This is a genomic window from Streptomyces sp. NPDC037100 (assembly GCF_055606225.1).
The window spans coordinates 562,214-617,335 of record NZ_JBVJSX010000003.1; the positions used below are offsets into that span (position 1 = coordinate 562,214).

General features: G+C 70.0%; 53 protein-coding genes, 1 tRNA gene and 5 pseudogenes (2 of these 59 only partly in view). 31 read left to right on the top strand and 28 right to left on the bottom strand.

Going from position 1 to position 55,122, the window contains the following annotated elements; all coding sequences use genetic code 11:
* The 3 genes from ACZ7EG_RS12545 to ACZ7EG_RS12555 form a co-directional block, all read right to left on the bottom strand.
* A protein-coding gene (locus tag ACZ7EG_RS12545) for an amino acid adenylation domain-containing protein (protein ID WP_471076185.1) crosses the window boundary here: on the bottom strand, nt 1-2,263 show its 5' portion. The gene continues 1,301 nt to the left of window position 1, outside the view; only the first 2,263 of its 3,564 coding nucleotides appear in the window; its start codon is at nt 2,261-2,263; its stop codon lies beyond the left edge, outside the window.
* A complete protein-coding gene (locus tag ACZ7EG_RS12550; RefSeq protein WP_471076188.1) occupies nt 2,260-3,900 on the bottom strand; it encodes a condensation domain-containing protein in 1,641 nt (546 codons plus the stop codon). The genes ACZ7EG_RS12545 and ACZ7EG_RS12550 overlap by 4 nt, the downstream gene beginning before the upstream one ends.
* Before the next feature lie 115 nt (nt 3,901-4,015).
* Entirely contained in the window at nt 4,016-4,186 is a 171-nt protein-coding gene (locus ACZ7EG_RS12555; protein WP_471076191.1) for a hypothetical protein, read from the bottom strand.
* A gap of 214 nt (nt 4,187-4,400) precedes the next feature.
* Here ACZ7EG_RS12555 and ACZ7EG_RS12560 point away from each other — a divergent pair, with 214 nt between their 5' ends.
* From ACZ7EG_RS12560 to ACZ7EG_RS12575, 4 genes are all read left to right on the top strand, one after another.
* Nucleotides 4,401-5,381: a LuxR C-terminal-related transcriptional regulator gene (locus ACZ7EG_RS12560; protein WP_471076194.1), complete on the top strand. Its 981-nt coding sequence runs from the start codon at nt 4,401-4,403 to the stop codon at nt 5,379-5,381.
* Between the two features lie 349 nt (nt 5,382-5,730).
* Nucleotides 5,731-7,047, top strand: coding sequence for a cytochrome P450 (locus ACZ7EG_RS12565; protein WP_471076197.1), 1,317 nt, complete (start codon nt 5,731-5,733; stop codon nt 7,045-7,047).
* Entirely contained in the window at nt 7,044-7,859 is an 816-nt protein-coding gene (locus ACZ7EG_RS12570; protein WP_471076200.1) for a thioesterase II family protein, read from the top strand. Before ACZ7EG_RS12565 ends, ACZ7EG_RS12570 begins: the two co-directional genes overlap by 4 nt.
* A 10-nt stretch (nt 7,860-7,869) precedes the next feature.
* Nucleotides 7,870-8,856, top strand: a complete 987-nt coding sequence (locus tag ACZ7EG_RS12575) for an aldo/keto reductase (RefSeq protein ID WP_471076203.1) — start codon at nt 7,870-7,872, stop codon at nt 8,854-8,856.
* 198 nt (nt 8,857-9,054) lie between these two features.
* On the opposite strand, the gene ACZ7EG_RS12580 is transcribed toward ACZ7EG_RS12575, so the two are convergent.
* The 3 genes from ACZ7EG_RS12580 to ACZ7EG_RS12590 all read right to left on the bottom strand — a co-directional run bounded on the left by ACZ7EG_RS12580 (nt 9,055) and on the right by ACZ7EG_RS12590 (nt 10,592).
* Complete coding sequence (locus ACZ7EG_RS12580) at nt 9,055-9,519, bottom strand: DUF5994 family protein (protein ID WP_471076206.1); 465 nt, start codon at nt 9,517-9,519, stop codon at nt 9,055-9,057.
* Between the two features lie 55 nt (nt 9,520-9,574).
* Nucleotides 9,575-9,880 (bottom strand): DUF5994 family protein, encoded by a 306-nt coding sequence (locus ACZ7EG_RS12585; protein ID WP_471076209.1) that lies wholly within the window; start codon nt 9,878-9,880, stop codon nt 9,575-9,577.
* A gap of 409 nt (nt 9,881-10,289) precedes the next feature.
* Nucleotides 10,290-10,592 (bottom strand): hypothetical protein, encoded by a 303-nt coding sequence (locus ACZ7EG_RS12590; protein ID WP_471077066.1) that lies wholly within the window; start codon nt 10,590-10,592, stop codon nt 10,290-10,292.
* Nucleotides 10,593-11,332: 740 nt separating this feature from the next.
* On the opposite strand from ACZ7EG_RS12590, the gene ACZ7EG_RS12595 reads away from it, so the two are divergent.
* On the top strand, nt 11,333-12,010 hold the full coding sequence (locus ACZ7EG_RS12595; RefSeq protein ID WP_471076212.1) for a hypothetical protein: 678 nt from the start codon (nt 11,333-11,335) through the stop codon (nt 12,008-12,010).
* A gap of 85 nt (nt 12,011-12,095) precedes the next feature.
* Here ACZ7EG_RS12595 and ACZ7EG_RS12600 read toward each other — a convergent pair whose 3' ends face one another.
* From ACZ7EG_RS12600 to ACZ7EG_RS12610, 3 genes are all read right to left on the bottom strand, one after another.
* Entirely contained in the window at nt 12,096-13,808 is a 1,713-nt protein-coding gene (locus ACZ7EG_RS12600) for a SpoIIE family protein phosphatase (protein ID WP_471076215.1), read from the bottom strand.
* A 289-nt stretch (nt 13,809-14,097) separates the two neighbouring features.
* On the bottom strand, nt 14,098-15,339 hold the full coding sequence (locus tag ACZ7EG_RS12605) for a PP2C family protein-serine/threonine phosphatase (RefSeq protein ID WP_471076218.1): 1,242 nt from the start codon (nt 15,337-15,339) through the stop codon (nt 14,098-14,100).
* Between the two features lie 439 nt (nt 15,340-15,778).
* Nucleotides 15,779-16,066, bottom strand: a complete 288-nt coding sequence (locus tag ACZ7EG_RS12610; protein ID WP_471076221.1) for a hypothetical protein — start codon at nt 16,064-16,066, stop codon at nt 15,779-15,781.
* 745 nt (nt 16,067-16,811) lie between these two features.
* On the opposite strand from ACZ7EG_RS12610, the gene ACZ7EG_RS12615 reads away from it, so the two are divergent.
* From ACZ7EG_RS12615 to amaP, 5 genes are read left to right on the top strand one after another with little or no spacing between them, the layout of a single operon-like run.
* Nucleotides 16,812-17,243 carry an Asp23/Gls24 family envelope stress response protein gene (locus ACZ7EG_RS12615; RefSeq protein ID WP_471076224.1) on the top strand — a complete coding sequence of 144 codons (432 nt, stop codon included), beginning with the start codon at nt 16,812-16,814 and terminating at the stop codon, nt 17,241-17,243.
* Nucleotides 17,244-17,281: 38 nt separating this feature from the next.
* Nucleotides 17,282-17,509 carry a hypothetical protein gene (locus tag ACZ7EG_RS12620; protein WP_471076227.1) on the top strand — a complete coding sequence of 76 codons (228 nt, stop codon included), beginning with the start codon at nt 17,282-17,284 and terminating at the stop codon, nt 17,507-17,509.
* Entirely contained in the window at nt 17,506-17,952 is a 447-nt protein-coding gene (locus ACZ7EG_RS12625; RefSeq protein ID WP_471076230.1) for an Asp23/Gls24 family envelope stress response protein, read from the top strand. Before ACZ7EG_RS12620 ends, ACZ7EG_RS12625 begins: the two co-directional genes overlap by 4 nt.
* Nucleotides 17,949-18,632, top strand: coding sequence for a DUF6286 domain-containing protein (locus ACZ7EG_RS12630; RefSeq protein ID WP_471076233.1), 684 nt, complete (start codon nt 17,949-17,951; stop codon nt 18,630-18,632). The genes ACZ7EG_RS12625 and ACZ7EG_RS12630 overlap by 4 nt, the downstream gene beginning before the upstream one ends.
* A gap of 10 nt (nt 18,633-18,642) precedes the next feature.
* On the top strand, nt 18,643-19,236 hold the full coding sequence (amaP, locus tag ACZ7EG_RS12635) for an alkaline shock response membrane anchor protein AmaP (protein ID WP_471076236.1): 594 nt from the start codon (nt 18,643-18,645) through the stop codon (nt 19,234-19,236).
* Nucleotides 19,237-19,272: 36 nt separating this feature from the next.
* Here the strand turns inward: amaP and ACZ7EG_RS12640 are convergent, their stop codons facing one another.
* The 6 genes from ACZ7EG_RS12640 to ACZ7EG_RS12665 form a co-directional block, all read right to left on the bottom strand.
* The gene (locus tag ACZ7EG_RS12640) at nt 19,273-20,316 is read right to left on the bottom strand and encodes a fatty acid desaturase family protein (protein ID WP_471076239.1); all 1,044 of its coding nucleotides are present in this window, start codon (nt 20,314-20,316) and stop codon (nt 19,273-19,275) included.
* Nucleotides 20,317-20,630: 314 nt separating this feature from the next.
* The gene (locus ACZ7EG_RS12645) at nt 20,631-21,002 is read right to left on the bottom strand and encodes a low affinity iron permease family protein (protein WP_471076242.1); all 372 of its coding nucleotides are present in this window, start codon (nt 21,000-21,002) and stop codon (nt 20,631-20,633) included.
* Between the two features lie 351 nt (nt 21,003-21,353).
* Nucleotides 21,354-22,172: an ABC transporter permease gene (locus ACZ7EG_RS12650; RefSeq protein ID WP_471076245.1), complete on the bottom strand. Its 819-nt coding sequence runs from the start codon at nt 22,170-22,172 to the stop codon at nt 21,354-21,356.
* Nucleotides 22,169-23,155, bottom strand: coding sequence for an ATP-binding cassette domain-containing protein (locus tag ACZ7EG_RS12655; RefSeq protein ID WP_471077069.1), 987 nt, complete (start codon nt 23,153-23,155; stop codon nt 22,169-22,171). Before ACZ7EG_RS12655 ends, ACZ7EG_RS12650 begins: the two co-directional genes overlap by 4 nt.
* Nucleotides 23,156-23,230: 75 nt before the next feature.
* A complete protein-coding gene (locus ACZ7EG_RS12660; RefSeq protein WP_471076248.1) occupies nt 23,231-24,079 on the bottom strand; it encodes a DUF4097 family beta strand repeat-containing protein in 849 nt (282 codons plus the stop codon).
* A gap of 80 nt (nt 24,080-24,159) precedes the next feature.
* A complete protein-coding gene (locus tag ACZ7EG_RS12665) occupies nt 24,160-24,678 on the bottom strand; it encodes a hypothetical protein (RefSeq protein ID WP_471076251.1) in 519 nt (172 codons plus the stop codon).
* A 608-nt stretch (nt 24,679-25,286) separates the two neighbouring features.
* Between ACZ7EG_RS12665 and ACZ7EG_RS12670 the strand changes: the two genes are divergently transcribed.
* The gene (locus ACZ7EG_RS12670; protein WP_471076254.1) at nt 25,287-25,808 is read left to right on the top strand and encodes a GtrA domain-containing protein; all 522 of its coding nucleotides are present in this window, start codon (nt 25,287-25,289) and stop codon (nt 25,806-25,808) included.
* 45 nt (nt 25,809-25,853) lie between these two features.
* On the opposite strand, the gene ACZ7EG_RS12675 is transcribed toward ACZ7EG_RS12670, so the two are convergent.
* Nucleotides 25,854-27,371, bottom strand: a complete 1,518-nt coding sequence (locus tag ACZ7EG_RS12675; RefSeq protein WP_471076257.1) for an FAD-dependent monooxygenase — start codon at nt 27,369-27,371, stop codon at nt 25,854-25,856.
* Nucleotides 27,372-27,498: 127 nt separating this feature from the next.
* Between ACZ7EG_RS12675 and ACZ7EG_RS12680 the strand changes: the two genes are divergently transcribed.
* The 3 genes and pseudogenes from ACZ7EG_RS12680 to ACZ7EG_RS12690 form a co-directional block, all read left to right on the top strand.
* Nucleotides 27,499-28,152, top strand: a complete 654-nt coding sequence (locus tag ACZ7EG_RS12680) for a TetR/AcrR family transcriptional regulator C-terminal domain-containing protein (protein ID WP_471076260.1) — start codon at nt 27,499-27,501, stop codon at nt 28,150-28,152.
* 50 nt (nt 28,153-28,202) lie between these two features.
* Nucleotides 28,203-28,424, top strand: a pseudogene (locus ACZ7EG_RS12685) (SDR family oxidoreductase); the annotation flags it as partial.
* A gap of 28 nt (nt 28,425-28,452) precedes the next feature.
* Nucleotides 28,453-28,629, top strand: a pseudogene (locus tag ACZ7EG_RS12690) (IS1182 family transposase); the annotation flags it as partial.
* Between the two features lie 118 nt (nt 28,630-28,747).
* Here ACZ7EG_RS12690 and ACZ7EG_RS12695 read toward each other — a convergent pair.
* Complete coding sequence (locus ACZ7EG_RS12695; protein ID WP_471076263.1) at nt 28,748-29,617, bottom strand: alpha/beta fold hydrolase; 870 nt, start codon at nt 29,615-29,617, stop codon at nt 28,748-28,750.
* Between the two features lie 374 nt (nt 29,618-29,991).
* On the opposite strand from ACZ7EG_RS12695, the pseudogene ACZ7EG_RS12700 reads away from it, so the two are divergent.
* From ACZ7EG_RS12700 to ACZ7EG_RS12710, 3 genes and pseudogenes are all read left to right on the top strand, one after another.
* Nucleotides 29,992-30,461 (top strand): annotated as a pseudogene (locus ACZ7EG_RS12700) (tyrosine-type recombinase/integrase); the annotation flags it as partial.
* Between the two features lie 129 nt (nt 30,462-30,590).
* The gene (locus tag ACZ7EG_RS12705) at nt 30,591-30,857 is read left to right on the top strand and encodes a ribbon-helix-helix domain-containing protein (protein WP_471076266.1); all 267 of its coding nucleotides are present in this window, start codon (nt 30,591-30,593) and stop codon (nt 30,855-30,857) included.
* Entirely contained in the window at nt 30,854-31,297 is a 444-nt protein-coding gene (locus tag ACZ7EG_RS12710; RefSeq protein ID WP_471076269.1) for a PIN domain-containing protein, read from the top strand. Before ACZ7EG_RS12705 ends, ACZ7EG_RS12710 begins: the two co-directional genes overlap by 4 nt.
* A 199-nt stretch (nt 31,298-31,496) precedes the next feature.
* Here the strand turns inward: ACZ7EG_RS12710 and ACZ7EG_RS12715 are convergent, their stop codons facing one another.
* From ACZ7EG_RS12715 to ACZ7EG_RS12725, 3 genes and pseudogenes are all read right to left on the bottom strand, one after another.
* Nucleotides 31,497-32,000, bottom strand: a complete 504-nt coding sequence (locus ACZ7EG_RS12715) for an IS5 family transposase (RefSeq protein ID WP_471076272.1) — start codon at nt 31,998-32,000, stop codon at nt 31,497-31,499.
* Nucleotides 31,904-32,146, bottom strand: a pseudogene (locus ACZ7EG_RS12720) (IS5/IS1182 family transposase); the annotation flags it as partial. The gene ACZ7EG_RS12715 and the pseudogene ACZ7EG_RS12720, both read right to left, overlap by 97 nt.
* 67 nt (nt 32,147-32,213) lie before the next feature.
* Nucleotides 32,214-32,648: an Rrf2 family transcriptional regulator gene (locus ACZ7EG_RS12725; protein WP_388246105.1), complete on the bottom strand. Its 435-nt coding sequence runs from the start codon at nt 32,646-32,648 to the stop codon at nt 32,214-32,216.
* Nucleotides 32,649-32,772: 124 nt separating this feature from the next.
* On the opposite strand from ACZ7EG_RS12725, the gene ACZ7EG_RS12730 reads away from it, so the two are divergent.
* The 4 genes and pseudogenes from ACZ7EG_RS12730 to ACZ7EG_RS12745 form a co-directional block, all read left to right on the top strand.
* Nucleotides 32,773-33,522, top strand: coding sequence for an SDR family NAD(P)-dependent oxidoreductase (locus ACZ7EG_RS12730; RefSeq protein WP_471076276.1), 750 nt, complete (start codon nt 32,773-32,775; stop codon nt 33,520-33,522).
* Nucleotides 33,523-34,247: 725 nt separating this feature from the next.
* Complete coding sequence (locus ACZ7EG_RS12735) at nt 34,248-34,631, top strand: lactococcin 972 family bacteriocin (RefSeq protein ID WP_471076279.1); 384 nt, start codon at nt 34,248-34,250, stop codon at nt 34,629-34,631.
* Between the two features lie 299 nt (nt 34,632-34,930).
* Entirely contained in the window at nt 34,931-35,536 is a 606-nt protein-coding gene (locus ACZ7EG_RS12740) for a DUF6518 family protein (RefSeq protein WP_471076282.1), read from the top strand.
* Between the two features lie 336 nt (nt 35,537-35,872).
* A pseudogene (locus ACZ7EG_RS12745) lies at nt 35,873-36,576 on the top strand (site-specific integrase); the annotation flags it as partial.
* A 79-nt stretch (nt 36,577-36,655) separates the two neighbouring features.
* On the opposite strand, the gene ACZ7EG_RS12750 reads toward ACZ7EG_RS12745, so the two are convergent.
* Nucleotides 36,656-36,729, bottom strand: a tRNA-Gly gene (locus tag ACZ7EG_RS12750).
* Between the two features lie 557 nt (nt 36,730-37,286).
* On the opposite strand from ACZ7EG_RS12750, the gene dcd reads away from it, so the two are divergent.
* Together dcd and ACZ7EG_RS12760 are read left to right on the top strand one after the other, a co-directional pair.
* Nucleotides 37,287-37,862: a dCTP deaminase gene (gene dcd, locus ACZ7EG_RS12755; RefSeq protein ID WP_053670409.1), complete on the top strand. Its 576-nt coding sequence runs from the start codon at nt 37,287-37,289 to the stop codon at nt 37,860-37,862.
* A gap of 26 nt (nt 37,863-37,888) precedes the next feature.
* Complete coding sequence (locus tag ACZ7EG_RS12760) at nt 37,889-38,398, top strand: phosphoribosyltransferase (protein ID WP_471077072.1); 510 nt, start codon at nt 37,889-37,891, stop codon at nt 38,396-38,398.
* A gap of 60 nt (nt 38,399-38,458) precedes the next feature.
* Here ACZ7EG_RS12760 and ACZ7EG_RS12765 read toward each other — a convergent pair whose 3' ends face one another.
* The gene (locus ACZ7EG_RS12765) at nt 38,459-39,238 is read right to left on the bottom strand and encodes a hypothetical protein (protein WP_471076286.1); all 780 of its coding nucleotides are present in this window, start codon (nt 39,236-39,238) and stop codon (nt 38,459-38,461) included.
* Between the two features lie 300 nt (nt 39,239-39,538).
* On the opposite strand from ACZ7EG_RS12765, the gene ACZ7EG_RS12770 reads away from it, so the two are divergent.
* Complete coding sequence (locus ACZ7EG_RS12770; protein ID WP_471076289.1) at nt 39,539-39,748, top strand: hypothetical protein; 210 nt, start codon at nt 39,539-39,541, stop codon at nt 39,746-39,748.
* Nucleotides 39,749-39,896: 148 nt separating this feature from the next.
* Here ACZ7EG_RS12770 and ACZ7EG_RS12775 read toward each other — a convergent pair whose 3' ends face one another.
* From ACZ7EG_RS12775 to ACZ7EG_RS12795, 5 genes are all read right to left on the bottom strand, one after another.
* Nucleotides 39,897-40,907: a Yip1 family protein gene (locus ACZ7EG_RS12775; RefSeq protein ID WP_471076292.1), complete on the bottom strand. Its 1,011-nt coding sequence runs from the start codon at nt 40,905-40,907 to the stop codon at nt 39,897-39,899.
* Between the two features lie 162 nt (nt 40,908-41,069).
* Nucleotides 41,070-41,573, bottom strand: a complete 504-nt coding sequence (locus tag ACZ7EG_RS12780) for an FG-GAP repeat protein (protein WP_471076295.1) — start codon at nt 41,571-41,573, stop codon at nt 41,070-41,072.
* 40 nt (nt 41,574-41,613) lie between these two features.
* Nucleotides 41,614-43,038: an FG-GAP-like repeat-containing protein gene (locus tag ACZ7EG_RS12785; RefSeq protein ID WP_471076298.1), complete on the bottom strand. Its 1,425-nt coding sequence runs from the start codon at nt 43,036-43,038 to the stop codon at nt 41,614-41,616.
* 35 nt (nt 43,039-43,073) lie between these two features.
* The gene (locus ACZ7EG_RS12790) at nt 43,074-44,480 is read right to left on the bottom strand and encodes an FG-GAP-like repeat-containing protein (protein ID WP_471076301.1); all 1,407 of its coding nucleotides are present in this window, start codon (nt 44,478-44,480) and stop codon (nt 43,074-43,076) included.
* A gap of 336 nt (nt 44,481-44,816) precedes the next feature.
* The gene (locus ACZ7EG_RS12795) at nt 44,817-45,131 is read right to left on the bottom strand and encodes a hypothetical protein (RefSeq protein ID WP_471076304.1); all 315 of its coding nucleotides are present in this window, start codon (nt 45,129-45,131) and stop codon (nt 44,817-44,819) included.
* 502 nt (nt 45,132-45,633) lie between these two features.
* Here ACZ7EG_RS12795 and ACZ7EG_RS12800 point away from each other — a divergent pair.
* Both ACZ7EG_RS12800 and ACZ7EG_RS12805 read left to right on the top strand, forming a co-directional pair.
* Nucleotides 45,634-46,152, top strand: coding sequence for a hypothetical protein (locus ACZ7EG_RS12800; protein ID WP_471076307.1), 519 nt, complete (start codon nt 45,634-45,636; stop codon nt 46,150-46,152).
* Nucleotides 46,153-46,824: 672 nt separating this feature from the next.
* The gene (locus tag ACZ7EG_RS12805; protein WP_471076310.1) at nt 46,825-47,268 is read left to right on the top strand and encodes a DUF6086 family protein; all 444 of its coding nucleotides are present in this window, start codon (nt 46,825-46,827) and stop codon (nt 47,266-47,268) included.
* A 141-nt stretch (nt 47,269-47,409) separates the two neighbouring features.
* On the opposite strand, the gene ACZ7EG_RS12810 is transcribed toward ACZ7EG_RS12805, so the two are convergent.
* Entirely contained in the window at nt 47,410-49,731 is a 2,322-nt protein-coding gene (locus ACZ7EG_RS12810) for a (Fe-S)-binding protein (RefSeq protein WP_471076313.1), read from the bottom strand.
* Between the two features lie 299 nt (nt 49,732-50,030).
* On the opposite strand from ACZ7EG_RS12810, the gene ACZ7EG_RS12815 reads away from it, so the two are divergent.
* The 5 genes from ACZ7EG_RS12815 to ACZ7EG_RS12835 form a co-directional block, all read left to right on the top strand.
* Nucleotides 50,031-51,050, top strand: a complete 1,020-nt coding sequence (locus ACZ7EG_RS12815) for an MraY family glycosyltransferase (RefSeq protein WP_471076315.1) — start codon at nt 50,031-50,033, stop codon at nt 51,048-51,050.
* A gap of 94 nt (nt 51,051-51,144) precedes the next feature.
* Nucleotides 51,145-53,001 (top strand): molecular chaperone DnaK, encoded by a 1,857-nt coding sequence (gene dnaK / locus ACZ7EG_RS12820; protein ID WP_471076318.1) that lies wholly within the window; start codon nt 51,145-51,147, stop codon nt 52,999-53,001.
* Entirely contained in the window at nt 52,998-53,663 is a 666-nt protein-coding gene (gene grpE / locus ACZ7EG_RS12825) for a nucleotide exchange factor GrpE (protein WP_471076321.1), read from the top strand. The genes dnaK and grpE overlap by 4 nt, the downstream gene beginning before the upstream one ends.
* Nucleotides 53,664-53,696: 33 nt before the next feature.
* Nucleotides 53,697-54,884, top strand: coding sequence for a molecular chaperone DnaJ (dnaJ, locus tag ACZ7EG_RS12830; RefSeq protein ID WP_471076324.1), 1,188 nt, complete (start codon nt 53,697-53,699; stop codon nt 54,882-54,884).
* Between the two features lie 5 nt (nt 54,885-54,889).
* Nucleotides 54,890-55,122 carry the 5' portion of a heat shock protein transcriptional repressor HspR gene (locus ACZ7EG_RS12835; protein WP_033310108.1) on the top strand. 220 nt of this gene lie beyond the right edge of the window, so 233 of the gene's 453 nt are visible here — the first part of the coding sequence; the start codon lies at nt 54,890-54,892; its stop codon lies off the right edge, out of view.

Here is a 55,122-nt window from a genome sequence, read left to right on the forward strand (position 1 = left end):
GCGCGCCCCACAGTTCGAGGGTGGAGGCGTCGAAGGACAGCGGGGACAGCCGCAGCATCCGCTCGCCCTCGCCGAGCCTCACGTAACCCGCCTCGTGGACCAGGCGGATCACCGCGCGGTGCGGGACGCCGACGCCCTTGGGACGGCCGGTCGAGCCGGAGGTGAAGGCGACGTACGCGAGGCGGGCCGGGTCCTCGGGCGGTGCGGGCACCGTCCGCGGGTCGGCGGGCCGCCAGTCGGGTTCCCAGACCGGCACGGCCGGGGCGCCGAGCTCCGCGAACCGGCGCGCGGCCGGTGAGCCGACCGGACCCGTCAGCGCGGCGCTGGGCCGGGCCCGCTCCACGATCCGCGCGAGGTGGCTGTCCGGCTGCGCCGGGTCGATGCCCACGTACGCGGCCGACGCCCACTGCACACCCAGCACGGCGACGGTCTCGGCCACCGACCGCTCCACGCCCACGAGCACCCGGTCGCCCGGTTTGACGCCGGCGGCGATCAGCAGGCGGGCCTGCTCGGCGGCGGCAGCGGCGAGCTCGCTGTAGGTGAGGGCGTGATGCGCGTCGCGGACCGCCACGGTGTCGGGGTGACGCGCCGCCGTCTCACGGAACAGCGCGTCGAGGGACGTCCGGGGGAAGTCCCGGCCGGTTTCGTTGATCTCGTCGAGCAGGTGCTGTCCCTCGGCGGAGATGCAGCGGATGTCCTCGAGGCGGGCCTCGGGTGCGGCGCTGATCCGCTCGACGGTCGCGAGGAAGTCGGAGACGAAGGACTGGGCCTCGGCCTCGTGCCACACGCCGGTCGCGTATTCGAGATGGCCGGCGAACGAGGGGTCCGCCTGGCCGATCAGCATGGTCAGGTCGAACTGCGAGCCGCCGCCGTGCCCTTCCTCGACCTGGATCCGGACCGGCCCGGCACTGAGCTCGCTCGGCACCAGCTGGTCGTGCATACCGAAGCAGACCTGGACGAGCGGGTGGCAGCCGAGGCTTCGCTCGATGCCGAGACGGGAGACGATCTCCTCGAACGGCAGATCGCCGGCGTCGATGGCGGCACCGAGATTGCGGTGCACCCCCCGGAGGAACGCGGCGACGTCGAGGTCGTCGTCCACATCGATCAGCAGGGGTACGAGATTGCCCGTGACGGCGACGAGCCGACGCAGCTCGGAGCTGCCGCGGCCGAGCAGCGGGACGCCGACCAGGAGCCGGCGGTTGCCGGTGCGCCGGGCCAGGCAGAGGCCGAAGGCGCCGAGGAGCAGGGAGTACGGGGTGATGCCGAGGGCCTGCGCCCGGCGGCTGACCCGGTCGGTGGTGTCCGGACCGAGGTCGAGGCCGAGGCGGTCGCCGGCACCGTCCTGGAGGGTGGGACGCTGCCGGTCGGCGGGGAGTTCGAGGACGCTGGGGACCCCGGCGAGGTGCTGCTTCCAGAACTCGGTCTGCTCGTCCCAGACGCCTCGGGCGCGGGTCTCCTCCTGGTGCCGGCGGAGGGCGGAGAGCGGGCTGCCGAGGCTGCGGGCGGCTCGTTCGCACTCGGCCTGCGACTCGGCGTAGCTGTCGAATATCTCGCGCAGCAGGTAGCCCACGGCGAAGCCGTCCAGGACCATGTGGTGCGCGGTCAGTACCAGGGCGGAGCGCTCGTCGGACGGGTCGGCCGGGGTCCAGTGGGCGAACCGGTAGGCGGGAGCGGCGGCCAGGTCGAAGGGCTCGCGGCCCAGTTCGGCGCTGCGGCGCCGCACGTGGCCCTCGAAGGTCTCGGTCGGGTCGTCGTGGACGTACTCGACGACTTCCGGTGCGTGGACGGGGAGGACCTCCTGGACCACGTCGTCGCCGGCCTCGCGGAAGACGACCCGCAGTCCCTCGTGACGTGCGGCGGTGGCCGCGAGGGCCTTGGCCAGGATGCCGGGGTCGAGCCGGCCGCCTCGGCTGAAGCACCGGAACACCAGGTTGTACGGGGAGCCCCCGGCCACCTTCTCGATCAGCCACATACCGCGCTGGGCGGGAGTGAGCGCCTGTTCGGTGTCGAGGCCGGACGGGGATGCCGGCGCCGCCCCGGTCGCCGTGGCCACGGGGGTGGCGGCGGCGAGGACCTCGGCGAGCGGAGCCTCACCGAGCAGCTCCATGATCGGGACGCGCAGCCCCAGGCGCTCCTGGAGTACGCCGGCCAGGCGCATGGCACGCAGCGAGTCGCCGCCGAGCGCGATGAAACTCCGGTCGCCGAACGCCTCCGGGCCGTCCGGTATCTCCATGACCTCGGCGGCCAGCGCTCCGGCCGTCATCGGTTGCCACCCGTGGGCTCGGCGGCCGATGCGGTGGCGCCGGCGATGAGCTCGGCCTGGCCGCTGACGGTCGGCGAGCGGAACAGGTCCATGGTCCGGACCTCTCGGCCCGAGACCTGGCCGAGCCGCTCCACGAGGAGCACGAGAAGCAGGGAATCGCCGCCGGCCTCGAAGAAGCTGACGTCGTCGGCGAACTCGTCGGTGCCCAGGACTTCGTTCCACACGGAGCGGACGAGTTCGAGGCGGACCGTCGGGTCGTCCAGGTCGGCGGGGGCGGCGGTGGGGCGTACGGACTCTTCGAGCACGGGGTTCTCCGGGAATGTGGCCAGGCCCGCGGCGCTGCGCCGCAGATCGTGAAGGAAGCGCGAGACGTCGGTGTGGCCGAAGACGTTGACGGGGTAGTCCAGCGAGAGGGCGAGTCGCCGTCCCCCCGCCGTGTCCTCGAGCCGGACGAACATCGCCAGGTCGTACTTGACGAACATCGGGTCGAGCGGGCGGAGCCGGCCCGTGACGTCAGGGGTGAGCTCCAGGGACCGCGGCGCCTCGTCGAGGTTGACGAGGACCGGCGACAGCGGCGGCCACAGCGCGTTGCGGTCGGGGTTGAGGGCGGCGGAGACGGCGTCGAGGGGGACGTCGCTGTCGACGAACGCCTCCATGCCGTTGACGCGCACTCCGCTGAGCAGGTCACGCCAGGTGTCACCAGGGCCGACGGTGACGCGCAGCACGACCGTGGTCATGAACATCCCGATCACGTCCGCGGTGGCGGGATCGTCCCGTCCGGGCCAGGCGAAGGCGATGAGGAAGTCACGCTGTGACCCGGTACGGGCGAGGGTGCCGGCGAGCAGGGCGACCCCGACCATGAAGGGGGTGCACCCCTCCTGCGCGGCCACCGCCATCGCCTTCTCGGTGGTCTCCTCGTCGAGAGCCGTCGCCAGGGTGGCGCCGAGCAGGGACTCCTCGCCCTCGTGCGGGGTGCGGGTGAACGGCAGCTCGACCTCGGGGGGTGCGCCGCGGAGCCGGCCGACGACGTCGGCGACCTGCTCCTCGATCTCCTCGGGGGTGCGCTCCGCGGCCACCGTCGCCGGGTGCGGCGGATCGCTCGCTTCCGGCTCCACGCCGTCGAGTCCGGCGCGGTAGAGGGAGCGGATCTCGTCGAGAAGCATGCCGCGCGAGACCCCGTCGAAGACGATGTGGTGCACGTTGAGGACGAGGAGCGTGCGCTCCGGGCCGAGGCGGATGATCTCGGCGCGAGCGGGCGCGTCCCGGCCCAGGTCGAAGGGCGCGCCGCTCAGGGTCCGTACGCGGTGGTCGACGTCGTCCTCACTCCATCCCTCGGCGGCGGCGTCGCGCAGTCCGGGCTCGGCGGGCGGTCCGTCGGTGTGGTACTCCACCCGGCGGCGCTTGATGTCGAGCCGGAAGCGGGCCCGCAGCGAGGGGTGCCGCGCGAGGGCCTTCCGAACGGACGAGACCAGCACCTCGTGGTCGACCGGACCGGTGAACTCCACGACGGTGGGTACCAGTTGAGTGGGTCTCAGCAGCGCGTCGCGGTCCAGGACCCACATGCCTTGCTGGACCCGGGTGGCCGGATACCAGGTGTAGCCGTCGGGTGACGCACCGTTCGGCATTTCGGGCAGCACGAAGCGACCTCCGAAATCTGTGGGAAGAGGGGGTGACATGCGGCGTACGGGACTCGCCGCGTGGATCGCCGCTCCGTTGATCAGGGCGGGGCGGGCCGGCCGGTGTGCGCCGGGATCAGCCCCACTGCGAGTCGTCGGCGCCGGCCGCGGGGGCAGGGGGGCTGCCCCACTGGGAGTCGGCCAGAACGACCTGGTCGGCCGGGGCCTGGGCGGCGGTGACGCCGATGACGGCCGCGCCCGCGAGGGCAAGCGTGCCGAGTATGTGTCTGAGAACGTTCCTGTTCATCTGTCCCCCATTGTTGTGCGTTGTTCTGCTTCTGCGAGAGATCCGGACATCTGCGGAACGGAACCCGGCTCGGGCTCCTCCGGTGTCCGGGGCTGTGGCGTTTGTGCGGCAGAGCTGTGGTGGTTCCCCGTCGGAAGCATGCACGGATCGGCGTGCAAGGTCATCGGGGATCGAGCAGGATGATCCCGCATTGCTGAAACCAGCAGGGGGAAAAGTGTGCACAACTGCGGACAATGAGGCGGACGGTCGCGATGGCGTCCTCTGCGACGAGGGTCTCCAGTACTACTCGGACGCCCTGCGCGGCCGACCCCCCGCCGCCGAGTGCCCCTCATGTCTGCTGGACCTGGGTCTCGTCCAGCGGCTGCCCGACGGCAGCCTGGCCGCCATCCCGCCACGCCTGGCGGCCGGCGCCCGACTGGACCAGCTGGAACACGTCATCGAGGAGAAGAGGACCGCTCTCGCGACGCTGCGTGCCTCGGTCAACCGGGCCCAGGACGTCTACCAGGAGAGCTACGGGAAGGGCGAGTCGCACCTGATCCGTGCGGTGCGGGGCCAGGAGGCGATCAGCGCGACCCTCTCGGCCGCCGTGCACGCCTGCCAGCAGGAGCTGCTGACCGCGCAGCCCGGCGGCGGCCGCCCCCAGGAGCTGCTCGACAAGGCGCTCGAGAGCGATCTGGAGGCGATCGGCCGCGGGGTGCGGCAGCGCACGATCTACCAGCACACGATCCGCACCCACCAGCCCACGCTCACCTACGCCGAGCGCATCTCGCAGGCGGGCGGCGAAGTGCGCACCCTGGACGAGGTGTTCGACCGGCTGATCGTCTGCGACCGGAAGGTCGCGTTCATCCCCGACCCCGGCTCGGAACGCCGTGACACGGCACTCGCGGTCGAACATCCCGGGGTGGTGCGCTACCTGGTGGGAATCTTCGACCACGCCTGGCAGCGGGCCCAGCCGCTGCGGAAGTTCCCCAGCAGCCGGCTCCCTCCGCTGCTCACCGACGAGGTACGGCGCACGATCCTGCGGCACATGGTCAACGGCCACACGGACGAGGCGATAGCGACCCGTCTCGGTATGAGTCCGCGCAGCGTCTCCAACCACATGCGCTGGGCCGCCGAGCTGTTCGGCAGCCGCAGCCGGGCCCAACTCGCCTACCTCATAGGCAAGAGCGGCTTCCTGGACACCGTGCCGGACTGACGGCGCCATGGGATCCGGTTCGGGCTTCACCTTCCCGTCGGCGTCATGTACGTTGTGCCGGAAGCATCTTCCAGGCCCGGCCGACCATCGGCCGTCGCACCGCGCAGACCGGCTGGTTCCCCGTCGCGCTGTGAGGGACGAGCTCCGGCAGTACTCCCGGATCCGTATCCCGTTCTGGCCGTGTAACCACCCACCACTTCTCCTCGGGTTCCCGCTCCTGGCTTCCCGCCCGCTGCCGTACGCCGTGCCGTTTCCTCGGCGCACGACGGTCCGGAGCTGCGAGGAGGGGGTGAGGCGTGGCACACGGCACGGCGCCTTCCTGCCCATCACGGTGAAAGGAAGACGGGCCTTGACCGTCCATGCCACACCCGCCCCTGCCGGACCATCACTCGCCCCGCCGCCGGGCTGCCCGATGCACGCGGCCACCACCGGACCCGCCGACGGCGTGAACCTCGTGGACCCGGCTCTCTACAGTGACGGCGACCCGCACCCCGTCTGGCGACGGATGCGCGCGATGGACACGCTGACCCGTCACCAGGTCGACGAAGAGCGCTGGTTCTGGAACATCGTGCGCTTCGAGGACGCCGACCGGGTCCTGCGGGACACCGCGACCTTCACCTCCGAACGTGGCACCATGCTCGACCTGCTGGGCACGGACGACCCGGCAGGCGGCAAGCAGCTCGCGGCCACCGACCCGCCCCGCCACACCGAGATGCAGGGGCGCCTCAAGAAGGCCCTGGCGATCAAGTCGGTCGACCGGCAGCGCGAGATGATCCGCGATCTGGTGGTCCCCCTCATCGAACCACTCGGCGACGGCGGCACGTTCGACTTCGCGCAGACCATGCTGGCCATGCCGATGTCGGTCACCGGCACCATGATGGGCCTGCCGACCGCGGACTGGGCCTGGCTCAGCCGGCTGACCACGGTGTGCATCGCCGCCGACGACCCCGAGTACCAGGACCCGGGCGGCCGGGACGTCACCCTGAAGGCCGCCCACCGCGACCTGTTCGCGTACTTCCAGGACCTGGTCCGGTTCCGTCGCGACAACCTCGGGGACGATCTGCTGAGCGTGCTCATCTCCACGGAGTTCGAAGGCCGGCACATGGCGTCCGAGGAGATCGTCGCCAACTGCTACAGCCTCCTGCTCGGTGCGAACGTCACCACCCCCCACCCGCCGAACTTCGTCATGGCCGAGTTCATCGACACGGGAGTGCTCCAGGACTGGGCGGCACATCCGGAGGCCGACGACACGGCCCTGAACGAAGCCCTGCGCTGGGCCTCGCCCGTCAACCACTTCCTGCGGTACGCCACCCGCGACGTGGAGATCCGCAACACCCGGATCAGCGCCGGGGACGCGGTCGTCATCTGGCTCGGCTCCGCCAACCGCGACGAGACCGTCTTCACGCGCGGCCAGGAGTTCGACATCCGCCGCAGGCCCAACAAGCACCTGGCCTTCGGTATCGGGCCCCATTACTGCATCGGGCACAGCGTCGCCCGCGTCAGCCTGAAGACCCTGTTCCACGAGCTGTTCACCCGCTTCGAGGACTTCCGGCCGGCCGGTCCTCCCGAGCGGCTCCGCTCCAACTTCGTCTCCGGCTACAAGCACATCCCCATCACGGCCCGCCGAGCCCGCGGCGGCAACGGGCGTGCCAGGAGCACCGGATGACACGGCCGCACCCGAACACCGTCCCACCCACCGGCAGCCCGTGGCTCCGCCGCTTCCACACCGCGCCCGCCGGCTCACCGCTCCTGCTGTGCTTCCCGCACGCCGGCGGCAGCGCCTCGTACTTCTTCCCCTTCTCGGCCCGGCTTTCCGCGCGCGCCGATGTGCTGGTGGTCCAGTACCCCGGCCGGCAGGAGCGGTTCGCCGATCCGTGTGTGGAGTCCCTGCACGAGATGGCCGATCTGATCACCGAGGAGCTGCTGCAACACCTCCCGCGGGCAAGGCCGTTCAGCCTCTTCGGACACAGCATGGGCGCCTCCCTCGCCTTCGAGGTGGCCTGCCGGCTGCGGGACGCGGGCCTCCCGCCCGCCGCTCTCACCGTCTCCGGCCGCCGCGCCCCGTCGGTACCCGCTCCAGGATCGGTGCACCTCGCGGACGACGACCAGCTGATCGCGGACATCAAGCTGCTCGGCGGCACCGATCAGGGGATGCTCGACAACCCGGAGCTGCTCGCCGCGATCCTGCCCGCCGTCCGCAGCGACTACGTGGCCACCGAGACGTACCGGTTCCGCGGCGCGGATCCGCTTCAGTGCCCGGTCACCGCCCTGATCGGCGACGTCGACCCGCGGGTCGACGAGCCGCAGGCGCTGGCCTGGCGGAGCCACAGCACCGGTCCGTTCCGCCTGCGCGTGTACACCGGCGGCCACTTCTACCTCGTACCCCACATCGACGCCGTCGTGGCGGAGTTGCTCGCGGACCTGCCCGTCCGTTCCGCGACCTCCTCCGGCACCGAGTCGGACACCTCCCACCACTGAAAGGTCCACCATGAAGTACCGCGTCATCGGCAGCACGCCGGACACCCGTCGTGAGGTCAGCGTCCTGAGCCTCGGCGCCATGACCTTCGGCACCACCGTCGACGAGGCCACCTCCTTCGCGATCCTCGACCGGTTCGTCGAGGCGGGCGGCACGTTCATCGACACCTCCAACAACTACGCGTTCTGGGTGAACGGCACACAGGGCGGCGAGAGCGAGCAGCTCGTCGGCCGCTGGCTGCGCAGCCGCGGGATCGGCGACGAGATCACCATCGCCACCAAGCTCGGCGCCCGCCCCAACCAGCCCACCAAGACCTTCAGCCTCGACGTGGAGGGCCTGTCCGCCAAGGTCATCCGCGAGTCGTCGGAGCGCAGCAGGGAACACCTCGGCATCGAGAAGATCCACCTGCTGTACGCGCACATCATGGACGAGCGGACCCCCCTCGAGGAGACCGTCCAGGGCTTCGCGGAGGTGGTCGCGGACGGAGTGGCCGGCCTGCTCGGCGCGAGCAACCACTGGTCCTGGCGGATCGAGCGCGCCCGCGCCCTGGCCGCCGCCGCCGGTGTCCCCGGCTACGAGGTGCTCCAGCACCACCACAGCTACCTGCGCCAGCGCACCGACATCCCGAGCATGCGTTCCCCCGACGGCAACCAGGGCCTGGTCAGCGGTGACCTCCTCAGCTACCTCCGCGCCAACCCCTCGCTCACCCAGGTCGCGTACTCCCCGCTGATCTCCGGCGCGTACGTCCGCGACGACAAGCCGCTCGGCCCCGGTTTCGACCACGCGGGCACCCAGCCCAGGCTGAAGGCGATCCGCGAGGTGGCCGCCGAGGCCGGCGCGACCGTCAACCAGGTGGTGCTGTCCTGGCTCATGGGCGGGGACATTCCGATTCTCCCGCTGGTCGGTGCCTCGTCCGTCGCACAGCTGGAGGAAAGCCTGGGCGCGGTGGATCTCGACCTGACACCGGAGCAGCGGGCCAAGCTGGACAGCGTCCACTGAGCCGACCGCGCGCCCCGCGCCGCAGGACCCGGTCCACCCCGTGACCTGTCGTCGAGGTGGCGTGTCCGGCTTCGGGCGCCAGGCGCGGCCGGACGGTGCACGCCACCCGGGCGTTCCGCGTTCCCCAGCGAACCCCAACCGGCCTCGGCGCGTTGCTCTCAAGGACGCACGGGCCTGCCCCTTCGAGCCCTCAGCAGGTCAAAGGCCGGTGTCGATCAGGATCTGCTGGGCCTGCTTGGGGTTGCCGCTACGGACCGCTTCGGTCATCGCGGCTCGCGCCGCCTCGGGGGGCGTGCCCGGTGGCACCACGAGCAGGGAGAAGTGGTCCTGGTCCCCGCGGGTCACGAGCGCGGTGTCGTCGCCCACGGAGAAGACGTCGATGTGCACCACACGGTCGTCGACGGTCATCCGCGTCGGCATCTCGTCCCAGGCTGCGGAGTCCAGGCCGATCCGGGTGATCGGCCCGAGGCGCTCGGTCAGTGCGCTGATCAGGCCGGGCAGTTCGGCGGTGAGATTCCTGGAACGGGGCCACCACGCACCGTCGAGGATGCTCCGGCGTTCGTGAGTGGTGGTGAGCCGCAGGAGCGCCGTTCCGGGACGCATGGATTCGTGTGCACCGTCCGCCAGCAAACCTGGCGGGGGCGGGGAATCGGGATGGGGCATCGTGCTCACCTGCCTGGGTCGGATCCCTCCTCGCGTTCACGCTACTCCTGCCGTGTCAGGCGCGGTCGCCGAGCGCGGCGGTCATGATCGGTTCGGCCGCCTCCGCGGTGGTGTCGGGCGGCACGACCAGCAGGTCCCAGCGGCCGTGTCCGGGGGCGAGCAGGACGACGGTGTCCGGGGCGTGCGCTGCGACCGTCTTGCGCAGTCGTACGACCTGGTTGGCGACGAGCATCCGGCCAGGCGCCGCGGACCAGGCCGCTCCGTTCACCGTGACGCCGGCGATGTGTCCCCAGGCCCGCGGCAGTGCGGCGAGCAGCTGCGGAAGCTCTGCCAGGAGGTCGTGGGAGCGTGGCCACCACACGCCGTCGAGGCGACGTGGCAGCGCGCTGTGGGGCGCGAGGCGCAGGCGTAGGAGAGGACCGGTGGGCGGTGAGGACGGTGAGGGCGATGAGGGTGGCGCTGTGGTGATCACGGTGTTTCCTTCGGCGGTTCGTGGAGCGGTTGGTTCGGGTCAGGCCGGCTGTCGCGGTGGGACGCCATGCGCGACACGCGTCCTCCTGCCGTGTCGAACGCCTCGATGAGTGCGGGCGGTTCGGTCATCAGGTCGTCGGCTCTCGTACACCGGTGGATCTTCGTCTGTGCCGTGGGTGCTGCCGGTGCCGGTGCCGGTGCCGCTGTCGCTGTCGGTGTCGGTGCCGGTGGCTTGGCTGCGGCCGCGGCGAAGCGGCACGGGCACGGACGTGACCTCTGTTCTGTCGGCCGTCCTGACCTCAACGTCCCGTGGAATGCCGCTTGTTGTGCGTCGTCCGTTCCCGGTGGCGGCGCGGTCGGAAGCGTCCCCGGCCGCCGTCGCGGTGGTCGCGACGTTCGAGCGCGGCGGACGGGGTGGACTGCGGTGGGGGCGGCGGGGTGGTGCCGGCGGCTCGGTCGGCGGCGGCCGGGGGGCCGGGAAGGAAGCGGCTGTAGGAACGCAAGGCGATCCTTTCGCTGTGCGCGGAGTTGAGCCGGTGGATCACGTACGCTCCGGCGGCGATGAGCACGAGGAGCGCGGAAACGGTGAGGGCGATGTCCATGACGGTCACGACCTGACGGTCGGTCGAAGGCGAGCAGTCCTTGGGAGAGGCGGACCCGCCGTCCCTCGGGTGCCTGGTGCCGGCGGTGCATTGACGCCGGTGGTGCCGGTGGTGCCGGTGGTGAAGAGCAGTAGTACGGCCCTGCGCGGGTCGGGCTCCGGCCACGCGTCGGCGGCGGGGAAGGTGTCGAAGGCCGGGGCCATCGTGCTGACCTGTCTCCGGAGAATCCTGCGCTGCGCGGGGCTTCCGGCGAAGTGTCTCGCCGAGGACGAGACCAGCGCGGGAGCCGGTGTGCGACATGCCCTCGGTACCTCCACCGTACTCCCGTGCGCCCCCGACCGTCGCGGAGCGGACGGAACCGCCGTACCCGCCTCGGCGTTCACGCGTACTCCCGTGCGCCCCCGACCGTCGCGGAGCGGACGGAACCGCCTTATCCGCCTCGGCGTTCACGCGTACTCCCGTGCGCCCCCGACCGTCGCGGAGCGGACGGAACCGCCTTATCCGCCTCGGCGTTCACGTCCACCGTCGGTCCCGGAGGGGGCCCGGCCACGGGAGCACGTGAACCCCTACCCGCCTCGGCGTTCACGTCCACCGTCGGTCCCGGAGGGGGCCCGGCCACGGGAGTACGGTTGAAGACACCGAGGGCGCCGCGCGCCGACTCCGACACCGGTGCCGCTCTCGGCGACCGACGACGCCGGGCCGGTCCGCCCGTGGGACCCGCCCGAAGCAGGGCTTGCCTCATGACCGTGAACGTGCCGGTTCCACCGACGACCACAGAACTCCTCGGGCGTCCCGTCGGTTCGGACCCGCCCGCGACGCGGAGGCCCCGCCCGTCGAGGCCGGAACGTGGCTCCTCGCCCCGGGAGGGGCAACGCGTCCGTCCGCTGACCCGGCGCCAGATCGAGGACCATCTGCAGGAACTGGGCGATCTGTACGCGGAGACGTCCGGCGGCGGCCCCTGGGCGTGGAACCAGGCCCGCGGCGACTTCCTGCGGCGGCTGGCGGTCGACGTCCGGCGGCCGGGATTCGAGTTGCTGATCGCGGAGACCACCGCGCTGACCGGGTGCGCCTACGGTTTCCCCGTACGCGGCGACGGCCCCTGGTGGGAGGGCTTCGACGGATACCTTCCGGGCAGGCTGCTCCGGCTCGCAGCCTCCGGACGCCTCTTCGTGATCTCCGGGATCCATGTTCCGTCCCAGGTGCGCAGGCAGAACCAGGACCGCGCCTGGAACCTCGCCCGGCGCCTGCAGAAACGGCTGCTCACCGACCACGGTGCCGCCGTCGCCGTCACGCTGGTGAACCGCTCCGACCACAGGACCGTCGAGGCGCTGCTGTCCTGGGGGTGGCGGTACATCGAGGGCGATACACCTCGGACGGCCCCGCTCGGCCCGTTCCGCGTCCTGGTCCTCGACACCTGAGCCCCCGCGTCCGGCCTCACCACGGTCACCGCCGCGGTCAGCACCACGGTCACCGCCGCGGTCAGCACCACGGTCACCGCCGTGGTCACCGCCCTCGGGGCGACGGCAGGCGCAGGGCGAGGAGGGCCACGTCGTCGGTGCTGCCGGGCGGCATGCGGGCGGGCAGTTGGTCGCACAGCGTGTCGAGCGGTTCGTGGGCGAGAGCGAGGGCGTGGCGGCGCAGACGGGCGAGGCCGGTGTCCAGGTCGCTGCCGGGGATCTCGATCAGACCGTCGGTGTAGAGCAGCAGGGTGGAACCCGGCGGCAGGACCTGCGCGGCGCTCGGCCGGCCGGCGCCGGTGCCCGGAGGGGCGCCGAGGAGGAGCCCCTGGCCCGCCTCGAGGAACCGAGCCTGTCCGTCCTCGGTCAGCAGCAGAGGTGGCGGGTGCCCCGCGCTGGTCCACCGCAGCGTCCAGGGACCGGTGTGCGGGTCGCCCTCGAGCAGGGCGAGGACGAGGGTGGCCATGGGGACGGTGGTGATGGCGGGCATGGCGTCGTCGAGGCGGTCGACGACGGCGCCGGGCGGGCCGCTGTGGTCCCAGGCCAGTGAGCGCAGGATGCCGTGCAGTTGCGCCATTCCGGCTGCCGCGGTCAGGTCGTGGCCCACGACGTCGCCGATGACCAGCGCGAGCGTGCCGTCCTTGCGCTCGAACGCGTCGTACCAGTCGCCGCCCACCTGGGAGCCGGCCGGGGCGGGCTGGTAGCGGGCGGCCAGCCGCAGGCGGCCCGGCTGGGGCAGTGGGGCGAGCAGGTTGCGCTGCATGGCCTCGGCGATGGCGCGCTGGCGGCCGAAGCGGCGGGCGTTGTCGATGACCAGGCCGACCCGGCGGCCGATGTCGCTCACGACGGTCAGATCGTCGGTGTCGAACGGGTGCGCCGGGTCCGTGCGCACCAGCGTCAAGGCGCCGGTGACCTGTCGCCCGGAGCCCAGCGGCACCGTGACGGCGGACCTCGCGCCGGCGGCCCGCAGGAAGCCGCTGTGGACGGTGGTCAGGGCGGAGGCGACCGGTGCGGCCATGTCCGCCTCGCGCTGCAGGACGGGATCACCGCCGTTCAGCACCTGGACGAGGGGCGAGTGGGCCTCCTGCCCGGCCTCGGGAAGGTTCTCCTGCCAGTCCTCCTGTGCGGCGTCCCGGCCCTCGGGGCCCGTCACCGCCACACGGTGGACCTGTCCGGAACCGACCCGGAGGTCCACCGCGGCCCAGTCGGCGAGGCGGGGAACCAGCAGGCGGCCCAGCCGGGCGAGGGCCTCATCGGTCTCCAGAGTCTGACCGAGCACGTCGGTGATCTCCGCGACCAGCGTCAGCCGCTCGGTGAGGTCCTCCAGAGCACGGGTATAGGCCGCACGCTCCTGACGCGCGCTGCGGTCGCCGGCGGTGTCGGTGCACAGCACGGCCATGCCCATGAGGACACCGTCGTCCGCCAGGGGAGAAGCGGACCAGGAGATCGCGGTCAGGCGGCCGTCACCGCGCAGACAGATGTCGCCCTCCCCGCGCGCCTCGGTCCTCTCGGCAACGGCCCGCAGCAGCGGGCACTGCTCCCGGGGGATCCTGCCGCCGTACGCATCCCGGTGCAGCAGGTCGTGTGCGTCCTCCCCGCGCATCGCCGCGGCGGCGCGGCCCAGCAGCCGCTCGGCGGCCGGGTTGACCGCGAGGATCCGTCCGGCGGGATCCACCACGACCAGGGCCGTGCCCAGCTGCCGGACGACCTGCTGCCAGAAACCCGGCTCGGCCGCCGACGAGCTCCCCTCGTGTCGCACACCCTCCACCATGCCGCCCCTCTCCGTCAGGAAACCCTTGCCGAAGACCGCGGGCGCATCGGCGGTCCGACACACCAGTGGATCAATACTCCCCCGACTCGGCACCGATCAGCTCGGCGACGTCGCATGGTCATGCGTTCCCCCGGCTCTCCTCGCTCCCGAGCGGTCATGCGGCGTCAGGTCATCGAGTCGGCTCGCCACGTGTCCGCTGCCAACTCCCGACGGCGGTACATGTGCACGGCCCGGCCGCTCCCGAGGCCGCTCTGTCTCTCAGCTCGGGATCGTGGGCTCAGTCGAGGGCGGCGAGATGAGCGGCGTCGCCGCCTCGCCACTCGACCAGGAAGATGGTCGCGTCGTCGCTCGTGGTGCCGCCACGTTCGTGCTTCAGGGCGTGGGAGAGCGCTCGCACCACCGCCCGTACCTCGGTGCGGCCGAGGAGGATTCGGTTGGTCCACTCGACGAGCTGCTCCTCACCGAACAGTTCCCCGCCGGCCTGGTGCTCCTCGAACAGGCCGTCGGTGAAGCACAGCAACCGGTCTCCGGGTTGCAGCATCCGCTCGCTGACCACCGGCTCCTCACCGCCGAAGCCGACCGGCAGAGTGGTCGGGCTCTCCAGCCGGTCCACCACGGCGCGGTCCCGGATCAGGAACGGAGCCGGGTGGCCGGCGTTGACCCACTGCAGCCGGCCTGTGGTGATGTCCAGGATCATCATCTGCGCGGTGACGAAGTGGTCGTGGCCGAACTGATCATTGATGGCCCTGTCCATGAACGCGTACACCTGGGACAGATCGGTATGGGCCCGTCGCGTGTGGCGGTAGGCGCCGATGGCCACCGTCGCCATGGTCGCCGCGTCCAACCCGTGGCCCATCGCGTCGATCATGGCCATGTGAAGGATGTCGCCGTTGAGGGCGTAGTCGAAGCTGTCGCCGGCCACGTCGTAGGCGGGCTCCAGGATTCCGGCCACTTCGACCTGCGGAACGGTCATCGACAGCGGGGGCAGCAACGACCACTGGATCTCCGCGGCCACGCTCATCGGGGCGCTGCGGCGGGCCTGGAAGAACCGGTCGGTGTAGGCGTCCTTGGTGACGATCATGTCCGCGACCAGACCGGCGAGTCTGCGGAGCAACCGCCGGTCGTCGTCATCGACCCTGTCCAGGGTGACGGCCATCGCCCCGATCTGGTCGCTGCCGTCCAGCAGCGGCAGGTACATCCGCACACTGCCGTCATGCGGCACCTCCACCGTTCTGCGGCTCAGGAACGCCTCGCCGGCGGGGGAGTCCTCGACCGCCTCGGGCCCGCCGACCTTCAGCCTCCGACCCGGGAGCGGCACCAACAGCTCCTGCTCGTAGTCCTGCAGGAGGATCGAGACCTCCCGCCCCCCGACCCTGGCCACCTCGTCCGCGACGAGCGGGGCGATCAGGTCCGGTGGCATCTCGTGGGCCCGGTCGAGCAGCACACCCAGCAGTCGTTCGCCGAACCCCTCCGACCGGTCCACTCCAGCCCCGTCCGGCCGCCGCCAACTGTCCGTCATCGGTGCTCGCTTCCCTTCGTCCCGGGGTGGGCGAACCCGTTGGCGGCCGTATCCACGCCGTGTTCGCCAGGCAGCCCGGTGCCCCGGCTTCGCCGAACCGCAGCCGGGCCGGGGCGCTCCGGCCGCGAGCCGGCGGCGATGAGCGTGGACGACGCTGTTCGACCGGCACAGGCTCGCAGCGCCGACCGGCCCGACGAGCCGATTACGCCACAGGCGGCATGTCGCCTGTGGCGTGATCGAGGTCAGACGGCGACGAGAGTCGATGCCCCGGCGTACAACGGCCCCGGCGTGCAACGGCCCCGGCGTACGCACACCGGGGCCGCCCTTCCGGGCCGTGGCACGTGAGAGTGCACTGACCCACTTATCATCATATGCCCGATACAGGGCACTGGGGCCGGGGCAGGCCGCACGCGTCGAGCCGTCGTTGACACCTGCCTGGCTAGGGCGCGGCTTCCGTGATGAGGACGGCGGCGGTGACCGGGCCGGGGGCGTCAGCGGTGGCTGCTTCCACCAGGGCGGCCCGGACGGCGCCGGCGACTTCCAAGGGATGGTGTCCGAGGGCGACCGCGAGCTGGACCTCGATGTGGCGGCCGGGCGGGTCGTCATGGTCCGCCACCTTGATCGGGCGGCTTCCCAGCACGGCGGTGAGGCGGGCGACGCCCGGAACAGCCGCCGCGACGTCCGCCAGCTCACCGACGGACCCCCACAGGAATCCCGTACCGGCCACCGGGGGTGAACTTCGCGCGGCTGCAGCTTCCGGCTCGGGCTGCACGGCCCCCCTTGGGGCTCGCGACCTCACGGCTGTCTCCGGGCCCTCATGGAGATCCGTGACACGCAGGTCGGCTGTCACGGTGGCCAGGCCGAGTCCTTCCGTGGCCGCGTCGAGCAGTGCGCTCCTCAACTGTTCGGCGGTGTGAGGCAGCGGCTGCCCGAGAGATGCCGTGAACGCGGCTTCGATCCTGAGCGGGCCGGGTGGTAGCGCGCCTGCCGGCGGACGCACGGCCGGCTCGGACACGGACTCGGACACGGACACGGACTCGAGCGGTGCCGACCCGATGCGCAGAGACTCCAGCCGAGCACCGGGAATCTCGGCGGCAGTATGTAGGAGGGCCCGGACGGCTGCTTGCTCGGTGATCCATGTCCCGTCGTCGGGCCCGCCGAGCGGGAGCAGCCGGCTCAGGTCGAGCTGGTGCCGTACGGCCTGCGTCCACGCCTCGGTCACCGGGTTCTCACCCTCTTTCTCCTATGGCTGCGGGTTTCCCGTCGCACTGCGCCCGGAGTGTCCGCGAGGGCTCCGGGTGCACGCTCGGGCCACGGGCTCCGGGTGCACGCTCGGGCCACGGGCTCCGGGCGCGCCCTCGGGCCACGCGCTGGACCGCCCGACACGATCCGCGCCTCTGTTGAAACCTCCTAAAGCGAATATAATCGGAATAAATGGTGCCAGGTGGGCTTATCGAGGGAGGAATATCCCGATGACTGAGAACACCGGCGTAAGGCACGGTGGTGCGCCCGAGTCCCGTGGCCGGACGACCATCGCCGATGTGGTGGTGGAGAAGATCGCCGGAATGGCGGCACGGGACGTGCGCGGCGTCTATGCCCTGGGCAGCGGATTCGCCCGCTCGATGGGATCCGTGCGGGAGCGGATGCCCGGCGCCGGTAGTGGCAAGTCCGTCACGCGCGGGGTCAGTGTCGAGGTCGGAGAGCTGCAGGCGGCCATCGATCTGGAGCTCGTCGTCGACTACGGCGTCTCGATCACGGACGTGGCCGGTGCGGTGCGGGAGAACGTGATCTCCGCGGTGGAGCGGATGGCGGGCCGGGATGTCGTGGAAGTCAACATCATGGTCAGCGATGTGAAGCTGCCCGACGAGGAGGACGAAGGCGAAGAGCGGCAGCGGATCCGGTAGTCGGGGCGGAGCAGCCCACGTGAGTGAAGGAGCGCGTGATGAGCAGGTCCGTGGTGGGCTTGATGGCCGGAATGGCGCTGGGTTTCGCCGCGTATTTCGGTAACTTCTGGGCCTTCCTGCTGGTGCTGGGCCTGGGCCTGGTCGGTCTCGTGGCGGGGCGGTTCATGGAAGGCGATCTCGAACCGGGCGACTTCGTCCGTCGGCGGGACCGGCAGGAGCGGATCCGCGATGACCGGCGACGGGCGCGGGGAGACTGGCGGCAGTGACCGGTGAAGCCGGTCGGCGTCCGGGCGTTCCCCGCGGGGAGCGCGGTGCGACCACCGTCGCCGACCGGGTCGTTGCGAAGATCGCTTCCCGGGTGGCGGGCGAGGCGCTGAGCCGGTTCACCGAGTCGGCCGGCCACGTACCGCCCGCCCGGCGCACGCCACACGTGGCCACATCCGTGCGGCGGGCACCGGAGCGGAAGACCGTCGGAGGAGACGACGAGTCCGCGGCCGGACGGCAGGCGGTTCTCGGCGAGGTGCGGATGCGCGTCACCGTCGAGCTCGGTTACCCGTCCGACATCGGGGCGCAGTGCGCCGCAGTGCGCCGGGAGGTTACCGAACGGCTCAGGACGTGGGCCGGCATGGAGGTGTCCGACTTCTCGGTGTCGGTCGAGAGGCTGCACTCGGTGCATGTGCGGCACACGGACCAGGAGAGGGTGAGATGAGCGCGAACACCTGGCGGCAGCCGACCGGTGACCGCGACCTTTCCTCCGATCCCGGACAGGCGGACCCGTCCGCGGAGGGCGCCTCTGAGGCGGGCCCGACGGCAGCGGTCGACAAGTCAGGCCGGTCCACGCGCCGTTTCTGGTCCGCGCGGCGGCTCCCCGCGGCCTTGGTGGCCCTGCTGTCCGTCGCGGCCACGGGCCTGTTCCTGTATGACGTGGTCTCGGTACGGGCAGGCGGGCCCGCGATGCGCTGGCGACGGCGGCTCGCCGAGGAACTGGCCACACGGCCCCTGGATGACATCTGGATGATCGTCGGGGCCGCGGTGGCGATGGCCGTCGGCCTGTGGCTTTTCCTGCTGGCGGTGACGCCCGGTCTGCGCGGGCTGCTGCGCATGCGGCAGCCCACCGGTGTCCCCGGGGCGGAGGAGGTCCGCGCCGGGCTCGACCGCCGTGCGGCCGCCCTGGTTCTGCGCGACCGGGCCGTGCAGGTACCCGGTGTCCAGGCGGCACGGGTCGCTGTCGGCCGCCGGAAGGTCAAGGCCCGGGCAGAGGCACATTTCCGCGATCTCGAGGAGGTCCGCGAGGACCTGGACGCCACACTGGGCGAAGCCGTGACGTCCTTGGGTCTCGCCCGGCAGCCCGCGCTGACCGTGCGTGTCCGGCGCCCGAAGAAGGGCTGAGGTGATCCCGGTGCTCACGAAAACGAACCGGGTGCTGCTGGGACTGCTCGGCCTTGGGCTGTTCGCCCTGGGAGGCGGTGTGCTGCTGGGCGGGCTGGATCTGCAGCGCCGCTGGGGTTTCGACGTGCCGGGCTGGTGGCCCTTCCGTGGGCCGGACGATGTGGTGCTGGGCACCGAGGGACGCACCCGGTGGCGGGAGGAAGGCTGGTGGTGGCCGACCGTCATCGCCGTGCTCGCCGTGCTGCTGGCCCTGCTGCTGTGGTGGCTCCTCGCACAGCGCAGACACCGCCCGCGCCAGATCCTCGTCGACAGCGACGACGGCACGGCCGCCTACCTCGACGGCCGCACGCTGGAGGACGTCATCGAGGAAGAGGCGCAGGCCCTGGACGGGGTAGCGCGGGCGCATGTACGGCTGACAGGCCGACGTACCGCTCCGGCCGCACGTGTGCGGCTGTTGCTGGAGCCTCACGCGGACCCGGAGCGGGTTCTGGGGCAACTGAGCCGGGACACGCTCGCGCACGCACGAGACTCGGCCGGCCTGGACCGCCTCCCGTCGAAGGTCAGGCTCAGGGAAGCCCGCCACCGCGCCGACCGCGTCGCCTGAAGTCCACGTTCTCGGGTTCTTCCTCCTGCCCGGTCCCTACGCGGGGGCCGGGGCGTTGCGGAGCGGAGCTCCGGCCTCATGGAGGCTGGCGAGGGCCAGCCGGTAGGAGGTGATCAGCCCCGTCTCCACGTAGTCCACACCCAGGTCCTCGCAGTAGCGCCGGACGATGGTCCGGGCCTTGCGCAGGTTGGGGCTGGGCATGCTGGGGAACAGGTGATGCTCGATCTGGTGGTTCAGCCCGCCCAGTGCGATGTCGGTGAGCCGACCGCCGCGCACGTTGCGTGAGGTGAGCACCTGGCGGCGGAGGAAGTCCGGGCGGTCTTTGCCTTTCAGGATCGGCATGCCCTTGTGGTTGGGCGCGAAGAGGGAGCCCAGATAGACGCCGAACAGGCACTGGTGGACGACGAGGAAGGCGATCGCCATGCCGGGCGGCAGCAGCCAGAGCAGGGCGGTCAGGTAGACCGCGAAGTGCGCGAACAGCAGGGCGCCGTCGAGTGTCCGGTGCTTGAGCGAGCGATTGGCCAGCGCCTTCACGCTCGACACGTGCAGGTTGAAGCCCTCCAGTGTGAGGAGCGGAAAGAACAGGAAGGCCTGCCGGCGGCCGATCAGGCGGGAGAGCCCCTTGGCGGCCCGGGCCTGATCCTGGGACCAGACCAGCAGGTCGGGGTCGAGGTCGGGGTCGAGTTCCTCATGGTTGGGGTTGGCGTGGTGGCGGGTGTGCTTGTCCTGCCACCACCCGTAGCTCATCCCGATACAGGCACCGGCGATCCGTCCGGACACCTCGCTGGCCCGGCGTCGGCGGAACACCTGACGGTGGGCTGCGTCGTGGGCGAGCAGGGCGACCTGACCGAAGACGACGGCCAGGAAGCCGGCCACCGCCAGAATCCACCAGCTGTCGCCGATGAGCGCGACAGCGGCCCACGCACCGACGTAGAGCCCGGCCACCACGGTGATCCGCAGTGCGTAATAGCCGGGACGGCGCCCCATCAGTCCGGCATCAGCGATCTTCCTCGACAGTCGGGCGAAGTCACTGCCGGACGCCTCCGAGGGCGGGGGGCGGACCGTGGAATGCGTGGTCATGATGCTGTAACTCTCCCTGGAGGAGGCCGATGGCTCGGCGCCGTCCCGGGAGCCGCTGAGACCGGGCCGCACATAGGGATGCGCTTTCTCCAGTGCGAGAAGCGCATCGCGCGACCGCGGAGCAAGGACGACTCTGCTTCGTCAGCCAACGGCCGCGCAGGCCCTCTGTCTGCATGCGGGTTCCCTGCAAGGCAGGTCTCACACCTCGACAGCCGCGACTGTCCGGAGGCGGTGGCTGCCCGGCAAGAGTGGCGGTGCCTGCCGGGCAAGCAGGGGCGGTGGCCTGCCGGGCCAGCATGCGAGAACCGGGCGCATCAGAGGCTCTCTGCCCTGCTGATGGCGGACCGCAGCTTCTGGTGCGCCTCCCCAGGGCCGCCACCCTCCTGCCCTTCCAGCAGAGCGGCTGCGATGGCGTCCAGCTTGCGCTGGACGGCGCGTTCGGCCCGCAGCTCGGAGTTCTTCAGCAGTGCCACCATGAGCAGGGTCACCGCCGACATTGCCTCGCCCACGAAGACAAGCCACGTGATCGGCAAACCGATCACGTGCAACGTGACCGCCGCGGCGACCAGGATCAGGCAGATCCCGAAGAACGCCGCCGAACTGGTGAACCGTGAGGCATTCTCGGCCAGCCTCTCGAACGGCTGGCTCCGGGAGCCTCCGCGGTCGGACGGATGCTTGAGAATCATGCCCATTCTCTACAGCGGACGGTCACATGCCCGAGGGCTGCCACGCCCGGCTGGTGAGCAGTGGTTGCTTCGTGTCGCGTTGTAGAACTCGTCCTTGGTGGCTTCGGTGGCCGGCGGCGGCAAGACGACGACCGAGCCGCCCGGCAGCTTCAGCAGTCCCACGGCCTCTTCCTCACCGGCCAGGACGTGGCGTCTGAACTACTTGCACTCGGCCCCACGGCTTGAAGACCGACAGCACCCATCGCGAAACTCAGCAGCGCCATGGCGGTGGCGGCGAGGAACGCGACGAACCAGATGTCCCGCAACGGTTGTTCGCCCGTGGCGAGTTCGGTGATGCCTGTTTCCGCGCGGTCACTGCGGGTCGCGGTTGAACACCGCCTTCGACCAGCGGTAGCCGAGCCCCGCGAGGCCCAGGCACCAAACGATGGTGATCCACCAGTTGCCGCCGATCTCGGTGCCGAGAAGCAGCCCGCGCAGGGTCTCGATGGCGGGAGTGAACGGCTGGTACTTCGCGATCGGCTGGAACCAGCCCGGCATTGCGTCAACCGGAACGAAGGCGCTGGAGATGAGCGGCAGGAAGACCAGCGGCAGCGCGTTGTTGCTGGCTGCCTCGGCGCTGGGGCTGACCATGCCCATCCCGACCGCGATCCAGGTGAACGCCAGGGCGAACAGGGCAAGTAGCCCGAACGCTGCGATCCACTCCAGAGCCGTGGCGTCCGTCGAGCGGAAGCCGATGGCCACACCGACGGCGCCGACGAGAACCACGCTGATGACCGACTGCAGCACGCTGCCGATGACGTGCCCGATGAGCACGGAGCCGCGGTGGATCGCCATGGTGCGGAAGCGGGCGGTGATGCCCTCGGTCATGTCCATGGAAACGGACACCGCGGTGCCGACCAGGGTGCCACCGATGGTCATCAGCAGGATGCCCGGGACGAGATACGCGATGTACTCCGAGCGATCGGCGCCGCCACCGCCGATGCCCGCGCTCATCACGTCGCCGAAGACGTAGACGAACAGCAGCAGCAGGACGATCGGCGTGAGCAGCAGGTTCAGGGTGAGGGACGGGTAGCGGCGCGCGTGCAGCAGGTTGCGGCGCAGCATCGTGCTCGAGTCCCGCACGGCGAGCGAGATCCGGGCCGGGTGGGCGGGAGTCAGGGGGGAGCTCATCGGACAGCCTCACCTTTCTTGTCGGTTCGGTCGGTGCCGCCGGTCAGGGCGAAGAACACGTCGTCGAGGTCGGGGGAGTGCATGGTCAGCTCGTCGGCCTCCACACCGGCGGAGTCCAGCCGGTCGAGGAGGGAACGCAGCTCGCGCTGGCTGCCGTCGCTGGGGATCTGCAGCGCCAGCGCCTCGTCGTCCCGGGTGGCCTCGCGTAGCGCGGAGGCGGCTCTCCGGTACGCGGACGGATCGGTGAAGCGGAGCCGGACATGCCCGCCGGGGATCAGCCGCTTCAGCTCGTCGGCGGTGCCCTCGGCGGCGATCTTGCCGTCGTGCAGCACCGCGATGCGGTCGGCGAGCTGGTCGGCCTCCTCCAGGTACTGGGTGGTGAGGAAGACGGTGACGCCGTCGGAGACGAGTTCGCGGATGATCTGCCACATGTTGTGGCGGGAGCGCGGGTCGAGGCCGGTGGTCGGCTCGTCGAGGAAGATGATCCGCGGCTTGCCGACCAGCGTCATGGCGATGTCCAGGCGGCGCTTCATCCCGCCGGAGTAGGTGGAGGCGGGCTTCTTCGCGGCCTCGGTGAGGTCGAAGCGCTCCAGCAGTTCGGCGGTGACCTGCCGCCCTTCGCGCTTGGACAGGTGGTGCAGGTCCGCCATGAGGAGCATGTTCTCCTCGCCGGTGATCAGCCCGTCGACGGCGGAGAACTGCCCGGTGACACCGATCGCGGCACGCACGCTGTCCGGTGACGTGGCGACGTCGTGGCCCGCGACCCGGGCCTGTCCGCCGTCGGCGGTGATGAGCGTGGAAAGGATCTTCACGGCGGTGGTCTTGCCGGCGCCGTTGGGCCCGAGCAGCGCGAACACGGACCCGGGAGGGATGCGCAGATCGATGCCGTCGAGGACGGTCTTGTCGCCGTACGACTTGCGCAGACCGACGGTGGAGACGGCCGCCGGCGACTGCGGACCGTCGCCTCGCCTGGGCGTGGGCATGACAGATATGGGCATGGGGCCCTCCGATCGAAGGCTGAAGTGATGAGGGGAAGGAGCCGGCTGACGATGCGGTGCTCAGGCCCTGGCGCGGCGGACGTCGATGTTGCCGTACTTTGTGCGGGCGCGGACCTTGACCGTGTCCTCGGTCTGCTCCGGGCTCTCGGAGGCGGTGAGCGTGTTGCGCACCTGGCCCAAGCCGGAGCTGACGTCGAGCCAGGCGGCCGTGCCCTCGCGGACGCCGATGTCGATGGCGCCGTGATTGGTCTCCAACTGGACGGTGCCACGTGCCACTTCGCCCACCCGCAAGGTGCCGTGGGCGGTGGTGGCGGTGACCGAGTCCTCGGCCCGCCGGATCTCGATGTCGCCGTTGGCGCCGCTCACCCGCAGCTCGCCGATCGCGGCGTCGACCGTCGTGGTGCCGTGCGAGTTCTTCAGGACGGCGGGGCCGTCGAGGAGGCCGACGCGCAGGCTGCCCGAGCTGGTGGTGATCTCGGCCCGGCCCGCGACCCGGTCCACGGTGATCGAGCCGTGCGACGCGGTCAGCTGGAGCGGGCCCGTCGTGTCGAGGCGGACGTCGCCGGACGAGGTCTTCACGTGGACCTCGCCCAGCCGCCCCTCGCCCAGTACCTGGGCCCAGGCGCCTGTCATGTCGATGCGCGAGTCCGCGGGCAATTCGACCGTCACGTCGACGGTGCCGGTGCGGCCGAGCCCGAGCAGATTGCCCTTGGGCGTCCTGACGGTCAGTACGCCGCCCGTGTACGTGACCTCGGTCTGCTCGGCCGCCCGTGCGTCCAGGTCCTTCTTCGGGTCGCGGGGCCGTACCTCGACGACGGTGTCGAGGCGGTCATCCGCGGTGAACTGGATGGAACCGGCCTCCACGCGCGCCGTGACCGAGATCGCTTCGGGAGTGTCGAAAGAAGGCATGGCTGTCCCGTTCTCTTGGGTCTTTGGGTCGTCCCCGCTGGTGGGGCGTGGTGTGGGTGAAGTGGCGTTGACGGGCGCGGCTAGCGCACCCAGCCCGTGAAGCTCTGTCCGACGGTCTGGGCCTTCTCCGGCGTGCGCGGCCGGGTGCCGCCGTCGACCGCTGCCGACACGGCGCGCACCAGCCACGCGTTGACCGACAGGCCCTCGCGGGTCGCGGCCTCCTCGGCGCGAGTCTTGAGGTGGGCCGGCAGACGCAGGTTGACGCGGGCGGTGGCCCCGTCGTCGCCGTCGGCCGGGGCCGGGGCCCTGAACGGTTCGGCGGGTGCGGCCGGCTCCGCGGGGGCGCCGCCGTAGGTGGGCGGCGGTGTCACCACGAAGTCGGGGTCGAGCCCGCGCAACCGTACGTCGACCGAGCCGGGGGCGAGTTCACGGGTGATCTCGCCCATCGCGGCGGAGAGCACGTTGAGCAGGGTCAGCCGGGTCGCCGACTCCAGGGGAGCGGTGAGCCTCGCGGCCAGCTCGCGGGCTTCGTCGCCGCCGGCTTCGGCGGCCACCGCGAGTTCGCGGCGGAGGGAGTCGACATACGGTGTGAGGTCCATGACGCCATGATGACACCATGGTGGCGCCACTTGCAAGCTTGAATGGCGCTCTAACGGGGTGGGCTTGAGATAGTGCGGCCTGAGCTGCGGGAACGTGAAAGGGGCGACCTGAGTCATTGTGGCGCCCTGCGTGCTCGCGCGTTTTCGGGAGCGCGGAATGGCGACAGGCGGCGCGCCGTTCGACATCACCTGACGTCCCGTGCGGCGTCAGGTGGTGTCGCGAGAGGCGACCTGCCCCAGCCTCTCGGTCCATGCCGGGCCGAGCCCAGGTTGCGAAGTCGGTGACCTCGGGCGCTCCAGCTGGTCGCCGACCTGGCGCCGGGGTCGGCCGGGGCAAGTCTTTCAAGTGTTCCGGACCGACGTCAGTCGCCGCTGATGCAGACGGCGGTGCCTTTGGTGCCTGGCGTGGCATGTGCCGCTGCCGGCGCGCATGGACGTGTTGGACCGCTGACCTGAAGGTTCGCAGATCCGTTCACATGAGGGAGCCATTTTGGACTCGCGATGGTGCCATTGATGTGCCATAGTGACACCATCAATGGCGCACCCCCCGGTCTCGCAGGGCCGAGGGGTGCGCGTTTCGCGGAGTGAGCCATCGAAGGGGTCGGATCGTGGAGACAGCACACAGCCAGGAGCAGGCGTCGCCCGGCGCCTTCACCGCCTTCGCCCGCTTCGTGCTCTTCGGCGGTGGGGTGGGGCTCGCCTCCAGCTTCGCCGTGGCGGCCCTCGCTTCCTGGATTCCCTGGGTTCTGGCGAACGCCCTGATCACCGTGGTCTCCACGGTCCTCGCCACCGAGCTGCACGCCCGGTTCACCTTCGCGGGCGAGCGCGCGACCTGGCGCCAGCATGCGCAGTCGGCCGGGTCCGCAGCGATCGCGTACGCGGTTACCTGTGTGGCGATGCTGGTCCTGCAGCAGCTGGTGGCGTCGCCCGGTGCCGTGCTCGAGCAGGTCGTCTACCTGTCCGCCTCCGCACTCGCCGGTGTCGCGCGGTTCACGGTGCTGCGCCTCGTCGTCTTCGCGCGGAACCGCTCGCAGGCCGCTTCCACCGTTCGCACCGCCCGTCCCGTGCACGCGACCGTGGCCCGCACCGTGGCCCCGGCCGGCTCCGCGGTGCTCTGCTACGCCGCCTGACCGGTTCCGATGGGCGGCGTGCCGCAGCAAGCTTCTCGCCTCGGTTCAGTCGGCCGTGGCCGGGCCGAACCAGGCGGTGAGGGCGGTCCGGAGGGCGACGGGGTCGGGGGTGGCGCCGGCGTGTGCGGTCCAGGCGACGTGGCCGTCGGGGCGGATGAGGAGCGCGGCGGGGGCGGGGGTCTCGTCGACCGGCCAGACGGGCCAGTGGTCGGCCGTGGACCGGGCCTCGACGAGGTCGACGCGATCGGCCCAGCTCTCGGCCGTGGCCGCCAGTGCGGTGTCACCGCGGAGGTCGAGCAGCACGGGGCGCGCGGTGCGCAGCAGTTCGAAGACGCGACGCCGGCCGTCACCGGTCTTCAGATCGACGTCGGGGACCCGGCGGCCGGTCAGCGGGTGGTCGTCGCTCATGGGGTAGCGGAGGTCCAGCGCGGTGATCATGCCACCCAGGTGCCGGTTGACCTCGTCGTACTCGATGAGCGAACGGAGTACGTCGCGCAGCGCGTCGGTCTGCGGGCCCGGACGCGTCAGCGCCGCCTGTGCCCGGGTGTTGTGCAGCACCCGTTCCGCGACGGGATACCGCTCGGCGTGGTAGCTGTCCAGCAGGATCTCCGGCGCCCGGCCGTGCACCACCGAGGCGAGTTTCCAGCCGAGGTTGACCGCGTCCTGGACCCCCAGATTCAGTCCCTGGCCACCTGCCGGGAAGTGGATGTGCGCCGCGTCGCCCGCCAGCAGCACCCGGCCTTCCCGGTACCGCTCGGCCTGCCGGGCCGCGTCGCCGAACCGGGAGATCCAACGGGGGCTGTGCATACCGAAGTCGGTGCCCGCGATCCTCAGCAGTGACTCCCGCAGCTCCGCGAACGTCACCGGTTCCCTCTGGCCGGCGACACGGCCGTACTCCGTGGTGATCACCCGGTACCAGCCCGGCTCAAAGGCGAACACCGAGAAGTCACCGGCCGGTCGCCGCTGCATGAAGAGCGATTCGGCGGGCGGATCGGCGAGTTCGACGTCGCCGAGCAGCGCGGTCACTGTCGCCGGGGTGCCCGGGAAGCCGATGCCGGCGAGCTTGCGCACCGCGCTGCGCCCGCCGTCGCAGCCCACGAGATAGCGGGCGCGCAGTGTCGAACGTAAGCCCTCCGGTCCGCCCACTTCGACCTCGACATCGGAGTCGTGCTGTCGGATCCCGGTCACCTCGGACGACCAGCGCACCCGTACACCGAGCTCGGTGGCCCACTCCTCGAGCAACCGCTCGATGTGGGACTGCAGGAGCACCAGCGACCGGGGATGCCTGGTCTCGAACTGGTCGAAGTCCAGCCACAGCCCCGAGAAGTGCCCTATCGGGCGCGGTGTGCCGGCCGCCAGGAAGCGGTCCAGGACGCCCCGCTGGTCCAGCACTTCCATGGTCCGGGCGTGCATCCCGCCGGCCCGCGACTCACCGGTCCGCGCGGCGAGCCGGTCGGCCACCACCACGTCGACCCCCGCCAGCCGTAGTTCGCAGGCGAGCATCAGGCCCGTCGGCCCGGCGCCCGCGATCACCACATCCGTGTCCGTCTTTGTGTCGGTCATCTGCGTTTCCCCCTGTTCCGGTTCGGCTTCCAGCCCGCCGTATCTAACGGCGTTAGAGGCTCTAACGCCGTTAGAGAGTGTCTCTAACGGTGTTAGGGTGTCAAGTGCCCGGGAAGGAGGGAGCGGGATGAAGATCAACTCCGAGGTGATCGCCCGGACGGCGTTGCGACTGCTCGACGACGTCGGCCTCGACGGGCTCACCATGCGCCTCATCGCCCAGGACCTCGGCGTACGAGCCCCCACCCTCTACTGGCACATCAAGAACAAGCAGGAGCTGCTCGACGCCATGGCCACCCTGGTGTACGTCGAGGCGGCCGAGAGGCTGGAGCCACCCCGTGACGGCTCCTCCTGGGAGGACTGGCTCGCCGACTGGGCCCGCCACCTGCGTCAGGCGATGCTGAGCCATCGGGACGGAGCACGCGTCCTCGCCGGCACCTACGTGAACCACGAGACCGTGCACCGGGCGGTGGAGCTGAACCTGCGAACCCTGCGGGATGCCGGCTTCACCCTCAGCGAGGCGGCACGCGGTTTCCCGGCGGTCCTGCACTACACCATCGGCCACACCATCGAGGAGCAGGCCCACACCAGCGCGGCGTACGGCGACGACAACCCCTACGCCCCCGAACGGCTCGCCGCGATGATCGATGCCGAACGCTTCCCCCTCACCGCCCAGGCGTCGAGCGACCTGCTCGGCATGGACGGCGACGTCGGCTTCGAATACGGGCTTCGCATCGTCGTTCTCGGTCTGCGCGCCGCCAGGGAGGAGCGGGAGCGCGGCTGACCTGGGGTGGGCGACGGCTTTGACCTGCGTAAATACCTTCCTTGGGTCACATCCGTATCAACGCGGTCAGCCCGGGCGCCTCCGCCGCCCCGATGTCGCTGCGGCCCGGCGAGACCGAGGCCGACCGCGCCGAGCGGGTGAAGACGGAGAACCCGCTGGGCCGGATTGCGGAGGCCGAAGAAGTGGCGGCCGGGGTGCTCTACCTCGCCTCGCCCTCGGCCGGCGCGGTGGTTGGCACCGACCTGGTCGTCGACAGCGGATCATCGGCCTGACGGTTCGCAGGCTGGAGCGAAACCGCAGTTGTCGTTGCACGCCAGAGTGATCGACGGAGTTCCGGAGGAGACGGCCCGGGTGGCACGGGCTGCGTTTCCGAGGGGCAGCCTGGCAATGCGGATCCGTGACCAGCTGGACGAGCTGTTCCTGGAGGAGGACTTCGCCGGCCTGTATCCGAGCAGGGGGAAGCCGCCGTGGTCGCCCGGAAGGCCGGCAAGCCGGCACCGGCACATCTCATCTGGCAGCCCTGCGGCCGGCTGGAGAGAACTCGTGCGCTGAGCACTCCCCTGCGTTGTTCTGCGGGAGGCGGCCCAGAGGTCTCTTACTCAGGCCGTCCGGCGAAGAAGCCCGCAAGGGAGGACGCGAGCGCTTCTGGAGCCTCTTCGGCGACGTGGTGCCCGGAGTCGATGCCGTGGCCGCGTACGTCCGGTGCCCACTGCCGCCAGATCTTCACCGGGTCCCCGTACAGGTCCTCGAGGTCGTCCCGGAGCGACCACAGGATCAGTGCCGGGCACTGGATCTGTGTCCCGGCGGCGCGGTCGTCCTCCTCGTGCCGCCGGTCGACGGTGAGGCCGGCCCGGTAGTCCTCCAGCATCGCCCGCACTACGTCGGGGTTTCTCGTGGCCGCGCGCCACTCGTCGTAATTCTCCTGCCCCATGCTCTGGGGATCACCGTGGTACCAGCTGTCCGGATCGGCGTTGATGACCCGCTCGGGAATATCCGGCTGGGCGAAGAAGAACCAGTGCCACCACTGCGTGGCGAAGTCGACCGTGATGCGGGACAGGTGCTCGGTGAGGGGCAGACAGTCGATCAGCGCCACCCGCGAGACCACGTCGGGATGATCGAGCGCGAGACGCAGCGCGACACTGCCTCCGCGGTCGTGCCCGGCGAGCGCGAACCGGGAATGGCCGAGGGAGCGCATCACCTCGACGACGTCACCGGCGACGGCCCGCTTGGAGTACCCGGCGTGGTCCGCGGTAGGCGCCGGGCCGGTGGACCGGCCGTACCCGCGAAGGTCGGGACAGACCACGGTGAAACCCTGCCGGACGAGGAGCGGGGCGACGCGATGCCAGGTCGCAGATGTCCGGGGGTGGCCGTGCAGCAGCACCACCGGCGGCCCTTCCCCGCCGAAGCGAATGAAAATCGATGCTTCATCGACTTGAACCCGCCTGGTCTCAAAGCCCTCGAACAAGATCCGAGCCTCCCGCCCTCGTTGACACACCGCCCACGGCATCTATCGGCCCGGGACAACCCCGCACTCGCCCACGAGGACCACCGGGCCAACCGGCTGCACAAACTGGCACCCTCCCGACGAGTGCCAACCCGACATAGCCTTCCCCCGCGGGTGCCGTGGACACGACTGCCTGATTCGCCCCCGCCGACGGAACTCGCCATGTCGGCCTCCCTCGGCGCGTACGGTCCGATGCGGCCGGAAGAGCCGGCCGGCCTTCGCCGCAGGGACATCGACCTCGACAACCTGCGCGTCTGAGTCCGCCTCGCCGAGCCGGAGCGTATGAACTCGCCGAGCCGGAGCGTATGAACTCGCCGAGCCGGAGCGTATGAAAGGGGCGCCGCGTCCAGGGCGACACCAAGTCCGGGGCGGGCACTGTGATTCTTCCCGCCTTCCTCCGCCGCGAGCACCGTTGGCGCCTGGAGTCGTACGCCGAGCCGGGCCGCGATGGGCTGCTCTCCGTCGGCGGGCAAGGTGCTCCCTTCCGCCGCGGCACCTTCGGCCGGAAGGTGCGGAAGGTGCGGGAGATCGTCGGCATGCCCGAGTGCTTCCGGTTCTACGACCTTGCGTCACCGGTCAAACGCTGTCCACGCGCTCCGGTGCCACCCTCAAGGACACGATGGTCCGTGCCGGGCGGTCCTCCGAGAAGGCCGCGCTGATCTGCCGGCACCGCGATGACGAGCGCCGGCAGGAAGGTGCTGCGGTGCCAGAAGAGCCAGCCGCCGACCCCGGCGATCAGCGTTCTGGCACGGCTCTGACACCGCCGACTGAGCACAGTGGACAGCAAAACGGCCCAGGTTTTTGACCTGGGCCTGCCCAGGAACACCCTGGCACCCGGACAGGGCCTGTGAGGTCGGCTCGGCTGGTCCTCCGCGACGGAACATGGGGAAGTGCGCCGGATACACCAATCCGGTACATGGACTACTCTTGGTACATGCCCATGAAGCGCACCAACGTCTACGCCGACCCCGAGGACCTGGCGATCATCAAGGAGGCCGCCAAGCGCCGGGGTATAAGCGAGGCCGAGATCATCCGTCAGGGCATCCACCTCGCGGCCATGGCGAACCGGGTCTGGGACGAGCCGCTGTTCTCCCGCACCTTCGAGGGGCCGGGGCGCACGCCGTCCAAGTCGGAGGTCCGGGACACGGTCGCCGAGGCCGTCCGGCGTGAGACCGACTCTGGCTCCGGATCCGCCGCGTGATCATTGTCATCGCCGACGCGTCCGGCCTTCTGGCGGCCCTGGACTCGGCTCATCCGGAACACCGGGCGGCGAACGAGGCGATCATGGCGGCTGGCCTGCTGGTCATGTCCCCGCTCCTGCTGGCCGAACTGGATCACGTGGCGACGCGTGAGCTCGGCAGGGAGGCTGCCCTCAGCGCGGTCGACGATCTGCGGCGCTGGATGAGCCGGGGTCGTGTCGTCATGCCGGAGATCACGGAGGACCACCTGGGCGCCGCCCAGTCCGTCCGTGTCCGCTACCGCACCCTGGACCTCGACCTCGCCGACGCGGTGAACGTGGCGCTTGCCGCCGACTACGACACGGACGCGATTCTCACCCTCGACCGACGAGACTTCCGAGCCGTACGCCCGTTGGGCCGCTACAAGGCGTTCCGGGTTCTCCCCGACGACTTCCCGCTCTGACACAAGACCCTCGGCGGTCAAATGCCCGCTCCCACAAGGGGCTTGTGCACCGCCCACGATGGAGCACGTGCAGGACGGTTATCGCCCTCATCCGCGGGCAGCGGGCTGAGGGCTCGCCTCCGGCTCATCTACGTGAAAGTTCAGGTCAGCGCCACGCTGTGGCGTGGTTGGGGCACCCTCCCAAGAGCTCGTAACACGATCATGGGTGGGCCTTCTTGAGGCGTCTCCAGCAGATGAGGCTGCAGGCCAACGAGACGAAGGCGTCGTGGAGTTCGGTTCGGCGTTCCCAACGGACGGCAAGGCGTTTGAACTGGTGGAGCAGGGCGAGGGTCTGCTCCACGACGTAACGGAGTTTGCCCAGGCCCTTGATGTTCGGGGCGCCCTTGCGGGAGATGACCGGCAGGATCCGCCGCTTGCGCAACTCCCGGCGGGCGGGGTTGGAGTCGTAGCCCTTGTCACCGAGGAGCGAGTCGGGGCGGCGGCGTGGCCGCCCGGGCCGTCCGGCCACGGGCGGGATGCCATCGACCAGGGCGAGGGTCTGGGTGACGTCGTTGACGTTGGCCGCCGTGGTGATGACCTCGAGCGGGGTGCCGCGTCCGTCGCAGATCAGGTGGTGTTTGCTGCCCGTCTTGCGGCGGTCGACCGGCGACGCACCGGTGTCGGCGCCCCCTTTTTCGCGCGGATGTGGGAGCCGTCCACGCACGCGCGGGACCAGTCGAGTTCGCCGGCCGCGTTCAGCTCGGCGAGCAGGATGCGGTGCAGTTGGTCGAAGACTCCGGCCTGCTGCCAGCGGTCCAGGCGCCGCCAGCAGGTCTGTCCCGAGCCGAATCCCAGCTCCAGCGGCAGGAGTTGCCAGGCTGTTCGCCGGCCTGGGCATGGATGGGGGTCTTGGTGATGTCAGGGCGTAACGGGGAGGCTAGCGAGGTGCCGCGAGTACGTCCCGGAGTACGTTCGCGAGCGTGACGCGGGCCAGCTCGTGTCTCAGGGTCTTCTCGATGCCCTCGTAGATGCTCTGCATCGCCGGCTGGATGCCGTGACCCACCACGCATCCCTGATCCGGGGTGGTGCGGTGCATTGCGAACAGCGGGCCGGGTTCCACTGCCTCGTACACGTCGAGCAGGGTCATCGACTCCAGCTCGCGTGCCAGCGACCAGCCCGCGCCCACGCCCCGCCGGGACTCCACGAGCCCGGCCCTGCGCAGCTCGCCGAGCAGCCGTCTGATCACCACTGGGTTGGTGTTCGCGCTGGTCGCGATCTGCTCGGAGGTGGCCACCTCATGGCCCTGGCGCTGGTAGAGGCCGATCCAGGCCAGCGCGTGGGCGGCGATGGTCAGCCTGCTGTTGGCGCTCATGGACTCCTCCTCTCGGCCGCGACGCTTCATATTACGGCAGTCGTAACAGTGAAGGTTGCAACAGTCTGTCGTAACAATTAACGTTGCGACTGTCGGGAAGGGTCAAATCAACGAGGTGAGAAGAATGAGCAAGCCACTCACGGGCAAAGTCGCCCTGGTCACCGGGGGGTCGCGCGGACTGGGAGCCGCGACCGTACGACTGCTGGCCGAGCAGGGCGCCGACGTCGCCTTCACCTACGTCAGCTCCGAGAAACAGGCGCAGGCCGTCGTCGACGAGGTGCACGGCAAGGGAGCCAAGGCCGTCGCCTTCCAGTCCGACCAGGCGGACACGAGCCGGGCGCCGGTGCTGATCGACGACGTGGTCGCGCACTTCGGCGGCCTGGACATCCTCGTCAACAACGCGGCGATCTCCGTGGCTGGCACGGTGGACGACCCGGATGCCGACACCGCCGCACTGGACCGGATGCACGCCACCAACTACCTTGGCGTGATCGCGGTCATCCGGGCCGCCTCCCGAGTGCTGCGCGCGGGCGGCCGCATCATCACAGTGAGTTCCGGACTGGGCTCCCGGGTCGGCGCCCCCGGCCTTGCCGACTACTCGGCGACCAAGTCCGGGATCGAGAGGTACACCATGGGCGTCGCACGCGACCTGGGGCCCCGGAACATCACGGCCAACGTCGTGGAGGCGGGACTGATGGAGGGCGGCATGCAACCGCCGGACCCCGAGACCCTCAAGGCCCTGGTCAGCTCGCTGTCCCTGCAACGCATGGGGCACCCCGACGAAATCGCCGCGGCGATCGCCTTCCTGGCGAGCCCCGCCGCGTCGTACGTCACGGGCGCAGTGCTGGACGCCCACGGCGGCTACAACGCCTGAACCCGAACCCCTGCCGCGCGCTCCGAAGGACATCGCGCCTTCGGGGCGCGCACCGCCAACGACCCGCGTGTGCGTGGACACGCCTCAAGAAGCCCGGATCGTGATCGTGTTACGAGCTCCAAGGCGCGCGTGCCCTCTGCGTGCCCAATCTCGGCGTGCAGAGGTACGCGCTAAACGCAGCACCAGCTCCCCAAAAGAAACAAGCCCCAGGCCGCTGACCTGGGGCTCCATAAGAGCGGGTGACGAGAATCGAACTCGCGCTCTCAGCTTGGGAAGCTGCGAGCATTCGATGCCTGGCCGGGCAACGACCTGGAGGAACGCCCCCGCTTGCCGCCTCCTCAGGCTGGGCCGCTTTCACCGTGATTCCCCGCTGTTCCCCACACCTTCAGGAAGATTCGCTCTTTCATGGTGAACTCGCAATGAATGGTAATAAACAGGTAGTCCGCGAGCGATCAAATCAGGTCGAAGATCGAGATCAAGTCCTGGATCTTCGTGACTCGCCCCCCTTCCCGGGAGGGCATATTTCCGCTATATCGCTGTGGAAACCGTAGTGCACAGATGGTAAAAGCGCCCAATGTGGGCAAAGTGTGAGTAGTGTTTTTCGGACGCTCCCTTCGAATCTCACTCGCATAGCAGGCTCGCATCACCGATGATCTGCCTTCGTGAGCCCATATGGGAACATCAACGGAGGGGATGTAAAGTTCATGAGGTTCTTGCGTCGATCAATGACTGTGGTCGCTGCGAGCGCAGCTGTTGTCGCTGGCGCTCTCGCTTCGCCGGCCAGCGGCGCAACGCCGCAGCCGCCCAAGGAGCTGGGCGACGTCAAAGAGTGGGGCATGGTCGAGATCAAGGTCGATCCGAATTCTCTGGTGGCCCCGGCGACCACCAAGGACGTGGGCGGCGGCACTTGGACCTACGGTACTGAGCTGGTGGCCGACGGTAAGCGGTGCTACTCGTACTACTTCCACGGTTCGAAGTTGCACAATGCGACCGCCAAGATTGGTAACGGTAGCCTCAAGGTTGGCGAGAAAGCTGGCAAGACGGCCAAGGCTAGCAAGGTCGGAGGCGGCGCCTTCACGTGCTACGCATACTGGGGCGTCACTGACTAGTCCCTAGGGAACACTTCGAATGTCATGCCCTCGGTATCCCCTTCGAGGGTGGTGGACGTTTCAAGGGCCGCAGTGGCGCGCTCGGTTCGACTGCTCGCAGTTTCGGCCGTTCTCCTACCGCCAGGACTAGCAGGGGGCGCTGCGGCCTCTGTTTCTACCTAAACAGCTCAGGTGAGAACGAGGGGAGCCTTGAGAAGGTCATTTCAATGTTCGCCCCAGAAGCACCTGACCGCTGCCCCTAGGGTCTGCTTACGCAAAGGACTCACGCGAATCCCGTGTCCCCTTCACGTTCTGGCGTCATGTCGACTGCAGTCGCCCTATGGGCTGGCGTAGCACTCGGCATTGGCGCCCCGCTCCTTGGGGCGGTCGAAGTTCCTGTAATCAACTCGCTCCACCTTGTCCTGGCGGCAGGCTGGTCCTGGGCCGCCCTGGCCTTCTGCGTGGGCTTCGCGACCAGATCCCGGTTCAGGTCCGCAGTTGCGGCCGCATCCGCCCTCACTGTTGCCGTTATCACCTATTATGTGACCAAACTTGCGCAGGGGGAGTACCGGGAGTGGGTGAACCTGGATGACCCCTCGCAGGGTACACACATCTACTGGGCTGGATTCCTATCGAAGACCTTGTTCTGGGGTGTGGCAGCCGTAATTCTGGGCCTCCTCCTCGGCTTGGCAGGGAACTTGGGGCGGAACGCTGGCCTTCTTGGGCTCGCCTTTCGAGTGCTGATTCCGTTGATAGCGTTAACGGAAACCTCGATGCGCCTCAGTTTCGAGGCCTCTTCCCAGGGCGTAGTCGCCAGCGCGACATGGAATGTCACCCGCCTCGTCGCCGTGGCTGTCATCGTCGTCCTGGCAGTACAAGAGGTTAGGGCAAGGTCGGCTCGTGCTATCCGTCCAGTCCAGCACTGAGCCCGGCTCGTTCGGTGTTCTTGGAGGTCCTGTCCAGTCGAGTGGTGGTTGCGTTCACCCCGCGAACCTCGCGGTGAAGGCGTCACCCTTTCTTGCAAGCTTGCGGAAGCCCCATGTCGTCGCCCGAATCGGTTTAGCCGGAGGCCCTGTTGAGGCTCCCCGGGCGGGACCCGCACCACCACCAAGGGGGTGGTCGTCCGCAAATCCGGGGAGTACAGCAGACGAAAGATCGTCTAGGACAGACGTCAAGCATCACCCGACGCCGAACCGTCAAGCATCACCTGAGACCCGACAAGTGGCTGTGATGCGCCACAAGGGAGCGTCGTACTGCGGTGATCCGCTCCCCGTGTCCGCGAGTGGCGAGCGGAGCGACTCCGCACCACCACCGGAGCCAAGACGGCCGTAGCCAAGGCGTATCGCACCCTCACGGCCATCCTGGAGACGGCCGTGGACGACGACCTGATCAGCCGCAATCCGTGCCGCATCAAGGGCGCGGGCAAGGAGTCAGCCGCCGAACGTCGTATCGCCACCGTCGCCCAGGTCGATGCCCTCGCCGACGCGATCGGCATCCGCTGGCGCCTCATGGTCTACCTGGGCGCGTACGGTCCGATGCGGCCGGAGGAGCTGGCCGGCCTTCGCCGCCGAGACGTCGACCTGGACGACCTCGTCATCCGTGTCCGCGTGGCCGAGCCCGAGCGGACGAACGCAGACGCGCTCCCGGCGAGACCAAGTCCGATGCGGGCGTTCGCACGGTCGTCCTCCCGGCCTTCCTGCACAAGGAGGTGAAGCGGCACCTCGCTTGGTACGCCGAGAAGGGGCCGGATGGTCTGGTCTTCGTAGGGGAGAAGGGCGCCACCCTCAAGGACACGATGGTCCGTGCCGGGCAGTCCTCCGAGAAGGCCGCGCTGATCTATCAGCACTCCGACGAGGAGCGGCAGCGGGAGGTGGCCGCCGGGCTCGACGACCTGGTGCGGGCCGAGCGTGCGAAGTGCCACACGGACGACCCCGCGCACCACAGTGAGGAGGCTGCCGAGAGCTAATGGTGCGGTTGTGGTGCGCGACCGGCTCACCGGTCTAGACAACAAAGAACCCCCGGGTCTCTGACCTGGGGGTTTCGCATGGAGCGGGTGACGAGAATCGAACTCGCGCTCTCAGCTTGGGAAGCTGATGTTCTACCATTAAACTACACCCGCGTAAGACGCCGATCCGGGTCGGTGTCCGAATGCTCGCTCACTGTACCTCATCTCAGGCCTCCGGCGTTCGCGTCGTGGGGCCTGAGGGCGTTTCAGGGATGGGATGCGGCTGCGGGGGAACGGAGTTGGGGCGTACGGTGGAGGGGCGTAAGAGGGCCCGGGCGGGACCGGAGTGCCGCCTGTAAGGCCGTCCCTTTGATCCCGTACTGTGGCTTTTGTCGTCAGGCAAGCGACAGCCAGACGCGGCTCTTGGGGAAGGGACTCTTGGACTTGATGGAGCGCACCGTCGTCCGTTGTGCCGATGGGCACGTGTTCAGCACCGCTTCGTTCCCGATGCAGCAGGCCGAGCGGCTCGGCCCCGGGCGGCTGCTTCGGTGCCCGCGATGTGCGCGGCTCCGGAGCGTGGTGCCCGTCAGCCATCAGAAGCGGTAGCGGCGGCGACATCTGCGGCGGCAGCAGCCGTGGCGGCAGGTGACGGACACAGCAGACAGCAAGGCACAAGGCGCGTGGAGACGTCCGGTTGTGGTCGCTCCGCGCGCCTTGCGTATCCTCGGGGCGTGCTTCTCTCAGACAAGGACATCCGGGCCGAGATCGACGCCGGACGGGTGCGGATCGATCCGTATGACGACGCGATGGTGCAGCCGTCGAGCATCGATGTGCGGCTGGACCGCTACTTCCGGGTGTTCGAGAATCACCGGTACCCGCACATCGACCCCGCCATCGAGCAGGCCGACCTGACCCGGCTCGTGGAGCCGGAGGGCGACGAGCCGTTCATCCTGCACCCCGGGGAGTTCGTCCTCGCCAGCACCTACGAGGTCATCACGCTGCCCGACGATCTCGCCTCCCGGCTCGAGGGCAAGAGCTCGCTGGGCCGCCTGGGGCTCGTCACGCATTCGACGGCCGGCTTCATCGACCCCGGGTTCAGCGGGCACGTGACCCTGGAGCTGTCCAACCTCGCCACCCTGCCCATCAAGCTCTGGCCGGGCATGAAGATCGGGCAGCTGTGCATGTTCAAGCTGAGCTCGCCCGCCGACTTCCCGTACGGCAGCGAGCGGTACGGGTCCCGGTACCAGGGGCAGCGCGGGCCGACCGCCTCCCGGTCCTTCCTCAACTTCCACCGGACCCAGGTGTGAGCGACCCGAACGTGAGCGCGGCAGGCATGGGTGACGTGTGCGAGAACCTGACCTACGAGACGTTCGGCGTCGCCGTCCGCGAGCTCGCGCAGGCCATCGCCGACGACGGCTACGAGCCCGACATAGTCCTCAGCATCGCCCGCGGCGGCGTCTTCGTGGCCGGCGGGCTCGCCTATGCCCTCGACTGCAAGAACATCCACCTGGTGAACGTGGAGTTCTACACCGGTGTGGGGACGACCCTCGAGATGCCCGTCATGCTCGCGCCCGTGCCGAACGTGATCGACTTCTCGCAGAAGAAGGTGCTGATCACCGACGACGTCGCCGATACCGGCAAGACGCTCAAGCTGGTCCGCGACTTCTGCCTCGACACCGTTGCCGAGGTGCGCAGCGCCGTCGTCTACGAGAAGTCGCAGTCGCTCGTGAAGTGCGAGTACGTGTGGAAGCGCACCGACGACTGGATCAACTTCCCGTGGAGTGCCCTGCCTCCAGTACATAAGTCAGGGGAGATCGCCAAGCCGAACAAGGAGGCGCTCTAGGATCGCCACGTGGTGGCTGGGGTACTGAGTACGCAGCCGGGCCCGAGAATTCTCGCCCCTCTACTGGCTCAGCCCTGTGGGAACAGCGGGCACACCCGCGGCACCAGTGATGGAGAACGGGGTGATGAGGCCCGCCACCACGGACTGGACGATGACGTCGTTGGCTGCTCGCTCGCTTCCCACGCCGGCGACGTAGAGCCGGGCGGAAACGAGCAGGAGGAGTGCCCACCAAGGTGATTGCAACCAACTGAGCGCGGCCGTCAGCCCCAGGAGAGCGTAGGCGACGTTCTTGCGGAACTCTGCCTCAGCCACCGCTCGGTCGTACTCGTTGAACAAGTCGTAGTTGGCAATCAGCAGCTTCGTGCGAAGCTGGCGCGTCTCCCCAAGGATGTCTCGAACGGTCAGGTTGGCCACGAGGCGTGCGCCGCGCTCACGCTCCGGGCTCACGGCCGCCGTGCCGTCCGGTTCTGGTTGGGGTAGCCGATCCTGGTTGTGCAGGAAGCTGACCAAGTCGTCGTACGCAAAACGTGACACCCGAGGGACGAGAGCTGTCCTGCCGCCCCGGAATGCCATGGCCTTCGGCGCTTCCCTCGCGTTCACAGTGACTACTCGGACGGCCAGCATGGCGCCGATGAGATAGGCGAGGAAGGCTCCGGAGGCGAGCACTCCAGCGGGACCTATCAAGCCGCCGAGGCGATACAGGGAAGCCCAGACACCGTGAGCCTGCTGAGGCGTCGGTACCTGATCCTCCAAGATCAGCCATAGCGTCAGGAGCCAGATGCAGCCCGTCGAGAGCGGGGCTCGGACGTCGCGAAGGCCCGGCAGCAGATTCGCCAGCAAACTGTCTCCCTGATCCCAAGTGCTGCCTCGAGGGGCAGCAAGCCTGCGGAACGTCCCGAGTATCAGAGACGTGGATCCGACTCTGCATCACGATCGGCTGCTCTCGTAGCGGGAAGCGACGCCGAGCCGTACGGATCCGACCTCCGGAGAGCCCCGTTACTGGACGTTCACCCCAGGCCACAACGACTGGAGTGTCCTGCCTCCGGTACATCAGTCCGGCGAGGCGCCGAAGGTGAACAAGGAAGCGCTCTGAGCCGCTGCTCTGTTGACCGGGGCGAGGATCTTCGGTTCGATCTCCGCATGGACCTCGACGACGACACAGGTGTGGCGGACGACGAGATCTTCGCCGGGCGCATCATCCTGGGCATCAAGGAGCTACGAGACCACCTCGGGTGTTCGGTGCACGAGGCGCTCGACGCTTATGCGACGCGCTACGAGCAGCTGCGCCGCGAGAGGCCGGCCGACTTCTCGGTGAGTCACGAGGACTACTGGAAGAACTTCTACTCGTGATCCAGTGCGTTCTCGAAAACCGTCGTGGCAGCGATGTCACCGTGGGTTCACGTCCCACCGCCTCCGCGTGGTGAGCAGTGCGCATCACCCCTGACGCGAGAAGAGGGGCACCCCGCGGGGTGCCCCTCTTCTCGCGTCTGCGGAAATCTCAGACCGTGCCCAGCTTCACGATCGACAGCAGCGCGATCAGCTGGATCGCCGACGCGCCCAGCGCCTTCGGCCAGGGCAGGTCGTGGGAGCGGCCCACCATGAGGGTCAGCAGGACGCCGCCCGCGACCCAGGTGGCCCAGCCCAGGAGCTGGACGAACGTCGCGTCGCCGCCTGCGAACATCGCGAAGACCAGGCGGGGCGCGTCCGTGAGCGACATGATCAGCATGGACAGGCCGACCGTGGGCTGCCAGGCGCCGTCGCCGCCGAGCTGGCGGGCCAGGGTGTGGGTGACCACGCCCAGGACGAACGCGCTGAGCACCATCGCGACGGCCGTCGTCAGGACGATCGGCACCGCGTTCGACAGTGTGGCGTTTATCGCGTCGTTGCGGGCGCCGTCGAAGCCGAAGACGGCGAGCAGGCCGTAGAGGAACGTGACGACGAGGGCCGGGCCCCACATCGAGTAGTCCCGCATCTGGAGGAACGTCTGGTTGGGCGCGAGGACGATCCCCCGGAGCAGGGCCTTCCAGTGCAGACGCGGGCCGACCGGGCCGGGCGCCGGGGCCGCCGAGCCGGCACGGTAGGTGTCGCCCTGGGTGTAGGGGTCGTCGCCGACCGAGAAGGCCTGGGTGTGGCCCGGGTTGTTCGCCGCGTACGGGTCGGCCGGACCCTGCGGGCCGGGCGGGTACGCGCCGTCGCCGAAGTACTCCGGCTCACCCTGGCCGCCGTAGCCGCCGCCCTGTGCGGCGTTCGACTGCGGCCACGTGGGGCCGCCGCCGTTGCCGTAAGGCTGCTGCCGCGGGTACGGCTGCGGCGCCGGCGGGGAGCCGTACGGCGGTCCCGGCGGCGTCTGCTGCCCGTACGGAGGGTTGTGCGGTCGCGTCTGAGGAGCGCCGTTGTTCCGGCCGCGTCCGATCCTGAATCCAGCCACGTCTTCGAACGTACCTGGTCCCCGGCGGTGGTGTGCCGGGCCCGGGCTTCCGGGCCCGGCTTTGCGGCCGAGCTGTGACATCCCTTAAGGGGAAGGGGCTTTGGGCGTCCGTGGGGTGTCAGGGTTCGGCCGTACGGGCCTCGACCCTGTCCGCCGGAGCGGGCCCCGGCAGGCTGTACGGGCCTCGCCCCGGGTCCGCCGGAGCGGGCCCCGGCGGATGCGCCGGGGTCCGCTCGGCCGGTGTCAGTCGGGAAGGGTGCCGCCCAGTTCCGGCAGGGTGATCACGCCGGTCTTCGCCGGGACCGTGCTCGTACCGCGCATGAGCAGCGCGCCGCTCGCCGCGCCCACCGCCAGGTCGGCCTTGCCGTCGGCGGTCAGGTCGCGCGGGCGGACGGTGTAGCCGGAGCCGGAGCCGGAGCCGGAGCCGGAGCCGGAGCCGGAGTCGGAGGCGGAGCCGAAGTCGGAGTCGGAGCCGGAGTCGGCCGGGCCGAGCACCGTCTGGGCGATCCACGAGGAACGCGCGCCGCTGAGGCCGCCGGAGCCACCGCGGAAGACGTGGAACCCGCCCTGGTCCTCCTTGCCGTCGACGTCCTCGTGCGGCACGCCGACCGCGAGGTCCGCGTAGCCGTCGCCGTTGAAGTCGGCGGTCGGGCCGGTGCCGGGGGCGGCGATGGCCGTGGTCGTGGGCAGCGCCGTGAGCAGGCCGGTGGTGAGGGCCGTGACCAGGAGGATGGTGCGCTTGCGCATCGTGATCCCCGTCGGGTTGCTGGGTCGGAAGTGATGGTGGTCAGGAGTTGAGCGCGGTGCCGTAGCCCGGGCTGCCGGCCGTCGAGATGCCCGTCGTGCCCGGGCCGAAGCTCGTCGAGCCGGACGCCGTCGGGCCGGTCGCCGTGGCGCGCAGGGACCAGATCGCACCGTCGCCGGCGTTCTCGCCCGGCGCGGAGACGGACAGGTCGGCGCGGCGGTCGCCGGTGTGGTCGGTGAGCGTGACGCGCTCGCCGAACCGGTCGCCCTGCTCCGAGGCGCCGGGCACACCGGCGGTGTCCTGGCTGTACGACGTGGCGCCCTTGGTGGTCAGGCCGGACGCCGAGCCGTACAGCACGGTGACGGCGCCGGCGGAGCCGTTCTCGCCCGCGGTGCCGATCGCCAGGTCGGCGTATCCGTCGCCGTTGACGTCGCCGAGGGAGACGTCGCTGCCGAAGCGGTCGCCCTTCTCGGCGGCGCCGGGGACACCGGCGGTGTCCTGGGTGAGGACGAGCGGGGCCCGGCCGCTGTCGCGGCCGTCGGGCCCGCCGTAGACGACGGTGACCTTGCCGCCGAGGGCGCCCTCGGGGTCGGCGGAGACCTCCCGGTCGTTCCCCACGGCGATGTCGTCGTGGCCGTCGCCGTCGATGTCGCCGACGGCGGAGACGAACCCGGCGGGCAGCTTCTGCAGCCAGTCGACGTAGTTGCTGATCTTCATGTCGGCGAGGGAGGTGGTGGCGGCGCCGTCGTGCGCGGCGCGGCCGTGCAGGACCACGCGGGGGTGGCCGTCGCCGGTGACGTCGCCTGAGGAGAGGTGGGTGATGCCGTCGGAGGACGACCACCAGTCGCTGCCTGAGCCCGAACCGCCGTTCGCAGCGCTGGTTCTGGTGATCGGGCCGTTCACGAGGGAGAGGGTGACCGGGCCGGTGGAACCGACCGCGACGTCCACGTCCCCGTCGCCGTCGAAGTCGCCCGCGGCCAGGGCCCGGCCGTAGCGGTCGTAGTCGGTGCTGAAGAAGCTGAACAGCGTACGGGCGCCGGACAGGCCGGACGCCGAGCCCCGGACGATGGCGACCGTGCCGTCGTTGCTGTCGCTGCCGTCCTCTCCGGGCGTGCCGACCAGCAGGTCGGCGTAGCCGTCGGTGTTCAGGTCGGCGGAGGCGAGGGCGGAGCCGAACGCGTCGTCGGCCTCGGCGGCGCCCGGTATCCCGGCCGTGTTCTGCGTCAGCAGGGTCCGCGTGGAGCTCTTCGGGCCGCTCGTGCTGCCGTAGACCACGGACACGGCACCCGCCCGCGCCTGCCCGGCGACCGTGGCGCCCGGCGCGCCGATCGCGAGGTCGGTGCGGCCGTCGCCGTTGAAGTCGTAGGGGGCGGCGGCCGTCGCGGCGTGCGCGGCCGGGACGGACAGACCGAGCGCGAGCGGGGTCAGGGCCGCGGCGAGGACGGTGGAAGCGATACGGGTGCGCATGGGGGTACGTGCCTCACAGGAGGGTCGACGGGGCGTCACTGGGCGATGGCGAGGCCGAAGTTGAGGCCGGACTTGAGGGCGACGGCGGTGGTGGTGATGCCCTGTGCGCCGCTGGTGGTCAGGCCGGAGGCGGAGCCGCGCAGGAACCACAGGCCGCCCGTGGAGTTCTCGCCGTCGACGCCGACGGACAGGTCCGCCTTGCCGTCCTTGGTCACGTCGGTCAGGTCGACCGCGGATCCGAACCGGTCCCAGGACTCGGCGGAACCGGGCACACCGGCGGTGTCCTGGGTGTACGACTTCACGCCGCTGCTCGTCCTGAGGCCGGACGCGGAGCCGAACAGCACAGTCACCGAGCCCGCGTTGTTCGCCGAGCCGATGTCCTCGCCCGGGGCGGCGACCGCCACGTCGGCGTACCCGTCGCCGTTGATGTCGCCGGTGCTCAGGGACGTGCCGAAACCGTCGTCCGGCTCGCCCGCGCCGGGCACGCCCTCCGTGTCCTGGTGGATGACGGCCGGCTGCTGCGCCGGGTCGGGGCCGTTCGGGCCGCCGTACCAGACGGTGATCTGGCCGCCCACGTGGCCGCCGGGCTTGAGCTCGTACGGGTCCCCGGAGTCGCCCAGGACGAGGTCGCCGTAGCCGTCGCGGTTGATGTCGCCGATCGTGCCCTGGGTGCCGTCGGCGTTCGGCAGCTCGGCCATCTTGTGCGTCGTGCCGTTCCAGCGGAAGTAGAGGATCTCGCCGCCGGGGTCGCCGTCCACGGTGAACGGGTAGACGCGTTCCGCCGCGCCGTCGCCGGTGAGGTCGCCCGCGATCACCTCGAAGGTGGTGCCGAGCTCTCCGACCCGGGTGTGGGTCAGCGGGCCGCCGGTGCGGGTGAAGGGGCCCTGGTAGAGGCGGGTGTGGCTCTGGCCGGTGAGCGTGACGTCGGTGTCGCCGTCGCCGTCGAAGTCGCCGGTGGCGATGCCCTGGGAGAAGCCGCCGTACTCGGCGAGCGTGCTCGGCTGCGGCAGGCCCTTGCCGCTGGTCAGGCCGGACTTGCTGCCCCACAGGACCGTGCCGGAGCCGACGGCGTCCCGGTCACCCACGCTCTCGCCGGTGGCGCCGACCACGAGGTCGGAGTAGCCGTCGCGGTCAAGGTCACCGGTGGCCAGGGAGGCGCCGAACAGGTCGCCCGACTCGGCGGTGCCGGGCACGCCCGTGGAGTTCTGGGTGATGACGGCCTTGCGGGTGGCCGACACGCCGGACGCCGAGCCGTACAGCACGACGACGGCACCGGCGCAGGAGGCCGAGCCGACGGTGGTGCACGCCGCGCCGGCCGCGATGTCCCGGTAACCGTCGCCGTTGAAGTCCCCGGCGAGTCCGGAGGGGGCGGCGGTGGCGGGGGTGGCGGAGAGGAGGCCGGTGGTGAGGGCGGCGGCCAGCAGGAGGGTGCGTTTGCGCAAGGCGGGGCTCCGGGAGGGGAGGGGGCCGGGCCTGGAAAGCTCGGCCCCGGGAGGGGAGGGGGCCGGGCCTGGGAAGCTCGGCCCCGGAAGGGTGCGGGGCGGGTCTGTCGGTGCGGGGGGTGGAGGCTTGGCCGGTGGCGGCGGCTGGGTTGTTCGCCGGGGGGCGGCTCCACCCGTGGGGCCGGTTGTTCGCCGGGGTGGTTCCACTCGCGGGAGTGGGGCGTCGGCCTGGGTGGCTGACCCTCGCGGGAGTCGGCCTGGGTGGCTGACCCTCGCGGGAGTGGGGTGTCGGCCTGGGTGGCTGACCCCCGTGGGAGTGGGGTGTTCGCCGGGGCCTCAGTCGGTGAAGTTCGCGCCGAGGTTCGGGTGGCCCGTCGTCGGGGGGCCCGGGTCGCCGGGGGAGACGGTGCGCGAACCGGCGGCGGTGATCTTCGTGCCGTCGGACGGCAGGCAGAGGACCGCGCCGTCGCCGTCGCCGTCGTTCTCGAACGAGCCGGCCAGTGCGTCGGCGCGGCCGTGGCCGGTGACGTCGTCGAGCTTCACGTCCGCGCCGAGCCTGTCGCTCTTCGCAAGGGCGAGCCGCACGCGGGGGCGCCGGGGCGGGTGTGAGGGTGCGGGACGGCGCCCGGCGAGGCGCTCGTGCTGCTGCATGCGGGGTCTCCTGCTGCATGCGGGGGATGCCTGGCGGACATCCACAGTCGATGGAGGGCCGGACCGTCCGTGTTCGCCGGGAGTTGTCCGGAGGTTCACGGCCGGTCGGCGATCAAGAGACCTGCGGAGGCGCGTAAGGGTTGTACGTGAGTTCGGTTGACTTCCGGGGTGCCGCGGGAGGGGCGCGGTGGTCACTCGGCTGCCCGCCCTTCCTGGTCCGTCACGGTTGCCTGCGACCGGTGGCGTCCTGCCTGGCGTCCAGGTTCGTCATGGCCACTGGCTGCGGACCCGGTAGCGCAGGTGCAGTACCCGGTCGCCCTGGATCACGACGTGCGCCCGAAACTCATCGCACGCCGTGTCCGGCGGGACGACGCCCCGCCGGACACGGCTGCTCTGTGCTCGGAGACGGCTGTTCGACGACTGCTGTCCCGGCATGTTGCCCCATGGCTTGTCGGGTAAGAAGGCTGTTCTGTTTGGTCGCCAGGCCTCACACTCGGCTGACGTGGGGGACATCGGACTGTGGATCGCAGGGCTGACGGGTGCCACGGCAGTACTCGCGAGCTGGGTCACCAGTCGCGGCCATACGCGTGCGGCACGGCTACAGGCTGAGATCTCCGCGGCGGCTCAGGACGAGGCACGTCGGCGGGAGGTCAGGCGGGCGTCCTATCTCGCCTTCCTTGAACAGGCTCACCTCATGGGGGTCGAGTATCGCCAGACCCCTTCGATCTTGAGAACCGAAGACCCAGGATTACGCCGAGCGCGCATCGAAGAACACCGAGCGCGCCTGCGGGAGGTTCTCGGCCCCTTCCGCCACACCGGCCAAGTCGCCACCTTGCATGCCCGGAGCGGCGAGGTGGTAGAGGCGTGTGATCGCGTCTTCACCGCGTGCAGAACGGTCTACATGACACTGGGTGACATTGCGGACGGTGCCACGGAGTCAGCAGTGTTCTACACGAGCCTCGACCACTACTGGACCGCTGTCGACGACTTCGGGAAGGCCGTACGCCTGGAAGAGGCATGAACCCAGCACGAAGCGGTCATCTGTAGTCCTCCAACACCCACTGGACCAGCGTCGGCAACCTCACCACCGACGCGGACGGCAGGTCCGCCACCGTGATCCACGCCCTGTGACAGACCGGCACGTCCTGGCCGTCGCACGGTTCACCCTGTTCCCGGCTGCCCGTACCGAGGACGGTGGTTGTGTGCCGATCACGTATCGATGCCGACACTGCTTGATCACGTGCCATCGGTGGTCGGTACTGGCACGTTCCGCTTCCTCGCCGAGCGCCTCACCGAGGCTCTGCGGGACACCCTCCGCGTTGCCGAGAGCCGGGGGCAGGCACACGGCGACGGGCCTCGAGGTTCGTTCTCCCCGTGATGCCCGCGGAGCAGGAGCACGCGTCCCCCGAGTGCATCCTCGTCATCCGCCCCGGCTGTCAGGACCTCCACACCCACTGCCGTCAGACCCGCGACCCGTCCCTCCCCTTTGCCCTCGGCATCCTGCTCCAGCCCCCTGCGGCTGCCCGTGCCACCCGTACGGCGGCAGTGGCGAAGCGTCGATGCCCGCCGCCCGATGACTCGGGCAGCGGGCATCGGCGTCTGGGCCTTGGCCCGAAGGCACCGTCTTATCCAGGTGCCTCCCAATCGCCTGATCTTCTACCCTGTGCCGGGCGGCTGAGCAGGGGGATCGACGATGAGCATGTACTTCGACATCGGTGACGAGACGCTGTGGAACCCCTCGAACGGTGCCGGCCGTCTCTTCGTACGGCAGGTCGAGGTCTTCGAGGCGGAGCTCGGGCTGCCCTCGGGAATCGGCCACGAGCAAGAGGGCGACCCGGACACACTCGAGCTCGACCCGGTCGTGTACGCGGAGTTCGCACGCGGCTTGGTCACCTGGCACTGCCGGACGGCACACTCCGTGATCCTCGCGCTCTCCGAGGGGTTCGTGGCGACGGCGGTCGCGCTTGCGCGGCGTGCCGGAATCGAGGTGGAGATCCCGCCTCCAGGGCTCGCTCAGGTGGCTGGTGGAGTCCGGCCCGACGTGCAGGTTCCCGGCGGTCCTCGGACCGTGCCGGCCGCCGTCCTCACCGCGTTGGACACCCGGGCGCGAGAGGTGGACCGCTGGATGTCCCGCTGAGACGGTGCGTCGAGGGCCACCCCTCGCCGACCCGACAGCCTGGAGCAGCTCGCGGTTTCCGCACCGCAGGGAACGCCGAAGCCCCCCGCCCGATCATCGGGCAGGGGGCTTCGCGGGGTCGGAACGACCAGCGGAATGCGCCTACTTCACCGGCTCCGGCTCCGGCGCGTTCTCCGAGTCCGACGTGCCGGCCGGCGGCTCGCCGTCGTCACCGCCGTCGCTCTCGTCCTCCGCGGGGACCGGCGTCTTCACCGAGTCCAGCAGCAGCTGCGCCACGTCCACCACCTGGATGGACTCCTTCGCCTTGCCGTCGTTCTTCTTGCCGTTGACCGAGTCGGTGAGCATGACCAGGCAGAAGGGGCAGGCCGTCGAGACGATGTCGGGGTTCAACGACAGCGCCTCGTCGACGCGCTCGTTGTTGATGCGCTTGCCGATGCGCTCTTCCATCCACATCCGCGCACCACCGGCGCCGCAGCAGAAGCCGCGCTCCTTGTGGCGGTGCATCTCCTCGTTGCGGACGCCGGGAACGGCGGCGATGATCTCGCGCGGGGGCGTGTAGATCTTGTTGTGGCGGCCCAGGTAGCACGGGTCGTGGTAGGTGATGATGCCCTCGACCGGCGTGACCGGGATCAGCTTGCCCTCGTCGACGAGGTGCTGGAGCAGCTGGGTGTGGTGGATGACCTCGTAGTCGCCGCCGAGCTGCGGGTACTCGTTGCCGAGCGTGTTGAGGCAGTGCGGGCAGGTGGCGACGATCTTCTTCGAGGACTTCGGCTTCGCCGACTCCGGCGTGACCTTGCCGTCCTCGTCCATCTCCTCGCCGAACGCCATGTTCAGCGCCATGACGTTCTCCATGCCGAGCTCCTGGAACAGGGGCTCGTTGCCGAGGCGGCGGGCGGAGTCGCCGGTGCACTTCTCGTCGCCGCCCATGATGGCGAACTTGACGCCCGCGATGTGCAGGAGCTCCGCGAAGGCCTTCGTGGTCTTCTTCGCGCGGTCCTCCAGGGCGCCGGCGCAGCCGACCCAGTAGAGGTACTCGACCTCGGACAGGTCCTCGATGTCCTTGCCGACGACCGGGACCTCGAAGTCGACCTCCTTGAGCCACTCCAGGCGCTGCTTCTTCGCCAGGCCCCAGGGGTTGCCCTTCTTCTCCAGGTTCTTGAGCATCGTGCCCGCCTCGGACGGGAAGGAGCTCTCGATCATCACCTGGTAGCGGCGCATGTCGACGATGTGGTCGACGTGCTCGATGTCCACCGGGCACTGCTCGACGCAGGCGCCGCAGGTGGTGCAGGACCACAGGACGTCCGGGTCGATGACGCCGTTCTCCTCGGCCGTGCCCACCAGCGGGCGCTCGGCCTCCGCCAGGGCGGCCGCGGGCACGTCCTTCAGCTGCTCCTCGGACGCCTTCTCCTCGCCCTCCATCGTCTTGCCGCCGCCGGCCAGCAGGTACGGGGCCTTGGCGTGCGCGTGGTCGCGCAGCGACATGATCAGCAGCTTGGGGGAGAGGGGCTTGCCCGTGTTCCAGGCGGGGCACTGCGACTGGCAGCGGCCGCACTCGGTGCAGGTGGAGAAGTCCAGCAGGCCCTTCCAGGAGTACTGCTCGACCTGGGAGACACCGAAGACGTCGTCGTCACCGGGGTCGGTGAAGTCGATCGGCTTGCCGCCCGAGGTCATCGGCTGGAGCGCGCCGAGGGCCGTGCCGCCGCTCGCCTCGCGCTTGAACCAGATGTTCGGGAAGGCGAGGAAGCGGTGCCAGGCGACACCCATGTTGGTGTTGAGCGACACCACGATCATCCAGATGAACGAGGTGCCGATCTTGATCATCGCGACGAAGTAGACGAGGTTCTGCAGCGCCGTGACGCTCAGGCCCTTGAACGCGAGCACCAGCGGGTACGACGCGAAGTACGACGCCTCGTAGTGGTCGACGTGGTGCAGTGCGCCCTCCAGGCCCCGCAGCACGTAGATCGCCAGGCCGATGGTGAGGATGACGTACTCGACGAAGTAGGCCTGTCCGGCCTTGGAGCCGGCGAAGCGGGACTTGCGGCCCGGGCGGCTCGGCAGGTTCAGCAGGCGGATCGCGATGAGCACCGCGATGCCCAGGATCGTCATCACGCCGATGAACTCGATGTACAGCTCGAACGGCAGGAACTCACCGATGACCGGCAGCACCCAGTCGGCCTGGAACAGCTGGCCGAAGGCCTGGGCGAGGGTCGGCGGGAGGGTCAGGAAGCCGACGGCGACGAACCAGTGGGCGACGCCGACGATGCCCCACCGGTTCATGCGCGTGTGGCCGAGGAACTCCTTCACCAGGGTCACGCTGCGCTGGTAGGGGTTGTCGGTCCGGGTTCCGGCCGGGACCGGCTGGCCCAGCTTGAAATACCGGACGAACTGGCCGATCGCGCGTGCGAGCAGCGCGACGCCGACCACGGTCAGTACCAGCGACACGATGATCGCGGCGAGTTGCATGGGGGCTCCTCGGGCCTGCGAGGGGTTTCGTCGGGTGACCTGTCGTTATTCCAGGTTCCCCGAAATTACTAAGCGGTAACTTATGCAGTCCGTCTGAGACTACCCTCATCCTCCGCCGCACTGTAGCCGGGTGGGCAGTGATCTGAATCGCTGAGGGTTGCCTCAGGAGCGGACCGGATCCGGTCGCGACCCTGATGTGTGTCGTCGCGCATCCCGTCGTACATCCCGTCGTGAATCTCGTCGTACATCCCGTCGTGTTATTCATACCGAAATGTCATAGTCCCGCCTAACTTGTATCCGTGCTCTACGGGATCACCGCCGCCGCCACCGCCCTCGTCCTCACCGCTGTGTTCGCCGCCGCCCTGCGGGTCCCCGCGCTGCGGCTGCGACTGGTCGAGCGGCGCCGGCAGCGGGACGTGCCGCTGTCCGGGGGTCTGGCCGTCGTGCTCGTCACCGGGCTGGTCGTGGGGGGCGGCGACTGGCTGGGGGTCGCGCCGTCCGCCGACGGGACGCGGGGGGTGCTCCTCGCCGCGGGTGCCGTCGCCCTGCTCGGGCTCGCCGGTGACGTGTGGCGGCTGCGGCGGCGGGTACTGGCCGCCGGTACGGCCGTGGCGGCCGCGTGTGTCGTGCCGTACGGCGAGACGGGGGTGGGGACCGGATTGCTGGCCGTCGTGTGGGTCGTGGCGGTGGTGTTCGGGTTCCGGGGGCTCGATCACGCCGACGGGCTGGCGGGTACGGTCGGAGTGGTCGCCGCCTTCGGGGCGGCGGCCTGTGCGGCCGTCGAGGTGATGGACGGGATCGCGGGGCTGATGAGCGTGCTGGCCGCCGCGCTGACCGGCTTCCTTCTTCACAACTGGCATCCCGCGCGGGTGGCGCTGGGCGGCTGCGGGGCCATGGCCGCGGGGTTCGTGATCGCCGTGGGGACGGTGTACGCCCGGGCCGGGTTCGGGGTAGGGGAGAGCGCGGGTGTCCTGTTCGCGCTGACCGCGGTGGTGGCCGCCGATGTCGTCCTCGTGCTGGCATCGCGGCGGCTGGGCGGACGGAGTGTCACGCGCAGCGGGCCCGACCATCTCGCGCACCGGCTGCGGCGGCTCGGGCTGACCGCGCCGGGGGCGAGTCTGCTGCTGGGGATCGGGGCGTTGTCCGGGATGCTCGTCGGGGTACTCGCGCATGCCGACTGGATCGGGGCGGGCGCCCTGTGGTGGGTGGCGGGAGGGACGCTCGTGGTGGTGTTCACTCTCTCGCGTGTCCCTGTGTACGGCCCCCGACGCAGCGTATCGACGCAGGTCAGAGCGCCATTGCGCGTAAGGAACGGATAAGAGTTGAGCCTGCCCGACTCAGCTCTGTTGACCGGTGGGGAGCCGTCGTGCACACTTGAGTCCGTTCCACTCAAGTCAGCTGGAGGAATCAACCATGGCACGTGCGGTCGGCATCGACCTGGGCACGACTAACTCCGTCGTCAGCGTTCTGGAGGGCGGCGAGCCCACCGTCATCACCAACGCCGAGGGCGCCAGGACCACGCCGTCCGTCGTCGCCTTCGCCAAGAACGGTGAGGTGCTCGTCGGAGAGGTGGCCAAGCGCCAGGCGGTCACGAACGTGGACCGGACCATCCGCTCCGTCAAGCGTCACATGGGCACCGACTGGAAGATCGAGCTGGACGGGAAGCCCTTCAACCCGCAGCAGATCAGCGCCTTCGTGCTCCAGAAGCTCAAGCGTGACGCCGAGGCCTACCTGGGCGAGAAGGTGACCGACGCGGTCATCACCGTCCCGGCGTACTTCAACGACTCCGAGCGTCAGGCCACGAAGGAGGCCGGCGAGATCGCCGGTCTGAACGTGCTGCGCATCGTCAACGAGCCGACCGCGGCCGCCCTGGCGTACGGCCTCGACAAGGACGACCAGACCATCCTGGTCTTCGACCTCGGTGGCGGTACGTTCGACGTCTCGCTGCTGGAGATCGGCGACGGTGTCGTCGAGGTGAAGGCCACCAACGGTGACAACCACCTCGGTGGTGACGACTGGGACCAGCGCGTCGTCGACTACCTCGTCCAGCAGTTCCAGTCCGGCCACGGCGTGGACCTGGGCAAGGACAAGATGGCCCTGCAGCGTCTGCGCGAGGCCGCCGAGAAGGCGAAGATCGAGCTGTCCTCGTCCACCGAGACCTCGATCAACCTGCCCTACATCACCGCCTCCGCCGAGGGTCCCCTGCACCTCGACGAGAAGCTCACCCGCGCCCAGTTCCAGCAGCTGACCGCGGACCTCCTGGAGCGCTGCAAGACGCCGTTCCACAACGTCATCAAGGACGCCGGCATCTCCATCAGCGAGATCGACCACGTCGTCCTGGTCGGCGGCTCCACCCGTATGCCCGCCGTCGCCGAGCTCGTCAAGGAGCTGACCGGCGGCAAGGACGCCAACAAGGGCGTCAACCCGGACGAGGTCGTCGCCATCGGCGCCGCCCTGCAGGCCGGTGTCCTCAAGGGCGAGGTCAAGGACGTCCTGCTCCTCGACGTCACCCCGCTGTCCCTCGGCATCGAGACCAAGGGCGGCATCATGACCAAGCTCATCGAGCGGAACACGACGATCCCGACCAAGCGGTCCGAGATCTTCACCACCGCCGAGGACAACCAGCCGTCCGTGCAGATCCAGGTCTACCAGGGTGAGCGCGAGATCGCGGCGTACAACAAGAAGCTCGGGATGTTCGAGCTGACCGGTCTGCCGCCGGCGCCCCGCGGCGTCCCGCAGATCGAGGTGTCCTTCGACATCGACGCCAACGGCATCATGCACGTGACCGCCAAGGACCTGGGCACGGGCAAGGAGCAGAAGATGACCGTCACCGGCGGCTCCTCGCTGCCGAAGGACGAGGTCGACCGCATGCGCCAGGAGGCCGAGCAGTACGCGGAGGAGGACCACAAGCGCCGCGAGGCCGCCGAGTCCCGCAACCAGGGCGAGCAGCTCGTCTACCAGACCGAGAAGTTCCTCAAGGACAACGAGGACAAGGTCCCGGGCGACATCAAGACCGAGGTCGAGGAAGCCGTCGCCGAGCTGAAGGAAAAGCTCAAGGGCGAGGACTCCACCGAGATCCGCACCGCCACCGAGAAGGTCGCGGCCGTCTCGCAGAAGCTCGGCCAGGCCATGTACGCGGACGCGGGTGCGGCCCAGGCCGCCGGTGGCCCCGCGGGTGACGCCGGTGACGCCGGTGGTGCCAAGGCCGCTGACGACGACGTCGTCGACGCCGAGATCGTCGACGAGGACCGGAAGGACGGTGCCGCGTGACGGAGGAGACCCCGGGCTTCGACGAGCAGCAGTCGCAGCAGCCCGACGTCCCTTCCGGCGCCACCTCCGAAGACGCCGAGCCGAAGGCCGCCTCCCCCTCCGCGGAGGAGGGGGCGGCCCCGGCCGGGGACACGGGCCAGGACGTGGCTCTGGTGGCCCAGCTGGACCAGGCCCGCACCGCGCTCAGTGAGCGCACGGCGGACCTCCAGCGCCTCCAGGCCGAGTTCCAGAACTACCGCCGCCGGGTCGAGCGCGACCGGATCGCGGTCAAGGAGATCGCCATCGCGAACCTCCTGATCGAGCTCCTGCCCGTGCTCGACGACATCGGCCGCGCGCGCGAACACGGCGAGCTGGTCGGCGGCTTCAAGTCCGTCGCCGAGTCGCTGGAGAGCACCGCGGCGAAGATGGGCCTGCAGCAGTTCGGCAAGGAGGGCGAGCCCTTCGACCCGACGATCCACGAAGCCCTGATGCACAGCTACGCGCCGGACGTCACCGAGACGACGTGCGTGGCGATTCTGCAGCCCGGGTACCGGATCGGCGAGCGCACCATCCGCCCCGCGCGGGTGGCCGTGGCCGAACCCCAGCCGGGGGCGCAGACGGTCAAGGCGGACGAGTCCGCCGACGCCGACGACAAGGAGAGCGGTGGCCCGGACGAGGGCTGACGTCATAGACGAAGGGAAGGAGGGGCGTCGAGGATGAGCACCAAGGACTTCATCGAGAAGGACTACTACAAGGTCCTCGGCGTCCCCAAGGACGCCACCGAGGCCGAGATCAAGAAGGCGTACCGGAAGCTCGCCCGCGAGAACCACCCGGACGCCAACAAGGGAAACGTCAAGGCGGAGGAGCGCTTCAAGGAGATCTCCGAGGCCAACGACATCCTCGGCGACCCCAAGAAGCGCAAGGAGTACGACGACGCGCGCGCCCTCTTCGGCAACGGCGGCTTCCGCCCGGGGCCGGGCGGCGCGGGCGGCTCGTTCAACTTCGACCTGGGCGACCTCTTCGGAGGCGGCGCCCAGGGCGGCGGCCAGGGGGCCGGCGGCTTCGGCGGCGGTCTCGGTGACGTTTTCGGGGGCCTGTTCAACCGCGGCGGTGCGGGCGGTCCGGGGACGCGTGCGCACCCCCGGCGCGGCCAGGACATCGAGTCAGAGGTCACGCTCAGCTTCACGGAGGCGATCGAGGGCGCGACCGTCCCGCTGCGGATGTCGTCGCAGTCTCCCTGCAAGGCCTGTTCCGGCACCGGCGACAAGAACGGCACGCCGCGCGTGTGCCCGACCTGCGTCGGCACCGGGCAGGTCGCCCGGGGCAGCGGCGGCGGCTTCTCCCTGACCGACCCCTGCCCGGACTGCAAGGGCCGCGGCCTGATCGCGGAGAACGCCTGCGAGGTCTGCAAGGGCAGCGGCCGGGCCAAGTCCTCGCGGACCATGCAGGTGCGCATCCCCGCGGGCGTCAGCGACGGCCAGCGGATCAGGCTGCGCGGCAAGGGCGCGCCGGGCGAGCGCGGCGGGCCGGCGGGCGACCTCTATGTGGTCGTGCACGTCGACTCCCACCCGGTGTTCGGCCGCAAGGAGGACAACCTCACGGTCACCGTCCCGGTGACCTTCGCCGAGGCGGCCCTCGGCGGCGAGGTGCGGGTGCCCACCCTGGGCGGCCCGCCCGTCACGCTGAAGCTGCCGCCGGGCACGCCCAACGGGCGTACCATGCGCGCCCGGGGCAAGGGCGCGGTCCGCAAGGACGGCACCCGCGGCGACCTCCTGGTCACCGTGGAGGTGAGTGTTCCGAAGGACCTGTCGGGGAAGGCTCGTGACGCACTCGAGGCGTACCGAGAGGCGACCGCGGGTGAGGATCCGCGGGCGGATCTGTTCCAGGCCGCGAAGGGAGCATGAGTCAGATGGACGGTCGTCGGCGCAATCCGTATGAACTGACCGAGGAAACCCCGGTCTACGTCATCTCGGTGGCGGCCCAGCTGTCCGGCCTGCACCCGCAGACCCTGCGCCAGTACGACCGGCTGGGTCTGGTCTCCCCGGACCGTACCGCCGGCCGGGGCCGCCGCTACTCGGCCCGTGACATCGAACTGCTGCGCACCGTCCAGCAGTTGTCGCAGGACGAGGGCATCAACCTGGC

What these genes read in the sequence shown, in the direction of transcription:
- ACZ7EG_RS12555 (WP_471076191.1), bottom strand. Translation starts at nt 4,186, where the DNA reads ATGAACAGGAACGTTCTCAGACACATACTCGGCACGCTTGCCCTCGCG.
- ACZ7EG_RS12570 (WP_471076200.1), top strand. Translation starts at nt 7,044, where the DNA reads ATGACACGGCCGCACCCGAACACCGTCCCACCCACCGGCAGCCCGTGG.
- ACZ7EG_RS12575 (WP_471076203.1), top strand. Translation starts at nt 7,870, where the DNA reads ATGAAGTACCGCGTCATCGGCAGCACGCCGGACACCCGTCGTGAGGTC.
- ACZ7EG_RS12580 (WP_471076206.1), bottom strand. Translation starts at nt 9,519, where the DNA reads ATGCCCCATCCCGATTCCCCGCCCCCGCCAGGTTTGCTGGCGGACGGT.
- ACZ7EG_RS12590 (WP_471077066.1), bottom strand. Translation starts at nt 10,592, where the DNA reads ATGGACATCGCCCTCACCGTTTCCGCGCTCCTCGTGCTCATCGCCGCC.
- ACZ7EG_RS12595 (WP_471076212.1), top strand. Translation starts at nt 11,333, where the DNA reads ATGACCGTGAACGTGCCGGTTCCACCGACGACCACAGAACTCCTCGGG.
- ACZ7EG_RS12605 (WP_471076218.1), bottom strand. Translation starts at nt 15,339, where the DNA reads ATGACGGACAGTTGGCGGCGGCCGGACGGGGCTGGAGTGGACCGGTCG.
- ACZ7EG_RS12615 (WP_471076224.1), top strand. Translation starts at nt 16,812, where the DNA reads ATGACTGAGAACACCGGCGTAAGGCACGGTGGTGCGCCCGAGTCCCGT.
- ACZ7EG_RS12620 (WP_471076227.1), top strand. Translation starts at nt 17,282, where the DNA reads ATGAGCAGGTCCGTGGTGGGCTTGATGGCCGGAATGGCGCTGGGTTTC.
- ACZ7EG_RS12630 (WP_471076233.1), top strand. Translation starts at nt 17,949, where the DNA reads ATGAGCGCGAACACCTGGCGGCAGCCGACCGGTGACCGCGACCTTTCC.
- ACZ7EG_RS12640 (WP_471076239.1), bottom strand. Translation starts at nt 20,316, where the DNA reads ATGACCACGCATTCCACGGTCCGCCCCCCGCCCTCGGAGGCGTCCGGC.
- ACZ7EG_RS12645 (WP_471076242.1), bottom strand. Translation starts at nt 21,002, where the DNA reads ATGATTCTCAAGCATCCGTCCGACCGCGGAGGCTCCCGGAGCCAGCCG.
- ACZ7EG_RS12650 (WP_471076245.1), bottom strand. Translation starts at nt 22,172, where the DNA reads ATGAGCTCCCCCCTGACTCCCGCCCACCCGGCCCGGATCTCGCTCGCC.
- ACZ7EG_RS12655 (WP_471077069.1), bottom strand. Translation starts at nt 23,155, where the DNA reads ATGCCCACGCCCAGGCGAGGCGACGGTCCGCAGTCGCCGGCGGCCGTC.
- ACZ7EG_RS12660 (WP_471076248.1), bottom strand. Translation starts at nt 24,079, where the DNA reads ATGCCTTCTTTCGACACTCCCGAAGCGATCTCGGTCACGGCGCGCGTG.
- ACZ7EG_RS12665 (WP_471076251.1), bottom strand. Translation starts at nt 24,678, where the DNA reads ATGGACCTCACACCGTATGTCGACTCCCTCCGCCGCGAACTCGCGGTG.
- ACZ7EG_RS12675 (WP_471076257.1), bottom strand. Translation starts at nt 27,371, where the DNA reads ATGACCGACACAAAGACGGACACGGATGTGGTGATCGCGGGCGCCGGG.
- ACZ7EG_RS12680 (WP_471076260.1), top strand. Translation starts at nt 27,499, where the DNA reads ATGAAGATCAACTCCGAGGTGATCGCCCGGACGGCGTTGCGACTGCTC.
- ACZ7EG_RS12705 (WP_471076266.1), top strand. Translation starts at nt 30,591, where the DNA reads ATGCCCATGAAGCGCACCAACGTCTACGCCGACCCCGAGGACCTGGCG.
- ACZ7EG_RS12725 (WP_388246105.1), bottom strand. Translation starts at nt 32,648, where the DNA reads ATGAGCGCCAACAGCAGGCTGACCATCGCCGCCCACGCGCTGGCCTGG.
- ACZ7EG_RS12730 (WP_471076276.1), top strand. Translation starts at nt 32,773, where the DNA reads ATGAGCAAGCCACTCACGGGCAAAGTCGCCCTGGTCACCGGGGGGTCG.
- ACZ7EG_RS12735 (WP_471076279.1), top strand. Translation starts at nt 34,248, where the DNA reads ATGACTGTGGTCGCTGCGAGCGCAGCTGTTGTCGCTGGCGCTCTCGCT.
- ACZ7EG_RS12740 (WP_471076282.1), top strand. Translation starts at nt 34,931, where the DNA reads ATGTCGACTGCAGTCGCCCTATGGGCTGGCGTAGCACTCGGCATTGGC.
- ACZ7EG_RS12760 (WP_471077072.1), top strand. Translation starts at nt 37,889, where the DNA reads ATGGGTGACGTGTGCGAGAACCTGACCTACGAGACGTTCGGCGTCGCC.
- ACZ7EG_RS12770 (WP_471076289.1), top strand. Translation starts at nt 39,539, where the DNA reads ATGGACCTCGACGACGACACAGGTGTGGCGGACGACGAGATCTTCGCC.
- ACZ7EG_RS12775 (WP_471076292.1), bottom strand. Translation starts at nt 40,907, where the DNA reads ATGTCACAGCTCGGCCGCAAAGCCGGGCCCGGAAGCCCGGGCCCGGCA.
- ACZ7EG_RS12780 (WP_471076295.1), bottom strand. Translation starts at nt 41,573, where the DNA reads ATGCGCAAGCGCACCATCCTCCTGGTCACGGCCCTCACCACCGGCCTG.
- ACZ7EG_RS12785 (WP_471076298.1), bottom strand. Translation starts at nt 43,038, where the DNA reads ATGCGCACCCGTATCGCTTCCACCGTCCTCGCCGCGGCCCTGACCCCG.
- ACZ7EG_RS12795 (WP_471076304.1), bottom strand. Translation starts at nt 45,131, where the DNA reads ATGCAGCAGCACGAGCGCCTCGCCGGGCGCCGTCCCGCACCCTCACAC.
- ACZ7EG_RS12805 (WP_471076310.1), top strand. Translation starts at nt 46,825, where the DNA reads ATGAGCATGTACTTCGACATCGGTGACGAGACGCTGTGGAACCCCTCG.
- ACZ7EG_RS12810 (WP_471076313.1), bottom strand. Translation starts at nt 49,731, where the DNA reads ATGCAACTCGCCGCGATCATCGTGTCGCTGGTACTGACCGTGGTCGGC.
- dnaK (WP_471076318.1), top strand. Translation starts at nt 51,145, where the DNA reads ATGGCACGTGCGGTCGGCATCGACCTGGGCACGACTAACTCCGTCGTC.
- dnaJ (WP_471076324.1), top strand. Translation starts at nt 53,697, where the DNA reads ATGAGCACCAAGGACTTCATCGAGAAGGACTACTACAAGGTCCTCGGC.